General features: G+C 70.6%; 46 protein-coding genes and 1 pseudogene (2 of these 47 only partly in view). 21 read left to right on the top strand and 26 right to left on the bottom strand.

Features of this window, described 5'->3' with window-relative positions; translation table 11 throughout:
* On the top strand, window positions 1-891 hold the 3' portion of the coding sequence (locus ACFPZ3_RS30360; protein WP_379517692.1) for an FCD domain-containing protein. Its footprint begins 186 nt before the window's first position; only the last 891 of its 1,077 coding nucleotides appear in the window; its start codon lies off the left edge, out of view; its stop codon occupies window positions 889-891.
* Between the two features lie 19 nt (window positions 892-910).
* Here ACFPZ3_RS30360 and ACFPZ3_RS30355 read toward each other — a convergent pair whose 3' ends face one another.
* Window positions 911-3,325: a glycoside hydrolase family 95 protein gene (locus ACFPZ3_RS30355; protein ID WP_379517691.1), complete on the bottom strand. Its 2,415-nt coding sequence runs from the start codon at window positions 3,323-3,325 to the stop codon at window positions 911-913.
* Window positions 3,326-3,376: 51 nt separating this feature from the next.
* On the opposite strand from ACFPZ3_RS30355, the gene ACFPZ3_RS30350 reads away from it, so the two are divergent.
* Entirely contained in the window at window positions 3,377-4,204 is an 828-nt protein-coding gene (locus tag ACFPZ3_RS30350) for an amidohydrolase family protein (RefSeq protein ID WP_379517690.1), read from the top strand.
* Here the strand turns inward: ACFPZ3_RS30350 and ACFPZ3_RS30345 are convergent.
* The 6 genes and pseudogenes from ACFPZ3_RS30345 to ACFPZ3_RS30320 all read right to left on the bottom strand — a co-directional run bounded on the left by ACFPZ3_RS30345 (window position 4,201) and on the right by ACFPZ3_RS30320 (window position 8,750).
* A complete protein-coding gene (locus tag ACFPZ3_RS30345) occupies window positions 4,201-5,250 on the bottom strand; it encodes an aldose 1-epimerase family protein (protein WP_379517689.1) in 1,050 nt (349 codons plus the stop codon). The genes ACFPZ3_RS30350 and ACFPZ3_RS30345 overlap by 4 nt on opposite strands.
* The gene (locus ACFPZ3_RS30340; RefSeq protein ID WP_379517688.1) at window positions 5,247-5,951 is read right to left on the bottom strand and encodes an SDR family NAD(P)-dependent oxidoreductase; all 705 of its coding nucleotides are present in this window, start codon (window positions 5,949-5,951) and stop codon (window positions 5,247-5,249) included. The genes ACFPZ3_RS30345 and ACFPZ3_RS30340 overlap by 4 nt, the downstream gene beginning before the upstream one ends.
* Window positions 5,948-6,073, bottom strand: coding sequence for a hypothetical protein (locus ACFPZ3_RS30335; RefSeq protein ID WP_379517687.1), 126 nt, complete (start codon window positions 6,071-6,073; stop codon window positions 5,948-5,950). Before ACFPZ3_RS30335 ends, ACFPZ3_RS30340 begins: the two co-directional genes overlap by 4 nt.
* A 131-nt stretch (window positions 6,074-6,204) precedes the next feature.
* Window positions 6,205-7,185, bottom strand: a pseudogene (locus ACFPZ3_RS30330) (CaiB/BaiF CoA transferase family protein); the annotation flags it as partial.
* A 67-nt stretch (window positions 7,186-7,252) separates the two neighbouring features.
* Entirely contained in the window at window positions 7,253-8,017 is a 765-nt protein-coding gene (locus ACFPZ3_RS30325) for an enoyl-CoA hydratase/isomerase family protein (protein ID WP_379517685.1), read from the bottom strand.
* Between the two features lie 16 nt (window positions 8,018-8,033).
* The gene (locus ACFPZ3_RS30320; protein ID WP_379517684.1) at window positions 8,034-8,750 is read right to left on the bottom strand and encodes a FadR/GntR family transcriptional regulator; all 717 of its coding nucleotides are present in this window, start codon (window positions 8,748-8,750) and stop codon (window positions 8,034-8,036) included.
* Window positions 8,751-8,867: 117 nt separating this feature from the next.
* On the opposite strand from ACFPZ3_RS30320, the gene ACFPZ3_RS30315 reads away from it, so the two are divergent.
* From ACFPZ3_RS30315 to ACFPZ3_RS30270, 10 genes are all read left to right on the top strand, one after another.
* On the top strand, window positions 8,868-9,575 hold the full coding sequence (locus ACFPZ3_RS30315; RefSeq protein WP_379517683.1) for a FadR/GntR family transcriptional regulator: 708 nt from the start codon (window positions 8,868-8,870) through the stop codon (window positions 9,573-9,575).
* Window positions 9,572-10,237, top strand: coding sequence for an aspartate/glutamate racemase family protein (locus tag ACFPZ3_RS30310; protein ID WP_379517682.1), 666 nt, complete (start codon window positions 9,572-9,574; stop codon window positions 10,235-10,237). The genes ACFPZ3_RS30315 and ACFPZ3_RS30310 overlap by 4 nt, the downstream gene beginning before the upstream one ends.
* Window positions 10,230-11,477, top strand: a complete 1,248-nt coding sequence (locus tag ACFPZ3_RS30305; RefSeq protein ID WP_379517681.1) for a RuBisCO large subunit C-terminal-like domain-containing protein — start codon at window positions 10,230-10,232, stop codon at window positions 11,475-11,477. The genes ACFPZ3_RS30310 and ACFPZ3_RS30305 overlap by 8 nt, the downstream gene beginning before the upstream one ends.
* Window positions 11,478-11,559: 82 nt before the next feature.
* Window positions 11,560-13,014 (top strand): four-carbon acid sugar kinase family protein, encoded by a 1,455-nt coding sequence (locus tag ACFPZ3_RS30300; protein ID WP_379517680.1) that lies wholly within the window; start codon window positions 11,560-11,562, stop codon window positions 13,012-13,014.
* Window positions 13,015-13,315: 301 nt separating this feature from the next.
* Window positions 13,316-14,095, top strand: coding sequence for an SDR family NAD(P)-dependent oxidoreductase (locus ACFPZ3_RS30295; RefSeq protein WP_379517679.1), 780 nt, complete (start codon window positions 13,316-13,318; stop codon window positions 14,093-14,095).
* A 22-nt stretch (window positions 14,096-14,117) separates the two neighbouring features.
* The gene (locus ACFPZ3_RS30290; protein ID WP_379517678.1) at window positions 14,118-15,116 is read left to right on the top strand and encodes a phosphotransferase family protein; all 999 of its coding nucleotides are present in this window, start codon (window positions 14,118-14,120) and stop codon (window positions 15,114-15,116) included.
* 325 nt (window positions 15,117-15,441) lie between these two features.
* A complete protein-coding gene (locus ACFPZ3_RS30285) occupies window positions 15,442-16,419 on the top strand; it encodes an ABC transporter permease (protein WP_379517677.1) in 978 nt (325 codons plus the stop codon).
* Between the two features lies 1 nt (window position 16,420).
* Entirely contained in the window at window positions 16,421-17,260 is an 840-nt protein-coding gene (locus tag ACFPZ3_RS30280; RefSeq protein ID WP_379517676.1) for an ABC transporter permease, read from the top strand.
* Window positions 17,257-19,329: an ABC transporter ATP-binding protein gene (locus ACFPZ3_RS30275; RefSeq protein ID WP_379517675.1), complete on the top strand. Its 2,073-nt coding sequence runs from the start codon at window positions 17,257-17,259 to the stop codon at window positions 19,327-19,329. Before ACFPZ3_RS30280 ends, ACFPZ3_RS30275 begins: the two co-directional genes overlap by 4 nt.
* Complete coding sequence (locus tag ACFPZ3_RS30270) at window positions 19,326-21,038, top strand: ABC transporter family substrate-binding protein (RefSeq protein WP_379517674.1); 1,713 nt, start codon at window positions 19,326-19,328, stop codon at window positions 21,036-21,038. The genes ACFPZ3_RS30275 and ACFPZ3_RS30270 overlap by 4 nt, the downstream gene beginning before the upstream one ends.
* A gap of 62 nt (window positions 21,039-21,100) precedes the next feature.
* Here the strand turns inward: ACFPZ3_RS30270 and ACFPZ3_RS30265 are convergent, their stop codons facing one another.
* The 4 genes from ACFPZ3_RS30265 to ACFPZ3_RS30250 all read right to left on the bottom strand — a co-directional run bounded on the left by ACFPZ3_RS30265 (window position 21,101) and on the right by ACFPZ3_RS30250 (window position 25,749).
* Window positions 21,101-21,514, bottom strand: a complete 414-nt coding sequence (locus ACFPZ3_RS30265) for a peptidase inhibitor family I36 protein (protein ID WP_379517673.1) — start codon at window positions 21,512-21,514, stop codon at window positions 21,101-21,103.
* A 71-nt stretch (window positions 21,515-21,585) separates the two neighbouring features.
* Window positions 21,586-22,947 carry a glycosyltransferase gene (locus ACFPZ3_RS30260; RefSeq protein WP_379517672.1) on the bottom strand — a complete coding sequence of 454 codons (1,362 nt, stop codon included), beginning with the start codon at window positions 22,945-22,947 and terminating at the stop codon, window positions 21,586-21,588.
* Window positions 22,948-22,957: 10 nt separating this feature from the next.
* On the bottom strand, window positions 22,958-23,119 hold the full coding sequence (locus ACFPZ3_RS30255) for a hypothetical protein (RefSeq protein WP_379517671.1): 162 nt from the start codon (window positions 23,117-23,119) through the stop codon (window positions 22,958-22,960).
* 128 nt (window positions 23,120-23,247) lie between these two features.
* Window positions 23,248-25,749 (bottom strand): polysaccharide lyase 8 family protein, encoded by a 2,502-nt coding sequence (locus tag ACFPZ3_RS30250; protein ID WP_379517670.1) that lies wholly within the window; start codon window positions 25,747-25,749, stop codon window positions 23,248-23,250.
* A 307-nt stretch (window positions 25,750-26,056) separates the two neighbouring features.
* Between ACFPZ3_RS30250 and ACFPZ3_RS30245 the strand changes: the two genes are divergently transcribed.
* The gene (locus tag ACFPZ3_RS30245) at window positions 26,057-28,537 is read left to right on the top strand and encodes a glycoside hydrolase family 3 N-terminal domain-containing protein (RefSeq protein WP_379517669.1); all 2,481 of its coding nucleotides are present in this window, start codon (window positions 26,057-26,059) and stop codon (window positions 28,535-28,537) included.
* Window positions 28,538-28,640: 103 nt separating this feature from the next.
* Here ACFPZ3_RS30245 and ACFPZ3_RS30240 read toward each other — a convergent pair whose 3' ends face one another.
* Window positions 28,641-29,162: a snapalysin family zinc-dependent metalloprotease gene (locus tag ACFPZ3_RS30240; RefSeq protein ID WP_379517668.1), complete on the bottom strand. Its 522-nt coding sequence runs from the start codon at window positions 29,160-29,162 to the stop codon at window positions 28,641-28,643.
* A 258-nt stretch (window positions 29,163-29,420) separates the two neighbouring features.
* Between ACFPZ3_RS30240 and ACFPZ3_RS30235 the strand changes: the two genes are divergently transcribed.
* A complete protein-coding gene (locus ACFPZ3_RS30235) occupies window positions 29,421-31,283 on the top strand; it encodes an ABC transporter ATP-binding protein (RefSeq protein WP_379517667.1) in 1,863 nt (620 codons plus the stop codon).
* Window positions 31,284-31,373: 90 nt separating this feature from the next.
* Here ACFPZ3_RS30235 and ACFPZ3_RS30230 read toward each other — a convergent pair whose 3' ends face one another.
* The 6 genes from ACFPZ3_RS30230 to ACFPZ3_RS30205 all read right to left on the bottom strand — a co-directional run bounded on the left by ACFPZ3_RS30230 (window position 31,374) and on the right by ACFPZ3_RS30205 (window position 36,714).
* The gene (locus ACFPZ3_RS30230; protein ID WP_379517666.1) at window positions 31,374-31,886 is read right to left on the bottom strand and encodes a GtrA family protein; all 513 of its coding nucleotides are present in this window, start codon (window positions 31,884-31,886) and stop codon (window positions 31,374-31,376) included.
* A gap of 115 nt (window positions 31,887-32,001) precedes the next feature.
* Window positions 32,002-32,214 (bottom strand): hypothetical protein, encoded by a 213-nt coding sequence (locus ACFPZ3_RS30225; RefSeq protein ID WP_379517665.1) that lies wholly within the window; start codon window positions 32,212-32,214, stop codon window positions 32,002-32,004.
* Between the two features lie 52 nt (window positions 32,215-32,266).
* On the bottom strand, window positions 32,267-32,908 hold the full coding sequence (locus ACFPZ3_RS30220; RefSeq protein ID WP_379517664.1) for an HNH endonuclease family protein: 642 nt from the start codon (window positions 32,906-32,908) through the stop codon (window positions 32,267-32,269).
* A 605-nt stretch (window positions 32,909-33,513) separates the two neighbouring features.
* Window positions 33,514-34,419: a transporter substrate-binding domain-containing protein gene (locus ACFPZ3_RS30215; RefSeq protein WP_379517663.1), complete on the bottom strand. Its 906-nt coding sequence runs from the start codon at window positions 34,417-34,419 to the stop codon at window positions 33,514-33,516.
* A 12-nt stretch (window positions 34,420-34,431) separates the two neighbouring features.
* Window positions 34,432-34,863 carry a hypothetical protein gene (locus ACFPZ3_RS30210; protein ID WP_379517662.1) on the bottom strand — a complete coding sequence of 144 codons (432 nt, stop codon included), beginning with the start codon at window positions 34,861-34,863 and terminating at the stop codon, window positions 34,432-34,434.
* A 696-nt stretch (window positions 34,864-35,559) separates the two neighbouring features.
* Window positions 35,560-36,714, bottom strand: coding sequence for an NBR1-Ig-like domain-containing protein (locus tag ACFPZ3_RS30205; protein ID WP_379517661.1), 1,155 nt, complete (start codon window positions 36,712-36,714; stop codon window positions 35,560-35,562).
* Window positions 36,715-37,096: 382 nt separating this feature from the next.
* On the opposite strand from ACFPZ3_RS30205, the gene ACFPZ3_RS30200 reads away from it, so the two are divergent.
* Window positions 37,097-38,077, top strand: a complete 981-nt coding sequence (locus ACFPZ3_RS30200; protein WP_379517660.1) for a hypothetical protein — start codon at window positions 37,097-37,099, stop codon at window positions 38,075-38,077.
* A gap of 5 nt (window positions 38,078-38,082) precedes the next feature.
* Here ACFPZ3_RS30200 and ACFPZ3_RS30195 read toward each other — a convergent pair whose 3' ends face one another.
* From ACFPZ3_RS30195 to ACFPZ3_RS30175, 5 genes are all read right to left on the bottom strand, one after another.
* Window positions 38,083-40,500, bottom strand: a complete 2,418-nt coding sequence (locus ACFPZ3_RS30195; RefSeq protein WP_379517659.1) for an NPCBM/NEW2 domain-containing protein — start codon at window positions 40,498-40,500, stop codon at window positions 38,083-38,085.
* 126 nt (window positions 40,501-40,626) lie between these two features.
* Window positions 40,627-40,938, bottom strand: coding sequence for an EthD family reductase (locus tag ACFPZ3_RS30190; RefSeq protein ID WP_379517658.1), 312 nt, complete (start codon window positions 40,936-40,938; stop codon window positions 40,627-40,629).
* 72 nt (window positions 40,939-41,010) lie between these two features.
* Window positions 41,011-42,951 carry an ABC transporter ATP-binding protein gene (locus ACFPZ3_RS30185; RefSeq protein WP_379517657.1) on the bottom strand — a complete coding sequence of 647 codons (1,941 nt, stop codon included), beginning with the start codon at window positions 42,949-42,951 and terminating at the stop codon, window positions 41,011-41,013.
* Complete coding sequence (locus ACFPZ3_RS30180) at window positions 42,951-44,036, bottom strand: lanthionine synthetase LanC family protein (RefSeq protein ID WP_379517764.1); 1,086 nt, start codon at window positions 44,034-44,036, stop codon at window positions 42,951-42,953. Before ACFPZ3_RS30180 ends, ACFPZ3_RS30185 begins: the two co-directional genes overlap by 1 nt.
* A 44-nt stretch (window positions 44,037-44,080) precedes the next feature.
* The gene (locus ACFPZ3_RS30175) at window positions 44,081-44,299 is read right to left on the bottom strand and encodes a hypothetical protein (protein ID WP_379517656.1); all 219 of its coding nucleotides are present in this window, start codon (window positions 44,297-44,299) and stop codon (window positions 44,081-44,083) included.
* A gap of 191 nt (window positions 44,300-44,490) precedes the next feature.
* Between ACFPZ3_RS30175 and ACFPZ3_RS30170 the strand changes: the two genes are divergently transcribed.
* From ACFPZ3_RS30170 to ACFPZ3_RS30160, 3 genes are read left to right on the top strand one after another with little or no spacing between them, the layout of a single operon-like run.
* The gene (locus ACFPZ3_RS30170) at window positions 44,491-47,451 is read left to right on the top strand and encodes a lantibiotic dehydratase (RefSeq protein WP_379517763.1); all 2,961 of its coding nucleotides are present in this window, start codon (window positions 44,491-44,493) and stop codon (window positions 47,449-47,451) included.
* Window positions 47,448-48,701, top strand: coding sequence for a lanthionine synthetase C family protein (locus ACFPZ3_RS30165; RefSeq protein ID WP_379517655.1), 1,254 nt, complete (start codon window positions 47,448-47,450; stop codon window positions 48,699-48,701). Before ACFPZ3_RS30170 ends, ACFPZ3_RS30165 begins: the two co-directional genes overlap by 4 nt.
* Window positions 48,702-48,717: 16 nt before the next feature.
* Window positions 48,718-49,884, top strand: coding sequence for a JmjC domain-containing protein (locus tag ACFPZ3_RS30160; protein ID WP_379517654.1), 1,167 nt, complete (start codon window positions 48,718-48,720; stop codon window positions 49,882-49,884).
* Here the strand turns inward: ACFPZ3_RS30160 and ACFPZ3_RS30155 are convergent.
* From ACFPZ3_RS30155 to ACFPZ3_RS30145, 3 genes are read right to left on the bottom strand one after another with little or no spacing between them, the layout of a single operon-like run.
* Window positions 49,881-51,293 carry an SLC13 family permease gene (locus tag ACFPZ3_RS30155; protein ID WP_379517653.1) on the bottom strand — a complete coding sequence of 471 codons (1,413 nt, stop codon included), beginning with the start codon at window positions 51,291-51,293 and terminating at the stop codon, window positions 49,881-49,883. The genes ACFPZ3_RS30160 and ACFPZ3_RS30155 overlap by 4 nt on opposite strands.
* Before the next feature lie 25 nt (window positions 51,294-51,318).
* Window positions 51,319-54,123, bottom strand: coding sequence for an FAD-binding and (Fe-S)-binding domain-containing protein (locus ACFPZ3_RS30150; protein WP_379517652.1), 2,805 nt, complete (start codon window positions 54,121-54,123; stop codon window positions 51,319-51,321).
* On the bottom strand, window positions 54,120-55,259 hold the full coding sequence (locus ACFPZ3_RS30145; protein WP_379517651.1) for a pyridoxal-phosphate-dependent aminotransferase family protein: 1,140 nt from the start codon (window positions 55,257-55,259) through the stop codon (window positions 54,120-54,122). Before ACFPZ3_RS30145 ends, ACFPZ3_RS30150 begins: the two co-directional genes overlap by 4 nt.
* A gap of 94 nt (window positions 55,260-55,353) precedes the next feature.
* Between ACFPZ3_RS30145 and ACFPZ3_RS30140 the strand changes: the two genes are divergently transcribed.
* The 3 genes from ACFPZ3_RS30140 to ACFPZ3_RS30130 all read left to right on the top strand — a co-directional run.
* Window positions 55,354-56,064 (top strand): IclR family transcriptional regulator, encoded by a 711-nt coding sequence (locus ACFPZ3_RS30140; RefSeq protein ID WP_379517650.1) that lies wholly within the window; start codon window positions 55,354-55,356, stop codon window positions 56,062-56,064.
* A gap of 278 nt (window positions 56,065-56,342) precedes the next feature.
* Entirely contained in the window at window positions 56,343-57,437 is a 1,095-nt protein-coding gene (locus ACFPZ3_RS30135) for an alpha/beta fold hydrolase (RefSeq protein ID WP_379517649.1), read from the top strand.
* A gap of 2 nt (window positions 57,438-57,439) precedes the next feature.
* On the top strand, window positions 57,440-57,671 hold the beginning of the coding sequence (locus ACFPZ3_RS30130) for an FAD-binding oxidoreductase (protein ID WP_379517648.1). The gene runs 1,193 nt beyond the window's last position; 232 of the gene's 1,425 nt are visible here — the first part of the coding sequence; the start codon lies at window positions 57,440-57,442; the stop codon falls past the right edge of the window.

Below are 57,671 nucleotides of genomic sequence, written 5' to 3'. Positions count from 1 at the left end.
GCGAAGTGGCGCGCCCGCTTCGTCGAGCGCGGCCTCGACGGCCTCGCGGACGCGCCCCGTCCCGGCCGCCCGCGCAGCGAGGAACGGCAGGAGGCCGAGCGCGTGATCGCCGCCGCGGCCGGCGGGGCCGCCGTGCCCTCCACCCGGACGATGGCCGCCCAGCTCGGGCTCTCGCAGTCCACGGTGGCGCGCATCTGGCAGGAGCAGGCGGTCGCGCCGCCCACGGCCCGGCTGCTGCCCAGGGAGCTGCTGTCGGACCGCGTCTACGCGCTGCTGCGCGGCTGGATCGTCGCCGGGGAGCTGGTCGCGGGGCAGCGGCTGGTGGAGGCGGAGATCGCCCGCCAGGTCGGCACCAGCCAGGCCCCGGCCAGGGAGGCGATCAAGCGGTTGGCGCACGAGGGGCTGGTCATCTCCTATCCCAACCGGGGCAGCTACGTCGCGGAGATCTCGGACGAGCAGGCTCGGGAGGTGCGCGACATCAGGGTGTTGCTGGAGGAGTATGCCGCACGCGGGGCCGCCGTCCGCATCCAGCCCGACACGTTGAGCCAGCTCTCGGCCGACGTCCTGGCCATGCGGAAAGCGGCCCGCGACGGTGACATCGGGGCCTTCCGCGACGCGGACCTGGCCTTCCATCGGCGCGTCTGCGCTACCTGCGGAAACTCCTATCTGCTGCGGTTGTGGCGGACGATCGAGTCGAACCTGTGGGGCCTGCACGTGGTGGGCAACCCGCTCTACGACGGTGACTGGTCGGCGATGGCGGGTCACCACGACGACCTGGTGGCGGCGCTGGCCTCGGGCGACCCGGACGAAGCGGCCCGCCTGTTCGCCGCCCACGCCCGCGGTGAGGCCTCCCGCACCCGCCCACGGTCCCGCCCGGCCACGGAGGGGTAGCCGGGCGGGTCTCATCGCCTCAGGCGGGCGTGAGGTCGTACGACGCGCCCTTGCGCGTCTCGAAGACGACCACGCCCGCCTCCGGGCGCTCCACCTTGACCGGCCTGCCGCGTTCGGTGACCGTGACGGGCGCGGCCGTGCGGAGCGTCAGCTTGCGTCCCAGGTCGGAGCGGATGCGGCCGCGGCGCAGACCGCCGTCCCACTCCAGGTCCACCTCGAACCCGCCACGGGCCCGCAATCCCTTGAACGACCCGGCGGGCCAGGCGGCGGGCAGGGCGGGCAGCAGATGCACCTGGTCCCCGTGGCTCTGCAGCAACATCTCCGTGATGCCCGAGGTGCCGCCGAAGTTGCCGTCGATCTGGAACGGCGGGTGCAGGTCGAACATGTTGGGCGCCGTACGCGCGGGCACCAGCAGGTTGGACAGCCGCGTGTACGCCGCGGCCGCGTCCAGCAGCCGGGCCCAGAAGTTGATCTTCCAGGCCAGCGACCACCCGGCCCCCGCCTCTCCCCGCAGCTCCAGCGTCCGCCGGGCGGCCTGGGCGAGGTCCGGGGTCAGGCGGGGGTCGATCTGGTGGCCGGGGAAGAGCCCCCACAGGTGTGAGGTGTGCCGGGAGCGCGACAGCGCCGCGTCCCCCCGGTAGTCCTCCTGCCACTCCTGGATCTGCCCGAGATGCCCGACCTGGGTGGGCACGAACCTGCCCCGCGCCTCCTTGACGCGGGCTCGCATGTCCGCCTCCACCCCGAGGATCTCCGAGGCCTCCTCGAAGGCGCCGAACAGGTCCCGCAGGATCTGCATGTCCATGGTCGGGCCCGCGCAGATGCTGACGTTCTCCCCGCCGTCCTCGTGGTGCCCGACCTCGGGCGAGTGCGAGGGGTTCGTCACCAGGTAGCCGGTCCTGGGGTCGGTCTGCAGCGTGTCGAGGAAGAACTCCACCGAGCCCTTGATCAGCGGGAAGTGCTCGCGCAGCCGCCGCTCGTCGCCGGTGTAGAGGTAGCGCTCCCACAACGTCAGGCACAACCAGGCCCCGCCGCTCGGCCACACGCCGTAGAAGGCGAAGTCCACGGGCGCGGTGCCGCGCCAGCCGTCGGTGTTGTGGTGGGCCACCCAGCCGGCCGCCCCGTACTGCGTCTTCGCGGTCCGCGCGCCCGACTCGGCCAGGTCCTTGATCAGGTCGAACAGCGGGTCCATGCACTCGATGAGGTTGCCGGGCGCGGCCGGCCAGTAGTTCATCTCCAGGTTGATGTTGATGGTGTACTTGGACTCCCACGCCGGCGCGAGCGAGTCGTTCCAGACGCCCTGGAGGTTGGCGGCGTAGCCGGGGGAGCGGGAGCTGGAGATCAGCAGGTAGCGGCCATACTGGAAGTAGAGCGCGGCGAGCTGCGGGTCCGTGTCGAGCTGCTTGCGGGCGATGCGCTCGTCGGTGGGCAGCGCGACCGCCTCCGAGGTGCCCAGGTTGATCTCGACCCGCCCGAACAGCCGGTGATAGTCCTGCACGTGCTTGCGCCGCAGCACCTCGTACGGCCGCCCGCTCGCCTTCACCAGATGCCGCTCGGCCACCGCGTTCGGGTCACCGCCGACGTCCTTGAAGGAGCGGTAGCTGGAGCCCAGGGAGATCAGCAGCGTGACCTCGTCGGCCCCCTCGACCGACAGCGTGCCCCCGTCGGTCCTGACGGTGCCGCCCTTGGCCTCGGCCTTGGCCAGGGCGCGGAAGCGGACCTCGCCCTTCAGCCCCTGGGTGTCGCCGCTGACCCCGTCGAGCGCGATCGTGGCGCGCCCGGCCGCCGACGCGGTGGTGCTCTGGAGGCTGGAGAAGGCCGCCTGGAACGTCACCGAGCCGGGCTTGTCGGCCGTGTGCCGGACGACGATGACCTGGTCGGGGTTGCTGGCGAAGACCTCACGGGTGTGCCGCACACCGTCGCGCACGTACGTCACCTTGGTGACGGCGCTGGTCAGGTCGAGCTCCCTGCGGTACTCGGTGAACTCCGCGGAGCCGGGGAAGGTCAGCGTGAGGTCGCCGAGCACCTGGTAGGGCGCCTGCTCGCTGGGCTTGCCGAGGAACTTCTGGTCGGCCAGGTTCTGCGCCGCCTGCCACTTGTCCTCCCAGACCCACTGCCTGATCTGGGGGAGGGCGGCCAGCGCCTCGGGGTTGTCGTAGGTGTGGGGCCCGCCGGCCCAGATGCTGTCCTCGTTGAGCTGCAGGCGCTCGGTGTCCACGCCGCCGAACACCATCGCGCCGAGCCGCCCGCAGCCGATCGGCAGCGCCTCCAGCCATACGGTGGCGGGGCGGGTGTACCAGAGGGTGAGCGGGTTGCCCTGCGTGCCGTCCGCCCAGGCGGTGCCGGTGCCGACCCCGCTCGCGAGCAGGGATCCGGCCGCCGCCGCTCCTAAACCGGTCGCCAGCACGCCTCGCCGAGTGTAGCCGTCGGTGGTCATTTTCACTCCTATTGTGGGGGGAAAGGTGGGATGTCTGCTAGCTTGCGTGGCGTGAGTCGCATCGATGCCCACCACCACGTCTGGGACCTGTCCGTCCGGCCGCACACCTGGCTGGACTCCGCCAAGATGGCGCCCGTACGCCGCACGTTCACGCTCGACGACCTCGCCGCGCCGGCCGCCGCGGCGGGTGTGACCGGAACCGTGCTGGTGCAGGTGCTGCCCGACCTGGAGGAGACGCGGGAGTTCCTGACCCTGGCCGCCGGGTCCGCATTGGTCGCCGGAGTGGTCGGATGGGTGGACGTGACCGCGCCCGACGCCGCCGACACCCTGGCCGCCCTGCCGGAGGGGCTGGTGGGCGTGCGGCACGGCGTGCAGTCCGAGCCCGACCCGGCCTGGCTCAACCGTCCCGACGTGCGCCGCGGGCTGGCCGCCGTGGCCGCCGCCGGGCTGGCGTTCGACCTGCTGACGCTGCCGCACCAGCTCCCGGCCGCCGTCGACACGGTGGCCGCGCTGCCGGAGCTGACGTTCGTGCTGGACCACCTGTCCAAGCCGCCGATCGCCTCCGGCGAGCTGGAGCCGTGGCGCGGGCGGATCCTGGAGCTGGCCGCGCACCCGAACGTCTACTGCAAGTTGTCCGGCATGGTCACCGAGGCCGACTGGGCGTCGTGGCAGGTGGCGGACCTGCGGCCGTACGTGGAGGTGGTGCTGGAGGCGTTCGGGCCGGAACGGGTGATGTTCGGCTCCGACTGGCCGGTCTGCCTGCTCGCGGCCGGGTACGACGGGGTCGCCGGGGCCGCGGACGAGTTGTGTGCCGGGCTGTCGGAGGGCGAGCGGGCCGACGTCTTCGCCGGGACGGCGCGCCGCGCGTACCAGATTTAGGGGGCGGCCTCCACGCGGAACGTCGTGTGATAGCTGCGCGACTCCTGCGGCTCCAGCCAGATCATGCTGCCGTCCCGCCTGGCCGCCGCGTCGCCCGACACGTGGTGCGTGGACGGCTCCAGCCCGACCGCGTAGTTGCCCGAGCGCAGGTTCATCCACTCGAAGAAGTACGGGAACTCCGCCGCCCGCCACTCCAGGGCCACCCGCATGCCGAGCCGCTCGTTGACCACGGCCACCCGGTGCAGCCCGTCGGGCCGGGGGACGAGCGCGTGCTCGTACACCTGCTCCACGAACCCCGGAACGGGCCCGGGGAAGGTGAGGTGGTCGGCCTTCTGCTCGGCGACGCTGTCGCTCTGCCAGAGCGTCTCACGGATGTCGGCCTCGAACCTGGCGCCCTCGTCGAGCAGCGGCCAGCCCAGGTTGATGTGGTACAGGTACATGTGCGGGGTCGGCTCGAAGCCGTGGTTGGTCACGGTGTCGATCAGCCGGATCTCGTCGCCGCCCAGATCGGCCTCGATCCGCCGGACCATGCGCAGGTTCTCGGCGAACACCGCGGCCTGGCGCACCTCGCCCTCGGCCCACAACACGCAGCGCTCGCCGTCCCACCGCTCGCCGTAGCCGCTCAGCTTGGCGGGCAGGTTGCCGGCGCGGCCGTGCAGCCCATGGCGGACGGACTCACGCGGCGGATACCGGTAGCCGTCGCCGGGCACGGCGTCGCCGAACAACGTGTGGTCGAGCCCGGCCGTCACGATCAGCCCGGAGAACGAGCGCAGCCACGACAGCCCGTCCTCGTCGTTGTTCTCGTGCAGACCCGGATGCCGGAACCCGGTGGGGGAGCGCCAGCCGAACGAGCGCCCGGCGTGCTCGGCGTGCCCGATGTCCATGCACCTGTCCACCAGCACGTCGAACGCCAGCCCCGTGCCGGTCCTGAACTCCAGCGTCCTGATCCCGCGCTCCACGCCGTCGCCCAGCGTCACCAGCCGGACCCCGCCGGCCGCGCTCAGGTCGCCGGTCAGCTCGGCCAGCCGCCTGCGGTTCGGCCTCACGCCATCACCCACCCTCCGTTGACTTCGATGCTCTGGCCCGTGACGAACGAGGCGTCCGGCCCGGTCAGGAACGACACCACGGCGGCCAGCTCCTCCGGCGTGCCACGCCGCTGCAGCGCCTGCCGCTCCAGCACCATCCGGTTGTACGCCTCCAGATCCTCGTGGATCTCCTCCGCCGCCGTCGGGAACGCGCCGGGGGAGACGCAGTTGACCCGGATCTCCTCCGGGCCGAGCTCGCGGGCCAGCGCCCTGGTGAAGGAGGCCGCCGCGCCCTTGGTGGAGACGTAGGCGGCCAGGTCGTACCAGCCGCCGTGCATGGTGATCGAGGCGACGTTGACGATCGCGCCGCCGCCCAGCCCGATCATCTGGCGGGCCGCGTGCTGGGCGCACAACCAGTAGGCGCGCTGGTTGACCGCGACGACCTCGTCGTACTCCGCCGTCGGCACCTCCAGGAACGGCCGGGCCGGATAGATCGCGGCGTTGTTGACGAGGATGCCGACCGGGCCCAGCTTCGCGGCCGTCTCGGCGAACGCGACCTCGATGGCCGCCGCGTCGCGCAGGTCGGTCTTCAGGTTGAGCGCGCCTTCCAGGCCGCCCGCGTCGACGTCGAGTGCCGCCACCTGATGGCCGTCGGCGGCCAGGCGGCGCACGATCGCGCGGCCGAGCGCTCCGGCGGCGCCTGTGACGAGCGCCGTGCTCATATGTTCCTCCACTCGATCGGCTCCGGCACGTCCCCGTACGGGTTCGCGCCGGCCAGGTCGAGCCGCGTCAGCTCGTCCAGGGGCGCGTACCCGCGCGGATGGTCCCAGGTCAGTCCTCGCATGCCAGCACGCCCTCCGCCGCCAGCTCGGCCGCGCGCTCCGGCGGGTAGCCGAGCTCCTGGAGGAGCTCCCTGGTGTGCTCGCCGACGAGCGGGGCGCCCCTGCGCACCTCGGGCGGGGTGGCGCTGAAGCCGTAAGGGAAGCCGGGCGTGGTGACCGTGCCCTCCGTGCGGTGCTCGTAGGTGACGAACGAGCCGTTGTGCTTGACCTGGGGGTCGTTGACCAGGTCGGCGTAGCCGTACACCGGGCCGGCCCACAGGTCGTGGCGGGCGCAGATCTCCAGCCACTCGGCCGTCGTGCGCTCCGGCAGGCGGGCGGCCACCAGCGCGGTGATCTCGTCGCGCCTGGTGTGGCCGTCGGCGTCGCCGTCCATCTCGGCCAGCTCCGGCAGGTCCAGCGCCACGGCCAGCCCGTCGAGCCTCGGCATGCCGAGCGCGATGTAGCCGTCCTTCGTGGCGAACACGCCGTACGGGGCCCGGATGTAGGTGTGGCCGTGCGGCTCGCGCCCGCGCCGCTGCGGGATCCCGCCGACCGTGTAGATCGACAACTCCTGCATCTGCACGGCGACCGCCGCGTCCAGCATGTTGACGCTCACCCGCTGGCCCTCGCCGGTGCGCTCGCGGTGCAGCAGCGCGGCCAGCGCGCCCTCGAACGCGCTGTAGGCGGTGATGGCGTCGATCGCGTACGAGCCGGCGGGCACGGGCGGGTCGCCCTCGCGGCCGGTGCTCAGCATGGCGCCGCTCATGGCCTGGAGCAGCAGGTCCTGGCCTGGGCGCGAGATGTACGGGCCGCTCTCGCCGTAGCCGGACATCGAGACGTACACGATGGAGGGGTTGAGCCCGCTGATCGTGTCGTAGTCCATGCCCAGCCGCTCGGCCACGCCCGGCCGGTAGTTCTGCAGGAACACATCCGCCGTGGCCGCCAGCCGGTGCACGATCTCGCGGCCCTCGTCGGACTTGAGGTTGACGGCGAGGCTGCGCTTGTTGCGGTTGAGCGACAGGAACGAGGCGTTGACCCCGTTGCCGGTCGCGCCGCCCGCGGGGGCGTGCCGCTGCCACTCGCCGGAGACCGGCTCCACCTTGACCACGTCCGCGCCCAGGTCGCCCAGCCGCATGGCGGCCAGCGGGCCCGCCATCGCGATGGACAGGTCCACCACGCGGTAACCGTCGAGCACACCCATGTCAGCGCCCCTCGAAGACGGGCTCGCGGCGGGCGGCGAACGCGGCCCTGCCCTCGGCGGCGTCGGCGGTGGCGAAGCAGACGGTCTGCAGGTCGCGCTCGTACTGGATGGCCTGGTCGAGCGGCATCGAGTAGGCGGCCTTGAGGTTGGCCTTGGCGCTCTGGGCGGCGATCGGCGGGCGCTTGGCGATGGTGGCGGCCAGCGTCGTCGCCGCCTTCACCAGCTCCTCCAGCGGATGCACGTCGGTGACCAGCCCCCACGCCTGCGCGCGGGCCGCGTCGATGGGGTCGCCGGTGAGCAGCATGGTGGCCGCGTTGGTCGGGCCGACCGCGTGGGCCAGCAGCGCGGACTGGCCGCTGCCGCCGATCCAGCCCAGCTTGATCTCCGGGGCGGCGAACGTCGCGCTCTCTGCGGCCAGGCGGATGTCGCAGGCCATGGCCAGCTCCAGGCCGCCGCCGTAGGCGTAGCCGTTGACGGCCGCGATGACGGGCTTGCGCAGGGCACGTACGGCGTCGCCGTAGTCGCCCCTGTTGCGGAACTCCCACGGGGTGGCGTACTCGTCGAGCTCACGGATGTCGCTGCCGACGCAGAACGAGCGTTCGCCCGCGCCGGTGAGGACGGCCACTCTGATGCCGGGATCGGTGTCGACCCGGGTCAGGCAGGCACGCAGCGCGGCGGCCATGTCGGGTGTGATGGCGTTGAGCTTGGCGGGTCTGTTGAGGGTGACGACGGCCACCGGACCGTCGACGTCGAGGAGGACGTCCAAGAGAGACTCTTTCTCACTAACAGCAGAGATGTGCGTGCTGCTCGGCGTCGGCACGGGCCACTTCGACCACGACGCGCATGGCCTCCTCGGCCTTGCGGTGATGCCGGCGCCTGATCGCCTGAGCCACGCGCTCGTGACCGGGCAGCGTTTCCTTGTTGTGCGCCACCGAGCGGGTGTGCACCTGGCGCACGGACCGCAGGGCGATGCTGATCATGTCGTAGATGTAGAGCAGCAGGTCGTTGTCGGCGGCGGCGAAGACCGCCTTGTGGAAGGCCAGGTCGGCCTCGATGAACGGCTCGGGGTCGTCGGCCGTGGCGTAGAGCGCGGCCATGGCCTCGTCGATGCGCCGCACGGCCGCCGCGTCCGCCCGCTCGGCCGCCACCCTCGCCGCCCCGGGCTCCAGCGCGACCCGCAGGTCGGCCAGGACCCGGATGTCCCCTGGCTGGGGCTCGGGCTCGAAGCGCCAGCTCAGCACGTCGGCGTCGAGCAGGTTCCAGGACTCGCGGGGGCGCACGATCGTGCCCGCGCTCCTCCTGGTCTCCAGCAGGCCCTTCCCGGCCAGGACCTTCACGCCCTCCCGTACGGCGGAGCGGCCCACACCGAGCTCGCCGACCAGCTCCTCCTCGATGGGGATGGACGAGCCGGGGTCGATCGTGCCGCCGACGATGCGGGCGCCGAGGGCGCGGACGACCTGGACATGCCGGGCCGAGTCCCGCTGGGAATCGTTTGCCACGGCTCCGCACGCTATCCCGAGCGCACGGGTTTTCATAGTCCTTCATCTGATGAAGTTAGATTTTCATCCGATGAAGTGACATTGAGGCGACTTGGTAGTACCTTTCTGCGAAGTGGTATGACCAATCGTCCTGAGGTGATCGCCCTGGCCACCGATCCTGTCTCCGACGCCCTGAGCGGCCTGATCCGCGACCTCGGCGAGGGCGCCCGCCTGCCGCCCGAGCGCGAGCTGGCCGAGCAACTCGGCGTCAGCCGCACCGCGCTGCGCGACCGCCTGCGGCTTCTGGAGGGCTTCGGCGTGCTGAACAGGCGTCAGGGCTCAGGCACCTACGTCCAGCGCCTGGCCCCGCAGGGCCTGGAGTTCGCCCTCGACCTGGCCCTGTCGGCCAGCCACCTCAGCATCGAGTCCCTGCACTCCGTTCGCGTGGCGCTCGAACGCCAGGCCGCAAGGGAGGCGGCGCGCAAGGGCGACCCGATCGCCATCGCCCACGTCGGCAAGGCGCTGGCCGACATGGAGGCCGCCGCCACCGCCGAGGACATCGACGACGCCGACTTCGCCTTCCACCAGGCGCTGCTGCACGCCACCGGCAACGCCGCCCTGACGTTCTTCGCCGACGCGATGACCGGCGTGCTCTTCCGTGCCGTACGCCAGCGCCGCGACCGGCTCAAGACCCACCCCAAGGACAAGGAGCTGTCGGTGGCCGCCCACCGCCCCCTGTACGAAGCGCTGCTGGCCGGCGACGAGGACGCCGCGGGCAAGGCGAGCGACGACCACTTCCAGATCTGGCACGACCTGTTCACGCAACCCCGGATGGAGAGGCCATGACGAAGACCCCCGGACCGACCCTCGGACTGATCCACACCTCGGCGACCCTGGTGCCGGTGTTCGCCGAGCTGTGCGCGAAGCACCTGCCGGGCGTCGAGACGTTCAACATCGTCGACGACAGCCTGATCAAGAACACCATCAGCGCCGGCCACCTCACCCCCCTCACCGCCCGCCGGGTCGCCGACCACATCGGCTCCGCCCAGGCCGGCGGGGCCGACCACATCCTGGTCACCTGCTCCTCGATCGGCGCGGCCGTCGAGGCGGCGGAACCGCTGACCGGCGTGCCCGTGACCCGGGTGGACCGGCCCATGGCCGACCGTGCGGTCGCGCTGGGCAGCAGGATCGGCGTGTGCGCCACCCTGTCCACCACCCTCGACCCCACCGCCGACCTGGTACGCCGCCGCGCGGAGGCGGCCGGGGCCGAGATCACGCTGACGGCGCGGCTGTGCGAGGGCGCGTTCGAGGCCCTGATGAGCGGCGACGCCGCCACCCACGACGCCCGCGTGGCCGCCGCCCTGGCCGAGCTGGCCGGTCAGGTGGACGTCATCGTGCTGGCCCAGGCGTCGATGGCCCGGGTCGCCGGCGCGGTCGAGTCCCCGGTGCCCATCCTGGCCAGCCCGCCCCTGGCCATGGAGCACCTGGCGAAGGAGCTCTATGCGTGACCTGACCGTCGCCACGTACCGGCTGGTCACCCGCCTGCCGCTGGAGCAGGCGGTGAGCGCGCTCGCGGGCGAGCAGAGCACCGGCACGTTCGTCAGCGTCGCCGGCGAGACCGACGAACTGCGTGCCCGGCACAGCGCGGTGATGCTCGACCTCACGGAGATCCCCGCCCCGATCACCGAAGCCCTGCCCGGCACGCGCGGCGACGGCCCGCTGCGCGCCGCGCTCGTCCGCATCGGCTTCCCGCTGGACAACACCGGCCCTTCCCTGACGAACCTGTTCCCGGTGGTCGCGGGGAACCTGTACGAGATGCGCGAACTGGCCGGGCTCAAGCTCGTCGACCTGGAGCTGCCCGCCGCGTTCGGGGAGGCGTACCTACCGGCCGGCTACGCCGTCGAAGGCACCCGGCGGCTGGTGGGCCGGCCCGAGGGCGTGCTGATCGGCACCATCGTCAAGCCGAACGTCGGCCTGCGCCCCTCCGACTACGTGGACCTGGTGCTGGAGCTGGGCCTGGCCGGGGCCGACTTCATCAAGGACGACGAGGTGAACGCCGACTGCCCGCCCGCGCCCCTGGCCCAGCGCATCAGGGCCGTGACGGGGGCGCTCGACGAGGTGGAGCGGCGTACGGGGCGGCGGCCGATGTACGCCTTCAACATCAGCGACGAACCCGACCGCATGCTGCGCAACCACGACATGGTGGTGGCGGCCGGCGGGACCTGCGTCATGGTCAACCTGAACGTCGTCGGCTTCCCCGCCGTCGCCATGTTGCGCCGGCACGCCAGGGTGCCGATCCACGCCCACGTCACCGGCATCGGGATGCTGGCCCGGCATCCTGGGCTGGGGATCGGGCACGTGGCCTACCAGAAGCTGGCCCGCCTGACCGGCATCGACCACCTGCACTGCGGCGGCTTCCACAGCAAGTTCTACGTCACCGACGACGAGGTGACGGACATGGTCGCGGCGGTGCGCTCGCCGCTCCTCGGCGGCTTCCCGTGCCTGCCCGTCCTGTCGTCGGCCCAGTGGGCCGGGACGGCTCCCGTCACGCTGGAGCGTACGGGGACCAGCGATCTGCTGGTGCTGGCGGGCGGGGGCGTCCTCGGCCATCCCGACGGGCCCGCCGCCGGGATCACCAGCATCCGGCAGGCATGGGAGGCGGCCGTCGCGGGGGTGCCACTGGACGAGGTGGACTCGCCGGAACTGGCCAGGGCACTGGAACGCTTCGGCGGGGTGGTGGCACGGTGACACGGGCTCCCCAGCGCGTCGTCCAGGCGCTTGCGGTGGCGCGGGCTTCCCTGGGTGCCGTCCGGGCGCTTGTGGTGGCGTCATGACGGTGTTCGCCTTCGTGGCCGACGACTTCACCGGGGCCACGGACGCGCTGTGGCAGTTCCGGCGGTTCGGGTTGTCCGGGTCCCTGGTCACCGACGTGGCTCACCTGCACGATCGGGACGACGTCATCGGCATCGCCACCACCGCCCGGGCGTCGGCCGACCCGGTGGCCTCGGCGCTGCCCGCACTCAAGGCCGTGGCCGCCCTCCGGCCGCTGGTCGTCCAGTACAAGATCTGCTCGACCTTCGACTCCTCTCCCGACCACGGCAGCATCGGCGCGGTCGTCGCGGCCCTGCACGGTGAGGGCCTGGCCGGGCGCGCGGTGCCGGTGCTCGCCGCCCAGCCCGAGTTCGGCCGCCACACGTGGTACGCCAACCACTTCGTCCGGGCCGGGGACGAGTTCGTCCGCCTCGATCGTCACCCTCCGGCGCGCGACCACCCGGTCACCCCCGCCGCGGAGGCTGACCTGCGGGTACGGCTGATGGTGCAGGGCGCGGGACCTACGGGATGGTTGCCGGCGGAGGCGTCGTGGCCGGCGTACGAGGCCAGGCGAGGGGAGGCCGCCTTCGTCGCGGACGCCACGACCGACGACCACCTCCTGGCCCTCGGCCGCCACCTCCTCACCGACGCCACCACCGGGGGAACGCTTTACTGCGTCGGCTCCGGAGGCCTGAGCTACGCCCTGGCCTCGGCATACGCCCTGGCCGTCCCGTCGACTGCCCACTCACCGACCGCCCAACCTGACACCACCGCCCGGCAGGCCACCATCTCCCCGCCCGGATCCCCGCCTGGATCCCCGCCCGGATCCCCGGCTGGGGCCTTGCCTGGAGCCCTGGGCGTCTCACCGGCTGGAGCCCTGCCCGGAGCCTCGCGTGGAGCCTCGGGTGTCTCACCGGCTGGAGCCCTGCCTGGGGCCCTGCCTGGGGTGCTGGCTGGGGCGGATGGGCGTGGTGCGGTGCCGCTCGGGCCTGCGGGGCCGGTGCTGGTCGTGTCCGGGAGCCGCTCGCCGGTCACCGCCCGCCAGATCGACACGGCTGAACGGGCGGGCTGGCGGGTGCTGGACGTCTCCGAGGGGACGGACGCCATCGCCGGGGCCGAGGCGAGCCTGCGGGACGGCCGTCACACCATCGTGCAGTCGACGCGAGGCCCGGCACGCGACCCCGCCGGAATCGGCGAACTGCTCGGCCGGGTGGCCGCCGCCGCGGTCCGGGCCGGGCTCGTGCGGCGCCTGGTGGTGGCGGGCGGCGACACCTCGGGCCAGGTCGTGGCCGCACTCGGCGCGTACGCGCTGGACGTGGTCGCCTCACTGGCGGTGGGCGGCCCCGTGTGCGTCCTGTCCTCGGACGACCCGGCCTGCGACGGCCTGGAGCTGGCGCTCAAGGGCGGCCAGGTGGGCGGCCCCGACTACTTCCTGACCGCCGCCACCGGAACGACCACCCGCCTGCCGTCGTAATGACGCCGCCACCCGGAACGGCCACCCGCCTGACGCCGCTCGCGACCGAAACGGCCACCCGCCTGCCGTCGTAATGACGCCGGCGCCGGGACGGCCACCCGCCTGACGCCGCTCGCGCGCACGACCGGGACGACCACCCGCCTGACGTCGCCCCGCGATACGACGGCTGGAGTAGGCCGACGGTGGCGGCGCACTCCCTTGGGCGCAGGTGGGAACGGGACCCCTGCCTGATGCCGGGACCCCCGCGTTCCGGGCACCGTGGAGGGCGAGAAGGAAGCCGCAACGGCAGGGGAGTGAAGTCATGAGATATCCGGAACTGCAGGGGAAGGTGGCGCTGATCACCGGAGGCTCAGGGGGGATCGGGCGGGGGACCGCGAAGGTGCTGGCCGAGCAGGGCATGCGGGTCGTCGTCAACGGCCGCGACCCCGTCGCCATCGAGGCCGCCGTGAAGGAGGCCGCGACGTCCGCCGAGGCCGCGAAGTCCGGAGGCACGGCGATCGGGGTGGCCGCGGACACCACGGACCTGGCCGCCGTCGAGTCCATGCGCCAGGAGGTCGAACGCCGGTACGGCGCGGTGGACGTACTGGCGATCTTCGCGGGCGGCGGCACCGGACGACCGGCGCCGATCGACCAGACCAGCGAGGACGACTGGCACGCCACCGTGCACGCGAACCTCACCTCCACCTTCCTTGTCATCAAGAGCTTCCTGCCGAGCATGAGAGAGCGGCGGCAAGGCTCGATCATCACCATGTCGTCGCTGGCCGCCCGCACCCCGACCCCCGCCTCCGTCGCCTACACCGCGGCCAAGGCGGGCGTGATCGCCCTGACCAAGCAGCTCGCGCACGAACTGGCCCCCGCCGGCATCCGGGTCAACAACATCGCGCCGTCGACGATCATGACGGAGCGGCTGGAGAGCAGGATGCCCAGGGAGTTCGCGGAGCGCATGCTGGCCGAGCACCCCCTCGGCAGGCTCGGCACGCCGCTCGACGTGGCCAACGTGACGGCCTTCCTCGCCTCCGACGCCTCCTCCTGGCTCACCGGGCTCACGATCGACGTCGCGGGAGGCAAGTGGATGCCGTGAGGCGAGGCGGCATGATGGGCCGATGGAGTTTCAGCCGATCGAACGCGCAGCTCAGGCGTTCCAGCAGCCCGTGACCGCCCGCCACATCGAGCAGATCAGCCGGCGCGTCTTCGACGGTGACGCCGTCTCGGCCAGGGAACTGGGGCTGGGCATGTACAACAACACCTACAAGGTCACGGTCGAAGGTCAGGACCGGCCGGTGATCATGCGCTTCGCGCCGGAGCCCGCCCGGCAGTTCGCCTCGGAGCGGGAGTTGATGCGCAACGAGTACGCCACCGTCCCGTACCTCTCGGTGATCGCCCCGCTGATGCCGCGGGTCATCGCGGCAGACTGGTCGCACGAGCTGATCGGCCGGGACTACCTGATCCAGACGTGCCTCGGCGGGGTGCCCGCGCCCGAGCACCTGCGTGACTATCCGCGACCAACCTGGCGGAGCTTCTACCGGCGGCTGGGGGAGATCACGAGGACCGTGCACGACGTACGCGGGCCGCGGTTCGGGCCGGTTGCGGCGCCCGCGTACGACACCTGGAGTCAGGCCGTCGCCGGCTCGCTGGCCGAGATCGCGGCCGATGTGGAGAGCGTCGGCCTCGACGCCGCTGACCTGCGCAAGGTCGCCGACCTGGCCGCCGAGCGGCACCACCTGCTGGACGAGATCACCGAGCCCCGCCTGCTCGCCGGCGACCTGTGGACCGTCAACGTCATGATCGCCGCCGAGGCCCCCGAGCCCACGATCACCGGCGTCCTGGACCTGGATCGCACCTGGTGGGGCGACCCGGCGGCCGACTGGACCATCCGGCTGGCCTCGGCGAGGAGGGACGAGCGGCTGGCGTTCTGGGAGGCGTACGGCGAACTCGGCGGTGACCAGGCGGCGGAGTGGCGCTCACTGGTCTACGAGGTCCGCCACCTGGGCGCGGTTCGCCTGGAGCGGCACCGCCACGGGCAGGGCGACCGGGTCAGGGAGTCGTACGACGCTGTGGCGGCCGCGCTCGCCGCGCTCACATCCGGCCGTCGGCACATATGATGTGGGTCACTTTGCGTGAGCGTCAAATATTGTCCGGATCCTGTGACACAAGCGCTTCTCCGGCCCGCTCAAGAGGGCCTCTGGTAAGCACCGTTTCCGCAGGTCGAAGCTGCTTTTTGGGCTAACGAACAGGCCGTGTCGATCAATTGTGAGTGACCTGACCGTTATATCTCACGGTTTCTCTCCGTTATGTTTCTGAATATATTCTTGCGCGTTGATCGCCATCTTGACGTCATGTGAATTTCGCGATGCGAGATGGGTTTTGGTTGAGGGGGCGCTTCTCCGCCCGGAAGTTCGCGCCCTCGATCAGCGCGAACGGAGAGTAATGGGCAAGTACCTGCTCCGCAGGTTGGCAATAAACGTGATCCTCGTCGCCATCGCGGCGAGCCTGGCGTACATGCTCGCGGCCACCACCATGAACCCGCGGGCGGCGTACGAGGGCCGGCAACCCCCGGTCCCTACGGCGACCATCGACGCCACGCTCGATGCCTACAACCTGAACGACAAGGTCCCTGTGATCCAGCGCTACGCGACCTGGGCCTCGGGCGTCATCACCGGAGACTTCGGCAAGACCTGGAACGGCGGCTCGGTCAACCAGGAGATGAGCCGCCGGGTCATGGTGAGCCTTCGCCTCCTGCTCATCGGCACATTGGTCGGGTTCGCCGTCGGTGTGGCGCTGGGCGCGGTCTCAGCGGTGAAGCAGTACAAGTTCAGCGACCGGTTAATAGGCGTCAGCTCCTTCGTGATCATGGCGATCCCCGTGTTCGTGCTGGCCACCCTGCTGGCGATCGCGACGTACAACGTCAACAGAGGGCTGGGGTTCACGCTGATCGAGTACACCGGCGAGTACAACCCCCGGTTGTCCGGATGGGACCAGTTCCTCAACCGGCTGAACCACCTCGTCCTGCCGACGATCTCGCTCAGCCTCGGCTCGATCGCCTTCTACAGCCGTATCCAGCGCAACATGATGCTCGACGTGCTCGGCCAGGACTTCGTACGCACCGCGATGGCCAAGGGCCTGCGGCGCCGGACGGCCCTGATCAAGCACGCGCTGCGGACCGCGCTGATCCCCTCGGCCACGTACTTCGCCTTCGCGTTCGGGACGATGTTCACCGGCGCGACGTTCACGGAGAAGATCTTCGCCTGGCATGGCATGGGCGCCTGGCTGGTCGACTCGATCAACCAGAACGACGTGAACTCCGTGGCCGCGGTGACCCTGTTCGCCGCCGTGTGCGTCCTGGTCGCCTCCTTCCTTTCTGACCTGCTGGTCGCGGCCCTCGATCCTCGGGTGCGGGTGAGTTGAGATGCGCTCGAAAGTAGTCCTCAGGCGCCTGCTGCGTAACAAGCAGGCCCGCTACGGTTGCGTCGCGCTGATCGTGCTGATCGCGCTGGCCTACGTGGGCCCCTTCTTCGGCTCCTACGACTGGACCGACAAGGACTTCCTGTCCTTCCTGTCGGCCCCCGACGGCGACCACTGGTGGGGCACGACCTCGATCGGCCAGGACATGTTCGCGGTCACCCTGCGTGGCATGCAGAAGTCGATCATCATCGGCCTGCTGGTGGCGCTGATCTCCACCGGCCTGGCCGCGATCGTGGGCGCGTTCGCCGGATATTTCGGTGGATGGGTGGACAGGGCCCTCATGTGGGGCGTGGACCTGCTGCTCGTCCTGCCGAGCTTCCTGATCATCGCGATCGTCTCTCCACGGCTCAGGGACGGCTCGTGGATGTGGTTCGTCGCCCTGCTGGCCGCGTTCTCCTGGATGATCACCTCCAGGGTGGTCCGCAGCATGACGCTCTCACTGCGCGAGCGCGAGTACGTCCTGGCCGCCGTCTACATGGGCATCCCACGCTGGAAGATCATCTTCCGGCACATCGTTCCCAACCTGTCCTCCTTGCTGATCATCGACGCCACCCTGAACGTCAGTGGCGCGATCATCGGCGAGGCGGCGCTGTCCTTCTTCGGCTTCGGCATCCAGCCGCCCGACGTATCGCTCGGCACGCTCATCGCGGAGGGCTCCCGCAACGCCACCGGCTACCCGTGGTTGTTCGCCTTCCCCGCCGGCCTGCTGGTCGCCCTCGTGCTCAGCGTGAACCTGATCGGCGACGGCCTGCGTGACGCACTCGACCCGGGGAGCAACTCGTGAGCATCTTGGAGGTCCAGGACCTCACCGTCACCTTCTCCGGCGGCATCGAGGCCGTGCGCGGCGTCAGCTACGGGGTCGAGCGCGGCGAGGTGCTCGGCATCGTCGGCGAGTCCGGCTCCGGCAAGTCCGTGACCTCGCTGGCCGTCATGGGCCTGCTGCCGCAGAACGCCGTGGTCAGCGGCTCGGTCAAGCTGCACGGCCAAGAGCTGCTCGGCATGAGGGAAGACGACCTGGTCAAGGTGCGCGGCAAGGCGATCAGCATGATCTTCCAGGATCCGCTGTCCGCCTTCACCCCCGTGTACACCATCGGAGACCAAGTCGCCGAGGCCGTCCGCGTGCACCAGAAGATGGCCAAGGACAAGGCCGCCAAGCGGGCCGTGGAGCTGCTCGACCTCGTCGGCATCCCCAACCCGGGCCTGCGGGCCAAGGCGTTCCCGCACGAGTTCTCCGGCGGCATGCGGCAGCGCGCGATGATCGCCATGGCCATCGCCAACGACCCCGACCTGCTGATCTGCGATGAGCCGACCACCGCGCTCGACGTCACCATCCAGGCGCAGGTCCTGGAGGTGCTCAAGACCGCGCAGCAGGAGACGGGCGCGGGCATCGTGATGATCACCCATGACCTGGGCGTCATCGCCGGCATGGCCGACCGGGTCCTCGTCATGTACGCGGGCCGGCCGGTCGAGCAGGGGCCGGTGGACGACATCTACTACCGGCCGCGCATGCCGTACACGATGGGGCTGCTCGCCTCGATCCCCAGGGTCGACGGCGAGGAGGGGCCGCTCGTCCCCATCGACGGCAACCCGCCCTCGCCGTCGTCGCTGCCGCCCGGCTGCCCGTTCGCGCCGCGCTGCCCGATGAAGGTGGACATGTGCGACGACGAGGAGCCGCCGCTGACCCCCTTCGCCGGCGGGCGCCACGTGGCCTGCATCCGCTCGCACGAGATCGAGCACAAGGGCCTGACCGGCGCGGACGTGTTCCCGGTGCCGGTCATCCCGCCGAGTGAGGTCGTACGGATCCCGCGCGCCGAGCGTGCCACCGTGCTCGAACTCGACGACATGAAGCGGCACTACCCGCTGATGAAGGGCGCGATCTTCAAGCGCCGCGTCGGCACCGTGTTCGCGGTGGACGGCATCAGCCTCGACGTCGCCGAGGGCGAGACGCTGGCCCTGGTCGGCGAGTCGGGTTGCGGCAAGACCACGACGCTGCAGCAGATCATGCAGCTGGAGCCGCCGCAGGGCGGCCGCGTGGTCGTGCTCGGCAAGGACAGCGCCAAGCTGACCAAGGCCGCGCGCAAGGCGCTGCGCGAGGACCTGCAGATCGTCTTCCAGGACCCGATGGCCGCGCTCGACCCGCGCATGCCGGTCGGCGACATCATCGCCGAGCCGCTGCGCGCGCACGGTAAGACCAGGGACGTGCGCGCCAGGATCGCGGAGCTGCTCCAGCTCGTGGGCCTGTCCCCCGAGCACGCCGAGCGGTATCCGCAACAGTTCTCCGGCGGCCAGCGCCAGCGCATCGGCATCGCCCGCGCGCTGGCCCTGGAGCCGAAGGTGCTGGTGCTGGACGAGCCCGTGTCGGCACTCGACGTCTCCATCCAGGCAGGCGTGATCAACCTGCTGGAGGAGCTGAAGAACAGGCTCGGCCTGTCCTACCTGTTCGTGGCCCACGACCTGGCCGTGGTCAGGCACCTGGCCGATCGTGTGGCCGTCATGTACTTGGGCAGGATCGCCGAGGTCGGGACGGTCGAGGATGTCTACGATCATCCCGCCCACCCCTACACGCAGGCGTTGTTGTCGGCGATCCCGTTGCCCGACCCCGAGATGGAGCGCACCCGCAAGCGCATCCTGCTCGAAGGCGACCTGCCCAGCCCGGCCGACCCGCCGTCTGGATGCAGGTTCCGCACCCGCTGTCCCAAGTTCGCCCGGCTCAGTGAGGCCGAACAGCGGCGGTGTGTGGACGAGGAGCCCTCGGTGGCCAGGCAGGCGAACGCCGTCGACCACGGTGCCGCCTGTCATTACGCGGAGGAGATCGAGGTCATCACGGCCTCGGAAAATCAGGAGGAAGAGTGAAGGTTCGTTACCGTGCGGCCGCTGGGCTGGCGGTGCTGGCCCTGGCCGTCGCTGCCTGTGGCGGAGGCGGCTCCGAGAGCAAGCAGCCGAGCGCCGAGAAGTCCCAGCAGGCACAGCAGCAGATGACGGAGACCCCGTCGATCAGCATCAACCCTGTTCCGTACGAGCAGGTCAAGGACGGCGGCACGCTCACCCTCGCGATAGGGCAGTGGCCGACCCAGTGGAACCCCCTGCACGTGGACGGCAACCAGGCCGACACGGCGACCATGCTCGACCCGATCATGCCGCAGCTCATGATGGCTGATGAGAACGCGCAGTTCACGCCGAACGCCGACTACGTCACCGACGTGAAGAACGAGACGGTGGACGGCAAGCAGGTCGTCACGTACACGCTCAACGACAAGGCCAACTGGTCGGACGGCACGCCGATCACCTACAAGGACCTCGCGGCGGCGTGGAAGGCCAACAACGGCGAGAACAAGAAGTTCAAGGCTGCCTCCACGGACGGCTGGGACAAGATCGAGTCGGTCGAGAAGGGCGACTCGGACAAGGTCGCCGTCATCACCTTCAGTAAGCCGTACCTGGAGTGGGAGGGCCTGTTCAACCGCGGCACCTCGCACCTCGTCCCGGCCGAGCACATCGGCTCGCCCGAGGCGTACGAGAAGGACTACCTGCAGAAGATCCCGGCCACCGCTGGGCCCTTCAAGGTGGAGTCGATCGACGAGGGCACCAAGACGCTCACGCTCGTGCGTGACGACAAGTGGTGGGGCAAGAAGGCCAAGCTCGACAAGCTCATCTTCCGTACGATCGCCGACTCCTCCGCCGAGGTGAACGCCTTCGCCAACGGCGAGCTGGACGCCGCCTACATCGAGGCGGGCAACCCGGCCAACCTGCAGCGGGCCAAGGAGGTGCCGAACGCGGAGATCCGCAAGGCGCTCAGCCCGAACTGGCGGCACATCACGGTCAACAACCAGAGCGAGTTCCTGAAGGACAAGTCGGTCCGTCAGGCCGTTCAGTACGCGATCAACCGTGACGTGATCACGCAGTCGGACCTGAAGGACATGGAGTGGCCGCTGCAGACGCTCGGCAACCACGTCTTCATGAACAACGACAAGCGCTACGTCGACAACTCCGGCGACCTCGGCAAGTACAACCTGGACAAGGCCAAGCAGTTGCTCGACGCGGCCGGCTGGAAGCAGGAGGGCGACTACCGCAAGAAGGACGGCAAGGAGTTCGCGCTGGACTTCGTCATCCCGGCCTCCGTGGCGACCGCGAAGACCGAGGGCGAGCTCTCCCAGGCCATGCTCAAGGAGGCCGGGATCAAGCTGACGATCCGCCCGGTCCCCGATGACAAGTTCTTCAACGACTTCATCATCAAGGGCGACTTCGACCTGGTGCCGTTCTCCTGGATCGGCACGCCGCTGCCGCTGGGCGGCCTGCCCCAGATCTACAAGTCCGGCTCCGAGAGCAACTTCCCCAAGGGCAGCGACCCGGCCGTGGACGCCGCCATCGCGGCGACGGTTGACGAGACCGACCCGGCCAAGGCCGCCGAACTGGCCAATGCCGCCGACAAGCTGATCTGGGACCAGGTGCACACCATCCCGCTGTACCAGCGCCCCGACATCTGGGCCGTGAAGAAGACGGTCGCGAACTACGGTGCTCGCGGGTACAAGTACTACGACTACACGGCGATCGGCTTCACCGGCTGATCCCCTCCCGCACGAAGAACCCCCGGCCGCGCACCCGCGGCCGGGGGTTCTTTCATGGACGATCAGCCGTGCGAGTCGGCCACAGAGCCCTTGAACGTGGTGAGACAGGACGGGCCGTTCTGGCCGTCGAAGCGGACGGAGTCGAAGAAGTCACGGAAGTCGACGTAGAAGTTGCCCTTGCCGCGCGGGCTGGTCACCGCCGAACAGCCGCCGTAGGCGGCCTCCGAGAACAGGTGGATCCAGGAGTCGGTACGGTTCCAATCCGACTTGGACCGGTCCGCGATGCCCAGCGCGGCCAGATCGGGGGTGTTGCCGGTGATCTGGACGATGTCCCCGGTGCCGTCGAGGCCGGAGAACAAACAGTAGTTGCCTTCCTGACACCGGTCATAGCCAGCGGCGGCCTGAGCGGGGGTCGCCAGGGCCGCCAGGGCGGCGGCAGCGAGGGGTAAAGCCCAAATGTGAAGCTTCTTGCCCATCATTCCTCCATGGGTGAAACTTTCTTTCGGCACGAACATACCTCGTGCGATCTTGTCAGGAAAGGGGTTGACTAAACGGCCGCGGTGAGCGATACCTCCACCGCGCCGCGGGTGCCCCAGCGGTTGACCCGCCAGCAGGTCAGCACGGCGTACACGTACATCGGGCGCAGCACCAGCAGTCGCCAGAGCGAGGCCAGCGGGGCCAGCGCGAACGCCAGCAGCAGTGCCCCCGTGCTCTCGTCGTTGCGCCGCACCGTGAAGAGCCGCAGCGCCATCAGGTAGTTCATGGCCAGCCCGATCTGCGCCGCCGCCAACGACACCTCGCCCACGTGTGCCCGGCAGGCCGGGTCCGCGATCAGCACGACCGGGATGGCCAGGGCGAGCAGCAGGTGCAGATACTCCGACACCGTCGTCCAGAACACCACCCCGGTCAGCGGCATGTACCGCAGCCACCACAGGTGCCGCACCGTGGTGCCGCGCATCCAGCGCAGTTGCTGGTTGGCGTAATGGCTCACCCGCTCGGGCACGAGCGTGAACACCAGGGACGACGGCTGGTGCACGGTGTTGCCGGCGAGCAGCGCGTAGAAGGTGAGCATCGAGTCGTCGTTCATCTGCATCGGACGCCCGCGGAAGTGCTCGTTCTCATAGGCTCCGGCACAGCGGCGGACCACGTTCGCCCGGTAGAAGGCCAGCGTGCCGGAGTTGATCGTCACGCGCCGCAACACCGACTGGGCGCTGCGCAGCCCGCGGGTGAAGGGCAGGTACAACACGCAGGTCAGCCGGGTGAGCAGGTTGGCGGTGCGGTTGAGCACCAGCACGTGCCCGGCCACCGACCGCACCTTCGGATCGGCGAACGGGGCCAGCCCTTCCTTGACGGCGTGCCGGTCGAGCACGGAGTCGCTGTCCAGGGTGAGGAAGATGTCGGCGTCGTCCTGCGCCAGCACGTGCATCTGGGCGAAACGCTTGCCCCGGTTCACGGTACGGTCCCAGGTCGTCTCGATGCCCCTCGCCGCGGCCTGGGCCTCGAACTCCCGGCGTACGTCGTCGTAGGAGACGGCCGACCCGTCGTCCACCACCCGCACCCGGTTCACCCGCCGGCTCTGCGTCAGCACGGAACGCAGGCACGCGCTCAGCGCCTGCGGATCCTCGTTGTAGACGGGGATCTGCACGGTCACCCGCAGCGCGTTGACCTGTCCCCGGCGCCCCGACGGGATCCGGACCGGCCGCTCGAACCAGGACAGCGGCATCCACCACAGCAGCAGGAAGGAGGCCAGCCAGGCCACTGACATATCGTACGGCCGCCCCCCGATGGCCCCCGCCAGCGCGGCCAGGTGGGCCACGCCCCAGGCGGCGTACGCGGCGATCGGGAGCGCGCCCAGGAGGAGGAGCTTTCCGCGTCCGGCATAGCGGGCGGCGAGATTGACTGGTTCCACCGTTCTCCTTTCACGGGCACAGCGGGCCCCGGCCGCGCCGGAACCCGAACCGCACCAGGAGGGCGGCGGTCAGCACCAGCGACACGCAGAGGCCGACCAGCCAGAGGTGCCCGCCCGACAGCGCGGCCACGGCGACGCCACCGCCGAAGCCGGCCAGAGATCCGTACGACACAGGGACTCCTTGGGTGCCAAGAGGTAACGCAGGTGATCTCGCCGGAGGGGGGTCCACGTAACCGTCGCGTCACTTAAAGGCATGTACAAGCGCTTTATGTCCGCTGAAAACGGGCATGTCGGTTTAATTCATGATTGGTGGAGGGCAACGGTGATCTGCTGGGTGGCGCCGGCCGCGCCTCGAAGGTCGGCGAACGTCAGGCGCAGCGACGGGCCCGTGGTGGCTGAGGTGACGGTCGGGGGCGCGGACTTCACCGCGGTCACCGGGCGCTCCCAGGTGACGGCGAGCGTGGCGGCCTGGCGCGGCGGGTCGGAGACGCACAGCACGGCGGTGCCGTCGGGCCGCTCACGGATGAGCACGCACGCGGCGGCGCTCACGGAAACCCCGCCCCCAGCCCTTGTGATCGCGGGGATGTGGCCTGGTGTCCAGAAGTTCGCCGCTGTCAGACCCAGTTCGGGGATGGCGATCGCCTGTACGTCCGCCGAGTTCGCCAGGATTCGCACCCGGCCGCGCGCCGCCGCCCTGGCCCGGGTGGCCTCCTCGGTCGCGCCGGGCATGAGCGTGTAGGCGTAGGACGCGCCCGCCGGGTCGATGCCGTGGTCGAGCCACAGGGTCAGGTAGGGGCGGGTGATCGGGTCGGGGGAGCCGCCGGCGTTGATGTCCCGCCAGGAGCCGGTGCGCTCCTCGTACAGGAGGTCGAGGCTGGTGGGGGAGGGGAAGACATATCCGGCATGTCCAGCCATGTGCACCCACGAGACGCCGGTCCGCCGCGCTTGCCGCCCCCGTTCGAGAGCCGCAGTCTCGCCGTCGACGCGGACGGCGACCGCGCCGTCCTCACCCAGGCGGCGGTCCACGGCTTCGCCGCCCCCAGGCAGCCGCCGGTTGTCCACGGCTTCACTGGCCTCGCTCAGCCGCCGGTTGCTCACGACCTCGCTCAGCCGCCGGTTGCTCACGACCTCGCTCAGGCGGCGGTTGTCCACGACCGTCTCCACCGGCACTCCGTCGGCGCACCCGATCCCCGCCCCCAGACACACCACGCAGTCGTCCAGGAAGAACCACGACTTCCTGGCCGCCAGCGTGCCGCCCAGCCCCCGCAGGTCCTGGCCCACCGCCGCGAACTCCCCGTCCGTCGCGCCCCCGGCCCATACCGTGTCCGGCCGGGGCAGCGCCCACTCGCCGCCCTCGCCGTCCGCCAGGCGCTTGGTGGAGACCGTGACCCCCGGCAGCCGGTACGGGTCCACGGTCGGCCAGAACCCCTCCGCGTACTGTTCCTCGTCCCCCCACCACGACAACCACCCGGCCCCGGTGTGCCAGCCCCGCGCGTTCTCCCCGTTGCCGTACTCGTAGTGCGCCACCCGCCGGGACGCCATGCTCACCGAGGCCGCCCAGCCCGGCCGCCGGTGCGTCGCCCGGTCCATGCCGGGGAACAGCCGGTGCCCCACGGGCTCGGGCGCCGCCGGCTCCTTCGCGGCGGCCACGGCCTGGAGACGCGCCGTGCCGGCGACATCCAGGCCCTCCACCGGACGGCCGCGCTCCAGCCAGCCCTTCACCATGGCCCGCCAGCGCGCCTCCCGGTCCCCACTCGCCGATCCGCCCGCCGACCCGCCTGCCGATCCGCCCGTCGATTGGGCCAGTAGCGCGATGGAGGCGAGCAGGTTCTGCGCGCGCTGCCGGCCGCCGTTGCGCCGGCTGATGCCGCGCCCGGCCACGTTGTCCATGACCAGCCCGTTGTAAACGAACGGCGCCACCCCCCGCTCCACCACGTCCAGGAACGCCCGCAGGTCCGGCCCGTCCAGGTCCCAGGCCGAGCCGCGCAGCAGCGCCCGCAACATCGCCAGCCCGCCGATCAGCACCGCGCCGTAGCCGCCGACGTACGGGACGCGGGAGTGCTGGAGGTAGGACCCGTCGGCGTGGAAGCCGTCTCCCGAGGCGACAGGCGTGTACACGGGGGCCAGCGCCTCCCTGGCGAACTGGATCCGCACCCCCTCACCCCCGAGCACCCCGCGCACCGCCAGCACCCGGCACAGGTCCACCCGATTGGCGCCGGTGCTGTTGCCCTCGTAACGCGCCACCGCCGACTCCGGCACGAACGCGTCCACCGCCGCGCAGCACCTGCCCGCCCTGGGCTCCGTCAGCCGCCCGGACATCAGCACCGCCGTGTCCAGCAGCGCCTGCGGGCCGCCGATCCGCCAGTGCCACCAGTTGCCGTACGGGGTGGTGCCCGGGTGGTAGACGTCCGTGAGCAGGTGGTCCAGGCCCGTCAGCACCGCACGGCCCAGCTCGTCCTGCCCGGTCACTCCGGTGCCCGGCTGGGCGTACGCCTCGGCCATCGTGCGCAGCCGGGTGAAGCTCTTGTACACGTGCGCCGACGATCCGGCGTACCCGAGGCCGGGCCAGAGCGAGCCCCGCTCGGGCGCCATCGACTCCCGGTGCCCTGCCGCCGACCGCCCCAGCTCCGCCAGCATGCTCCGGTACGGCTCCGCCGCCCGGTCGAAACCCTCGCCGAGCAGCAGCGTGCGCCACCGCTCCCGCAGCCCCGTCGGGGCTGCGGCCTTCTGGGGCAGCCCCGTGACGAGCGCGGCCCCGCCGGCGGCGCGCAGGAGGGCGCGCCGCGTCCATCCACCGGACATGAGAGCGACGATATAGAGCGTTCGTGCGCGTTCACGGTGGAAGCGGGGCCATTGATCGACTGATGACCCATTCATGCCCGGGGCTTCTCGTCGGAGGCGGATCCCAGGTCAGCGCCGCCCTTGGACCTGTCCCCTCACAGGCGGTAAAGCGGCGATGAAAGTTTCACCGGCCCCTGTCCCGTTTCCGCTGGTGCCGGAGCTCGTTCGCGGCGTCGTGGCGTACGGGGCCGGAAACTCTGGTGGAGTGGCCTACAGTGCCTTTGGGAGCGCTCCCAAAACCTTCGAGCCGAGCCGGAGCACGCGTGCGATGAGCAGCAACCCGAGCAGGAAATGGACGAGCGGGGCCGCCGCGCTCGTGCTCACCGCCGTGAGCGGGGCCGCCGCGCTGGTGCTGGCCGCCGCGAGCCTGGCCGCGCCTCCGGCGACCGCCGTGGCCGCCTTCCCTTATCAGGACCCCGGCCTCCCCGTCTCCACCCGGGTCGCCGATCTCATGTCCCGGATGTCCGTTGACGAGAAGCTCGGCCAGATGACGCAGGCCGAGCGCGCCTCGGTCACCAACGCCGACGTCACCACGTACCGGCTGGGCTCGGTCCTGTCCGGCGGCGGCTCCGCGCCGTCCCCGAACACGGCGACCGGCTGGGCGGACATGTACGACAGGTTCCAGAACGCGGCCCTGGCCACGCCCCTCGGCATCCCGCTCGTCTACGGCGTGGACGCCGTGCACGGGCACAACAACGTCGCCGGGGCCACGATCTTCCCGCACAACATCGGCCTCGGCGCCACCCGCGACCCCGCCCTGGTCCAGCGGATCGGGCGGGCCGTGGCAGAGGAGGTGTCCGGAACCGGGATCGACTGGAACTTCGCCCCCTGCCTGTGCGTGGCGCGCAACGACCGGTGGGGCCGTACGTACGAGTCCTTCGGCGAGACGCCGGACCTGCCCTCCTCGATGACCTCGATCATCACGGGCCTGCAGGGCACCGCGCTGAACGGGCCCGCCTCCGTCCTGGCCACCGCCAAGCACTACGTCGGCGACGGCGGCACGAACGCAGGCGCCGACCAGGGCGACACGCAGCTCTCGGAGTCCGAGCTGCGGGCCGTCCACCTGCCGCCGTTCCAGGCCGCCGTGGAGCGCGGGGTGGGATCGGTGATGATCTCGTTCAGCAGCTGGAACGGCGCCAAGCTGCACGGCCACCAGTACCTGATCACCACCGTGCTCAAGGGCGAGCTGGGCTTCGGCGGATTCGTGGTCTCGGACTGGAACGGCGTCGACCAGATCGACGGCGCCCAGGGCACCTCCGCGCTCGACGTGCGCACCGCCGTGAACGCCGGCGTCGACATGGTGATGGCGCCCACCGAGTGGCGGCGCTTCATCGAACTGCTGCGGGCCGAGGTGCAGGCCGGACGGGTCACGACGGCGCGGGTGGACGACGCGGTACGGCGCATCCTGACCAAGAAGTTCGAGCTCGGCCTGTTCGAGAAGCCGCTCACCGACCGGTCGTACACCGCGAGCGTGGGCAGTGCCGCGCACCGCACGCTGGCCCGCGAGGCGGTCGCCAAGTCCCAGGTCGTCCTGAAGAACGCCGGCGGCCTGCTGCCCCTCGCCAAGAGCGGCGGCAAGATCTTCGTGGCCGGCAAGAGCGCCGACGACATCGGGAACCAGAGCGGCGGCTGGACGATCTCCTGGCAGGGCGCGTCCGGCAACGTGACCCCCGGCACCACCGTGCTGCAGGGCATCAGGAACACCGTGGGATCCGGCGCCACCGTCACCTACAGCAGGGACGGCGGCGGCATCGACGGCTCCTACCGGGTGGCGGTCGCCGTGGTCGGCGAGACCCCGTACGCGGAGACCCAGGGCGACCGCCCCAGCGGCCTCGGCCTGGACGCCGCCGACCTGAGCACCATCGCCACCCTGCGCGCCTCCGGCGTGCCCGTCGTCGTGGTGCTCGTCTCCGGCCGCCCCCTGGACATCGCCTCCCAGCTGCCCGGCTGGAACGCCCTGGTCGCCGCCTGGTTGCCCGGCACCGAGGGCCAGGGCGTGGCCGACGTCCTGTTCGGCGCCGTCCCGCCGACCGGCAAGCTGCCCATGACCTGGATGAACAGCGCCTCGCAGCAGCCGATCAACACGGGTGACGGGAAGACGCCGCTGTTCGCGCAGGGGTACGGGCTGACGTACGCGGCCGGTCAGGACGACACCACCCCGCCTGCCGCGCCGGGAGCCCCCGTCGCCTCCGCCATTACCTCCTCCTCGGCCACCCTGACCTGGGCCGCCTCGACCGACAACGTGGGCGTGACCCGCTATGAGGTGGTCCGCTTACAGTCCTCGGCCGAGACGCCGGCGGCCACCGCGTCCACGGCCTCGGCCGCGCTCACCGGGCTGAGCGCGACCACGTCCTACACCTTCGCCGTGTACGCGGTGGACGCGGCCGGCAACCGCTCACCCCGCTCCGCCCCGGTGACGCTGACCACCAGTGGGGGCGGCACGAGCGGCGGCTGCTCGGTCACACCGTCCACCCAGAGCCAGTGGGGGAACGGGTATGTCATCCAGGCCACGGTCACCAACACCGGGGCGGCGTCACGCAATGCCTGGGCCGTCACCTTCACCCTGCCCGCCGGGCACACGCTGACCGGCTCGTGGAACGCCGCGCTGACCGTGAGCGGACAGACCGTCACGGCTCGCAACGCCGCGCACAACGGGTCTCTGGGGGCGGGCGCCAGCACCTCGTTCGGCTTCCAGGTCAGCCGCCCGAACAGCGACACCACCCTGCCCTCCGGCTACACCTGCACGTAACGGGCCGCTGCCGTGGGACCCGCACTTTCAGGTCCCGGGCCTGATCGATGTTGTGAGACGCCGCCGTCCGGTGCGGGCGGCGGCGTCCCGCCGGCCGGGTGGGTTACCGGTCCACGTGCAGCTTGCCGAACTCCACCTGAGCGGCCCCACCGGCGAAGTTGCCGTTCACCTCGGCCCGCTCGGCCGCGCTCGGGTTGGCGTTCGTGCAGCTCACCGGCGCGCTCGACCCCGACATCAGGTCCGTGCAACGCCCCGTGCGCCGGTCGGGCAGGCCCAGGATGTGGCCGATCTCGTGGGTGGCGATCCTGAGCGGGTTGTAGCCCTGGTTGACGGCCTGCCGGCCCATCCAGACCGTGCCACGGCCCAGGCTGGTGGGCAGGGCGCGGGGCCAGCCGTTGTCGGCGAGCACGACGAAGTGGGCCGGTGTGCCCTGGACGAGCCGGACATTGGTGACGCTGGAGTTCCAGACCTGAGCCGCCTGGTTCACGGTGGCGACGAACTCCGCCGCCCTGGAGGGGTCGTACCGCAGGACCGTGATCAGCGCGGCGGCCTGCGCGGGTGCGGTGACCAGCAGGAATGCCAGGGTGAGTGCGACGGAGAGGATGAGACGAAGGGGTCTTGACACGGGGCGCCTCCGGGAGTTGGGGGGTGCTGTGAACGGTATGCGCGCCCCTGCTCCCGGAGATGTGTCAGTTTGCCCCTATCACGGTGATATGCCCCCTCAGTAGATCGTCCGCCTGCTGTCGACGGTGGGTCGTCCCTGGAGGTAGTGTCCTGCCGGCCATGCGGAAGGCGGCGTGGCCGGCGCACCGAGCGTCCACCTTGACCACGATGCGGCCCTCGCGCCATCGAAACTGTCAGTGCCCGCGTGCACACTCAATGCATGCAGAACGAGCCGCTCGAACTCGGCGAGATCTCCTTCCACAACTGGACCGCTCACACCGACAAGATGGCGGAGGTCGGCTTCCTGACCATCGCCAGAAGGCTCCCCTCGCTCGTCGGCCAGGCCCTGCGCATGGCCTGGCAGGCGAGCCCCCGCGACGCGCTGGCCACGGTCGCGCTCAACCTGCTCGGCGGCGTCTTCACCGCGTTCGGCCTGCTCGCCACCACCGGGGTCCTGACCGCCCTGTTCAGCGAGGGCCCGACGCCCGACCGCGTCGTCGCGGCCCTGCCCAGCCTCGCCCTGGTCGGCGGCGCGGCGGTGCTGCGCACGGCGACGCAGGCCGGGGCCGGCTGGGCCGAGTCCCGCCTCACCCCGCAGATCACCCGCCTCACCGAGGAGCGCCTCTACGGCCTGACCAGCCAGGTGGAGCTCGTCGCCTACGACGACCCCGACTTCCACGACTCGTTGGAACGTGCCAGCAGCCGCGGCGTGGCCGAGGCCGACGCGGTGGTGACCTCGGCCGTCGACGTGGTCACCGCCGCCGTCGGCATCGTGGCCGCCGCCGGTGTGCTGGGCGTGCTGCACCCGGTGCTGCTCCCGCTCCTCCTGCTGACCGTCCTGCCCGACACCTGGGCCTCGGTGCGCAGCGCGCGCATGCGCTACTCGACGATGTACAGCCTGATCCCGGCCCGCCGCCGCAAGTGGATCATCGCGTCCCTGCTGGCCCAGCGCGAGTCCGCGGCCGAGGTGCGCTCGTTCACGATGCGGGGGTTCCTGCTGCGCATGTACGACGCGGTGGCCAGGGCCGAGCAGGATGTCATGCTGGTGCTGGCCAGGCGGCAGACATCGGCCAGGGTCGTGGGAGAGGCGATCGGCGGCCTCGGCACCGCCCTCGTCTACGTCGCCCTCGGCATCCTGCTGGCCATCGCGGCGATCCCGCTGGCGGTGGCGGGCACCGCGGTCCTGGCCATCCGCTCGGGCCAGACCTCCCTCGGCAACCTGATGTACGCCACCAACCGCCTCTACGAACAGGGCCTCTACTTCACCGACTACCTGGAATTCTGCGCCGAGGTCGAGCGCCGCCTGACCGATCCGCGCCCGGCCGCCGCCCCCGACGGCTTCGAGTGCATCACGGCCGAGGCCGTGACGTTCACCTACCCCGGCGCGGACTCACCGGCCCTCCGCGGCGTCTCGATCGAGATCAAGCAGGGCGAGGTGATCGCGTTCGTCGGGGAGAACGGCTCCGGCAAGACCACCCTCGCCAAGATCCTCTCCGGCCTCTACGAACCCGACACCGGCGCCGTCCGCTGGGACGACACGGACCTGTCCCACGTCAGCCCCGACGACCTCCGCCTGCGCACCTCCGTCATCGCTCAAGACCACACCCGCTGGCCCCTGACCGCCCGCTACAACATCACCATGGGCACCGGCAAGGGCGAGCCCGCCCTCCACGCCGCCGCGGCCGTGGCCGGGGCCGACGAGGTCATCGCCGAGCTCCCGCAGGGCTACCGCACCCTCCTCGACCGCCGCTTCAAGGACGGCCACGAACTGTCCGGCGGCCAGTGGCAGCGCATCGCCGTCGCCCGCGGCTTCCACCGCGACGCCCCGCTGCTCATCTGCGACGAGCCCACCGCCGCCCTCGACGCCCGCGCCGAACACGCCCTCTTCGAACGCATCCGCAGCCACGCCGACGGCCGCACCGTCCTGCTCATCACGCACCGCCTGGCCAGCGTCCGCTACGCCGACCGCATCTACGTCCTGAACCACGGCGAGATCACCGAACAGGGCGATCACGACACCCTCATGACCCTCAACGGCCTCTACGCCGACCTCTACACCCTCCAGGCGGAGGCCTACCGCTAGGCCGTTGCAGGATCCGCGATTCCGTGAGCAAGTGCGGCTGATCACGAGCACTGTCCGGGCAACTCCGCGTGATCATGAGCTTCGCTGCCGTCAGGCCGCCTCGTCCGTGGAGGCGGGAGTGGGAGCCAGCCGCACGCTGCCGGTCCGGGTCTTCTCGTCGGGGAAGACCCACTTCCGGAGCGCCCAGAAGCGGAAGACCATGGCGATCAGTGTGCCGATGATCTGCGCGCTCATGAAGTCGGCGATCTCCTGGGTCACCAGGCTCACATCCGGGGTCTCCAGGCGAAACACGTACCGGGAGATCCATAGCGGCGCGGAGCTGAGCACCAGACCGACCCCACTGACCAGGAAGAACAGCGCCGCCTCGTGACGGCGCTCGCGGCCGCCCCTGGTCCGGAACGACCATTCGCGGTTCAACACGTAGGACACGATCGTCGCCACGAGCACCGCGATGATCTTCGCGGTGACCGGCTTCGGCTCCAAAATGGTCAGCTTCAGCCCGTAGAACACCGTGTTGTCCACCAAGAACGTTGTTCCACCCACCACCGCGAACTTCAGCAGTTCACGGTGCTTCAGCGCAAGTGCGTGCAGCGGTTCCGGCAATCTTGCGAGTACTGCTTTCGCTATTCGGCGCACCCCCGATCTTCTCACCAGGCGAACCCCCAGGTAACAAGATTTACGGACATGGCCTGTCCGGCTTCGCCATCATCAACCGCGCTCAACCCTTGGCGTCCTTGGCCAGATGCGCCTGGGCCTCGGACATTCGGAATCGGTGCTTCCCAGCCGGCCACCCAGGGGGGTTCCGGAGGTCGGCCGACCCTGCCGTACGCGGGCTCGACGGCAGGGTGGTGACCGAGGCGGCGGCGGAGGCGTCCCCGGTGGCGTCGCGGCCCGTGATCCTGGTGACGACGCTCGGGGCGCTCCTGGTCATCGTTGTGCCGGCTACTCCGGCCGCCGATGCGTACGTCGGGTAGCCGGGCCACTCAGCAGGTGGAGAGCATGCTGGACAACGTCGACTTCTCGTTGCTGTCCGTGGTCAGGCCCCAGTACCACTTGACCTGGATCCAGGCGCGCGCGTACCGGCAGCGCTCGGCCGTGCGCGGCGGCTGCCACTCGGCCGGGTCCCGGTCCGACTTCGACTGGTTGACGTTGTCGGTCACGGCCCAGAGCTGCGGTCCGCCCAGGTCGTTGGCGAACTGCTGGCGGCGGGCGGTCGTCCACGACCATGCCCCCGAAGCCCACGCCTCGGCCAGGGGGATCATGTGGTCGATGTCCACGTCGCTGGCGGCACTCCAGGTGGCGCCGTCGTACGGGCTGTACCAGGAGCCGGAGGTGGCGGCGCAGGAGGAGTTGGTGACGACGTTCGTACCGTCTCGTTTGAGCACTTCTTCGCGGGTGTTGCAGGCGCCGCTGACGGTGCTCCAGTGCGGGAACAGGTCGCGGTCGTACGTGCTGCCGTGCGACTCTGCGGCCACCGTGAGCGCGGCCAGGCGGGAGGCGGCGGTGGCGGCGGAGGGGATGTTCGGCGGGATGGCGGCGGCGGGCTGGGCGGTGATCGCGAGGGTCAGGGCGGTGACGCAGGCCAGGGTGAGGGCGGCAGCCGGTAACGCGCGGTCACGGTGCATGAGGGGGCCCTTCTGTCGCCGTCCTCGGACAGGCGCAGGTGCCGGTCAGGAACGAGGAGGGCGGGCACCTCGACGGTGACAGCGACCGGTTGGTCCATATATGGCCAGGTTTGCCGAGCTGTGGTGAGGGTGTTGATGGACTCCTGACATAGGCCGTCAGGCCGCCTCCGCCGGTCCCGTCAACGTTGTCGCGACGTTCACCGGCGTGTCAGAAGACCGGCGCGTCAGGGGCGCTGGGTTCGCGTCGGCAGTGGTGTGGGGCGGTGGTGCAGGGTCGCGCCGGGCGGCTTGGTGCGCCGGGGGCCGGGCGGCGGGCATGCGACAGGGACGAGGTGGCGCGGGGTCGTCGGATAGCGGAGAAGCGGCCGGGACGGTCAGACAGCGCGGGCGGCGAAGCTGAAGCCCTCCTGTGAACGCTTCGTGAAGGGCAGAGCCCATGCGTCGGCTCGCACTCGAACTCCAATGGCTACTGAGCGACGAGCGGGAACCCCAATATGCTGATCACCAGCGACACAGGGCCGCGACAAATCAGGTCCGGCATTCAGGCTGGCCAGCTTGAATGGTGCTGCGTCTCGCCTGCTTCTGGGCGCAGGGAAAAGGTGCTTTCATGACGAACACTTCTCGAGAGCGTCGGGCTTCGGCTTGTATTCGTCTGCCTCTGTCGCCAGCTTGGGAAAGTTCTGTATGAAGAAATCTTCCCATGCGCCGCTTTTGATGAACTCTTTGATGTGTTCGGTTAGTAGTTTGCAATCAGCGCCACTGTTCTTGGGCAGGCCGATTCCGTAGTTCTCGTAATATCCGAAAGTAAGCTTGGGAAGGACTCGCAAGGAGGAATCTTTCTCGGCTCGTCCATACAGCAGGAGTTGATCCGTTGACACTCCGTCCACAGTCTCGTTTTTGAGATTTTCTATGCATTGCTCAACGCTCTCTTCCTCCGTGACCTTCAGCTTTCTGGCTTGCAGTTCCCGGAGAGAAGTAGAACCCCTGGGTGCGCATAGAGTTTTGGTTTCCAGGTCGGATATGGTCAAGATCCTTGTTTCCTTCGCTCGAACCATGACACCTTGCTTGTTGATCAAGTACGGTCCTGCGAAGTCGATGCGTCCTTTTCGGTCATCGGTTATTGAGAAGGCGGCGAAAATGGCATCCGCCAGGAGTGGCTCAGTGATGAGGGCCGGTTCTCGCTCGACGATTGTCACGTCGATGTATCGTGGCTCAAATCCTATTTTTGTGGAGAGCCACAAGACTAAATCGTTGTCGAAACCGGTGCGCTTGTTGGGGCCGATTTTCAGTGCGCCAATCCCAGGGAGGTCTGTCAGAACTCCTACGGTGGTTCTGGCGCCTTTTTTGAACTTCGTTTCTCTCTGTACTGGTTGACCTTGCTCCCCCGGCGTTGGCTGGGCAGGAGCGCTAGCTTGAGCAGGTGATGGACGAGGAGGCGCCGTCGCGCAGGAGGTGATGAAAATCGAATATGCAGCTATTGCGGCGGAGAGAGGCATTCTTCTTGCAACCATCGTCTATTTCTCCTAGTCGTGAAGAATTGCTTCGGTGACAACTAGATCAACCCTGCATGCGAGGTCGGCTTCGTGAAGTACGGCTCTGATGCGGACCTCCTTCTTCGCGGGGCCGATCTGTAGCCTTACTTCTTCTCCCGGCTGTTTTCTCCAGACCGTTTTCTCTCCTCGCGGAATTCTGTCGACTATGGGTATAAAGTCCACTCTTGCCGGGGTGATGCATGATCCGAAGCCCGACGGATTCTGGACGGCGAACCTCAGCGTAAGAAAGTTGCGACCAGAGGCGCCCTCGGGAACTGCGATGTCTGCAAAAGTGCCTTCCATCATTCTTTGGCCGTACTGAACGTCCAGTGGCCCGAGGTTGATTTTGGGCGCATGAAAAAAAATAAAGTAAACCGAGCATGAGATCGTGCCAAGCGCGATTAGTGAGGCTGCTATGACCATACTTATCCGCGTGGGGCTACGGGGTGGTTGTTGCGCATGCCTTGGGGGTGTGTCCGAGGAAGTTGCGGGACGGCCCTGGGGTTGCCGCAGTCCGAAAACAAAAGTGATTATGGCCACGGACAACCCCCATATGCCGGCCCACTGAGCTCCTTTTTCTCCGAGAAGCGTCAGGCCAACTCCGAGCGCTATGCATAAGATTACGGCTAGCCATAAAATAGCTTTGTGGAGGTTCTTTGTCTTCATGCTTCTCTGCTGTGAGTAGTCGACGCACAAGGGTGATCTTGAACGGCAGACACTGGAGTTCCTTGAGCCCCAGCTGTGCGGGTATAGCGAGACATGTTATACCGCAAGAAAGTGTTATTGGGGATGACTCGACGGAACTAGTCTGATAGCGATAAATCGGCCAACCATGCATCAAATGCGCAAACAATACAAATTGGTGCACCGTGTCGCCGGACGCGGTCGGTGGTTGACGTGTCCGGCCGCGCCCGGAGTCGGAATGCGGTACGTGGCGAGGCCGGGCGCGGCCGGGCGTTCGAGCCTCTGTGGCGGCGACGGGCCGGGCCCGGGAGCAGCGGCGGATGACGGTAATGGCGCGAGTGGGAGAGGCGCGGGGGAGAGGGTGCGCGTGCAGGAAGGGTGCGGGCGGGGAGAGGTGCCAGCCAGGTGAGGGGGTGGCGGCCGGATGGGGTCGGGTCAGGCTACGGTGATGTCGAGGAAGATGGGCTTCTTGGAGGCGAGCAGGGGGCTGCCGTCCTCGTCGGTCATCTTCCAGAAGATCTTGCAGCGGCCGGGTGACTCCGCGGCGCGTACGCGTACCGTGATGTCCACCGACTCGCCCGGCAGGACTGGGCCGATCCCCACCCGCTTCGGCGCCTTGCACGGTGTGTCGTTCATGCGGGTCAGGTAGCGCCCCTGCCATGGCACGTTGCCCGCGTTGCGGATGCGCCAGGTCTTGTCGAAGGACGTGCCGCCCTTCACGACGGTGCCGTCCGGGTAGGTCACGTCCCGCTCGAAGACGGAGTCGTCGTGCGAGACGGCGGTCGGAGTGGGGGTGGGGGTGGTTTTGGCGTCGCCGGTGAGGAAGGGGAGGACCCAGCCGAGCAGGATGGCGCCCACGCCCACGACGCCGGTGAGCGCCGTCAGCACGGCCAGTCTTCTTCTGCGAGACGAAGGGCGGTCGTCAGCGAGGGGTATGGAAGCCCCATTCTTCGCGTAAGCGGCGTTCCCAGCCTGGCTTTCCGCATGTGCGGCGTGGCCGGTCGCGTCTTTCGCATGCGCGGCGTGGCCGGTCGCATCCTTCACATGCGCGGCGTTGCCGTCCGCATCCTTCACGTGCGCGGCGTGGCCGGTCGCATCCCCAGCATGCGCCGCGTTCCCGGCCGCGTCCTCCGCATGTGCGGCGTTGCCGGCCGCACCCTGTACCAACGCGGCGTTCCCGGCGGCATCCTGTGCGTACGCGGTGTTCCCGGCCTCATTCTGCGCGTATGTCGCGCTCCCGGCCGCAGGAGCGATGTTCCCGGCCTGCTCCCAGTACGCCCGCCACTCAACCCTGACCTCCTCCGGATCCCGGCCCAGTCGTTCGACGGCCAGCACCCGGACGAACTCCCACGTCGTCTCCCAACTGGGCAGCGCGCTGCCCCGGGCCGCCGCGGCCAGCGACGACTTCGAGGCCGCCGCTCCGAGGCGGGAGGCCATGTCGGCGAAGGACGGGTCGCCCGCCTGCTCCTTGAGCTCCCAGAGGCGGTGGGCGAACAGCGCGACGGGACCGGACTCCGGATCCGGCCTGATGGGCTTGCGCCCCCGCCGCGCACCCGTTCCGTCGTCCTGCGTTTCGGGCGACTCCGCCATTCCACCTCTGCTTCGGTCGACCGCCCAGTGCGGCGGCACGCGCCGCACCACATCAAGACCAAAGGAGGTTACCAAACGGTGCCCCGTTGAACGATCCGCCGACGGGCCACAACCACGTCGTACGCGCCCCGGAGGCCCCGGGCAAAGTGGATGCCACCGCAAATCTGCTTGGCCGGGGGCCCCGAGCGTTTCGAGCGACTCCTTGACGGACAGTGACGCTCATAGGGAGAAGTGGGTTCTGCCACCAACCTTCGCGGGTCGCCGGACAGGATGCCAAGTGGTTTTTGTCCGAATAATGTCCATAGCCTTTGGACAATTGGAGCCCCAGGCCAGCGAGGGATCCCTGCTTGACGGGAAGCGCTCCGACGGTTAAACGACAGCTATGACGACCGTCAAGACGCGGCTCCGCAACGCGCTGTCCAACCTGGATCTCGGCATCGTGCTGCTCGTCGCCGCCGCGGTGAGTGTGCTCGATCTGCTGAACATGCTCGGCGACGGACAGTCCGACAAACTGATTCTGCCGGTGCTGGCGCTGCTCGCGTTCGTGTGGATCAGGGACAGGAACCGGCAGGCGAAGGTGGCCGACCAGATCGCCGAAATGACGCGGACCGCCGACGGGATGTGGCGATTGTTGTCCAGCGGCGACTCCGTCAAGTCCCTCAACGGCTCGGCCATCAGCCGGGTGCTCGCCGAGGCGCGGGCGGGCAGCGATCTGTGGCTGTTCAAAGGAGGCACGGGAACGTATATCCGGGCGGTCACGCTGCCCGAATGCATTGAGCGGGCGAAACGTACCCGCAGCAGGCTCAGGTTCCTGCTCGAATTGCTCGACCCGACGAATGTGCCGTTGTGCGAGGCCTATACGCAGCTCCACCGCAACCTGGCGAACGACGGGGACGAGGAGAAAGGGTGGAAGGCGCTGGACACGCGGAAGGACGTTTATGCCACGATTCTCGCGGCGTGCTGGTACCGGCAGCACAACAGCCAGTTGCTGGAGATGAGGATCGGGCTCTCCGCGACCATCTCGCTGTTCCGCTGTGATCTCACCGCGCACCATCTGGTGATCACGCAGCGCGGCCCCGAGTTTCCCGGACTGGCGATTCCGCGGGACAGCCCGCACTACAACCCCTGGCTCGTCGAGCTGGAGAACAGCCTCCACCAGACCCGGCAGCTGAACATGGACAGCGCGCCGCGGCTCAGCGCCGAGCCCACGGTGCCCGAGACGCGGGAGTTGTTCGCGGCTCTGGGCATCCCGCTGACGGAGGAGTTCAAGGACTCCGACGTGAAGGCCATCGCGCGCGGCGCGCTCAACCAGGTCGATCCGTACCAGGGGCGGGTGCAGGTGCCCGCCCCCTCGGTCAACTGAGGCGGCTACTCGGCCCTGATGTCGTCGATGTGCACCTCGCCGCCGGTGTTGAGGAACACCCAGACCCCGCGGATCCTGCTCGGGTCCAGGGTGACGCCGGCGGGGCAGCCGAGCTGGTCGAACCGCTCCGTGACGGTCCTGCTGGAGCCGGCGTTCGTCCACCCCCACAGGCCGCCCTGGCACCAGGACGAGGCGTCCCCGACCTGGACGGCGATCTCGCCGACGGTGCCGACGTCCCCGGCCTTGAGGTCGAACTTCAGCGCCGTCGCGCCCGTCAGGTCGAGCGGCGCCGCCAGCGCCTTGCCGAACCAGTTGCCGGCGACCGGGGTGGACACCTTGAGGCCGTTCGCGCCGTCGGTGTGGAAGAGCGGGGACTGCGCCACGGCGCCGCCGTCGCCCGGGTTGGCGATGGTGAAGTCCTCGGTGCCGGACTCGAACGAGAACAACGTCCGCGACTCCGGCAGCACAGGGCTGTCATCGGGTACGCCGCCGCAGGTCAGCACGGGCGTCGCCCAGTCGGCGTGGACTCCGGCCGCCGTGGACGCGACGACCAGGCGCAGCCACGCCGCGCCGGTCAGGTCCGCGGTGAGCGTCGTCCCTGAGGTGATGGGGCCGCTGGTGGTGGCGGTGTCGTCGGCGTACACGGTGAAGGTGGCTGGCCCGCCCGCCGCCTCGTCGTCCACGCCCACGTCGGTGATCAGCCGGGAGCAGCGGCCACCGAGGTAGTAGCGCAGTTCGCTGCCCGTCGTGGTGCCCAGGCCGCGCGTGTGGACCTTGCCGCCGATGGTGATGAGGCTGCCGTCGTTCTCCAGCGGCCCGCCGTTGCTCTGGTCGGTCTCCACCGGGCCGGTGCCGTTGACGGAGGTGACCGGGGCGATCGTGCTCAGGTGCCGTCGCCCGTCCTCGGGGGCGGTGACGACCACGGCGACGATCTGGCCGGCCGTGGTGGCGGAGCGGCCTTGGGGTCCCCATCGGTAGGCGGCGGAGACGTCGATGGGGTAGCTGCCCGCGGGTGTCCCGGCGGGCACGGCGATCGTCCAGGTCGTCTCCAGCGTGGCGTCCGTGGCGAGGCGGGCGCGCCGGTGACCGGTCGTGGGGGTGGCCGTCCAGCCCTCGGGGACCCGCGCCGCGACGGCCAGGTCCCGGATCGTGCCGACGCCACGGTTGGTGACGGCCGTCGCCAGCTCGCCACCGCCACCACTGACGACCGTGCCCAGCTCGCCGCCGACCGCGACGGCCGGAGGCACGGTGGCGGGGTCGCGCAGCGGCCGTACGCGGTAGACGACCGTCCCGTGCGCCGGCACTCCCGCCGAGATCGTGGACCTGACCTGCGTGGCCCCGCCCGTCCAGACATCAGTCAGCCGGTACGAGCCCGCCCCCCGCAACCCGGTGGCCCGCGTCGCGACGCTGACGGTGGCCAGCGCGTCGGTGGAGTTGTACAGGGCGATCGCCCGATCCCCGTCGGCCAGGGGTTTGTCCAGCACCATGAGCCCGTTCTGGTCCGAGACGACGCGGCCCTGCACGCCGAGCCGGTCCTGGTCGATGGCGATGACGTCCCTGTCGGACAGGATCGCGAGGGTCTCGGCGGAGGCGGCGCGCAGGTCGGTGCCGATGATCAGCGGAGCGGCCATCATGGCCCACATGCTCATGTGCGTGCGGTACTCGGTGGCCGTCATCCCGCCGTTGCCGACCTCCAGCATGTCGGGGTCGTTCCAGTGGCCGGGTCCCGCGTACGCGGCCAGCGGCGCGTTCTGCCGGATGATCGAGCGCACGCTGGGCCAGTCGTCGCTGATGTCACCCGTCGTACGCCAGAGTTGCCCGACCCCCTTCGCCCACGTCCACGGCTGCGAGGTGCCCCACTCGCAGATCGAGTACACGATCGCCCGCCCGGTCCTGTCGATGGCCTGGCGCATGGCGGTGTAGCGCCGGACGTAGTCCTCCTGCGAGCCGTCGGACTGGTTGTTGCAGTTGTCGTACTTCAGGTAGTCGACGCCCCAGTCCGCCCAGGTCTGAGCGTCGAGTTCCTCGCGGCCGAGGCTGCCCGGGTAACCGGCGCAGGTCTTGGTGCCGGCGTCCCCGTAGATGCCCAGCTTGAGTCCCTTGCCGTGCACGTAGTCGGCGACCCCTTTGATGCCGTCGGGGAACTTCGCCGGGTCGGGGACCAGCCTGCCGTCCGCGCCGCGCTCCCGCAGGGACCAGCAGTCGTCGATGTTGACGTACCGGTAGCCGGCGTTCTTGAGGCCGCTCGACACGAACAGGTCGGCCGTCTCCTTGATCAGCGCCGCGTTGACGTCGCAGCCGAACGCGTTCCAGTTGTTGAACCCCATCGGCGGCGTCGAAGCCTGTGGGGGAGTCGCCTGTGCGGGCACCGCGACGAAGATCAGGGACGAGACGAGGGCCACCAGGGCACGCGTCAGCATCATGCGCCTCCATTGGGGGGTGATAGGCGAATGAGGACGCTATAGACGCGGGTGATCCCAGTCAAGAGCTTTGGTTAACTGGTTCACTGGTGCTTGTAAGGCGTAGCAAGGGAAAACGGCTTGGGCCGGTTAAGTCGCCGCGCCGCCGGGCCCGGTGAGCATCGTGACGCCGCCGGCGGCGAAGTTCGCCAGGTCGGCGACCGCCGCCCTGCCCTCCGCTCCGGCCATCGCCGCGTTGAACGCCTGCTGATCGTCGAACGTCAGCACCGCGATGAGGTGGTACGCGGGCCGCTCCCCGCCCACGGAGACCGGCCGCATCGTCGTGTACGAGCGCAGCCCCGGCATGCGGGCCGCGAGCGGAGTGTGCGTCTCGTCGTAGTGCTTGTCGAAGGCGGCGACACTCTCGGGGTGGTGGTAGAGCGCTATGAGCTGGAAAGCCACTTCTGCCTCCAGGATCGGGGTCGTGCCTTCGATGAAACCCCCGCGGAAGCCCGGGGGATAGGGGCGACGGCGTCAGTGAGCGCCGACACCCGGCTCGCGGTCGGCGAACTGGGCGGCCTGCAGCCGGTACATGGCCGCGTACGAGCCGTCCGCCCGCATCAGCTCCTCGTGCCTGCCGTGTTCGACGATCCGGCCCGAGTCGAACACGTAGACGCGGTCCGCCCGCGCCACCGACGTGAGCCGGTGCGTGATGAGGATGACCGTGCGGCCCCGGTCGGCCAGCCCGGCGACCTTGTCGAAGATCTCGACCTCGGAGCGGGGGTCCAGCGCCGAGGTGGGCTCGTCGAAGACCAGCACGGACGCGTCCCTGAACCACGCCCGCCCGAGCCCGATCCGCTGCCACTGCCCGCCGGACAGCTCGGTGCCGCCCATGAACTCGCGCGCCAGCAGCGTGTCCCAGCCGTCCGGCAGCCTGGCGACCACGCCGTCCGCGCCGCTGGCCATCGCCGCCCGCCACAGCCGCTCGCGGTCGCCGGCGGAGTCCGCCCGGCCGAGCGCCAGGTTGACGCGGGCCGTGGCCGGCCAGCGGGCGAAGTCCTGCGCCACGAGGGCGACCCGGTCGAAGACGCCTCGGCGGTTCAGGTGCTCGATCGGCACGCCGCCCCAGGAGACGCCGCCCGCGGTCGGCAGGTACAGGCCGGTGAGCAGTTTGGCCAGCGTGCTCTTGCCCGAGCCGTTCGCGCCGACGAGCGCCACGATCTCGCCCGGCAGGACCCGCACGTTGACGCGGTCGAGCGCGGGGCGGGTCTGGCCGGGGTAGACGAAGGTCAGGTTGTCGGCGCGGATCTCGACGGGGTGTGGCGGGAGCGGGGTGTCGCCGGTGCGCAACCGCTGCTCGGCGGCCTCGGCGCAGGCGCGCTCCCATTCCAGGACGAACAGGCCCTGCTCGTACACCTGGTTGATCGACATCACGAGGCTGATGAGGCCGGCCTTCGCCGTGCGGATCGCGATCACCGCCGCCCCGGCCGCCGGCAGCGGGATCGCTCCGGCGACCAGCAGCAACCCCAGAGTGCCGTACGTGAGCACCGCCGCGACCCCCGACACCGCGTCACCGGCCAGCGACAACCTGGCCTCCTCCTGCCCCAGCCGCCCCTGCTCCTCCTCCGAGTACGCCGACAGCCGCCCGTAATGCCCCAGCAGGAAGCCCCCCGCGCCGTGCGCCCGGATCTCCGGCGCCACGTCGCTGCTGGTCAGCAGGCCGCTGAGCACGTCGAGCTGACGGGTGAGCTCCAGGTTGCGCTTGACGGAGGCGAACCGGGCGCGGGCCGAACGCACGGCGCTCCAGCCCTTCGGCACGACCGTGGCCAGGAGCAGCGGCAGGAGCAGCGGGTGCAGCACGCCGAGCACGCTCCCGACCGCCACCAGGGTAGTGAGGCCGGACAGGAGCTGCGCCGCCTGCGTGATCACCAGCTTCGCCGATCGGGTGCCCTGCCTGGCGGCCTCCAGCAGGTTGTGGAAGCCCGGCTCCTCCAGCGCCGCCAGCTCCGCGCCCACCGCCCCCTCCAGCAGCCTCGTGTACGCCAGCCGCTCGATCTTCGGCGCGAGCCGGCTGACCGCGGCCTTGCTGATCGCCCGCATGCCGCTGCCCGTCGCCGCCGCCGCGGCCATCACGGCCAGCGCCGGGATCGCCGCGATGAGCCGCTCCTTGGTGGGGCCGCCCGTCATGAGAGGCACGAGGACCCGGTACGTCGACAGCAGCGTCACCACGGTCGCCACCCCCGCGAGGAACTCCGGGATCAGCACGGCCGGCAACGCTCTGGGGGCGGCCTGCCCGGACAGGCGGACGGTCACCATGATCAGGCCGGGCAGCTCGCGCATCATGGCCAGGAAGCTCGTGCGCAGGCCCGCGCCCTCGTGCCTGAGCTGGCCGAAGGACAGGCGGATGCCCCGGCCGAACAGCGGGTCGGCCTCTCCGCCCTCTCCGGCGTGGACGCCCGCGCGGTGCCTGCCCATCAGCGCGCCAGGAAGGGGGCGCAGGGTGTGCCGTGCGTGACGGCCAGGAGCGCCAGGGCGATGCTGGCGGCCCCGGAGAGCAGGCCGGGGTCCTCGACTGGGCGGCTGTCATAGGCAGCGCACAGGTCGTCGAACAGCGCTTCCACGGGGGCGAAGGACGTCGTGAGGAGCATCAGCCCGGCCAGGCCGTGGCACACCCCGAGCCCGTCGAGGCCCCAGGCCTGCGGGGAGGCCAGCAGTTCGTCCATCGCCTCCTGGGCCGCCTGCCGGTAGGCGGGCTCGTCCAGCGCCTCCCCGGCCAGCCACAGGGCGCGGGCGATGCCCGGCACGCCGTAGCACCAGGACGCCCGCCTCGGGGACGGATACCGCTCGTCACCGGCCACCCCGGCGGGCCACGCGGTGCCCCATTCGTCCCGATGAGCGACGCCGAGCAGCCAGTCGGCCAGCCTGGCGACGGCCGGCCGCGCGATCTCGGCCGCCGCGTCCGAACGCCCGGCGAGCAGGGACAACACGGCGAGCGGCCCGGCGGCCCCATGCGCCAGGCCGCAGTCGGCGTACCCGTCCCGCACGGCCCAGCCCGCCGGCATGCGGTGGCGCGGCACGGGGAACGGCGGGTCCGAGCGGGCGCCCCGCGCGAGGGCGCGGGCCAGCGCCGCCTCCCGGTCCGGGGACGGCGGTCTGAGCAGCAGGTAGACGCCGGCCCCCGCCGTCCCGCTGACGAGATCGTGCTCCGCCGTCGGCGCTACCAGGGAGTCGAGCCGGGTGAGCAGCCCGCTGCGGCCTCCGCCCAGCAATGCCGCCGCCACCCCCAGTCCCGCAGGTCCGCCGGTGAAAAGTCCCGGTGATTTGTCGGGCACCCGAAATACGCCGCCAGTCAGGATTCGCCGTAAAATCCGGCGCCCCGCCGAATCCCATTCGGAATCGGGCTGCACCTGGTCGAGCGCCGCAAATAGCGGCACGAATCCGAGGTCGCCGGCGGCGACGATTTCCTGGCCTGCCAGACGAGCCGCCAGACGAGCCGCCAGACGAGCCGCCAGACGAGCCGCCAGACGAGCCGCCAGACGAGCCGCCAGACGGGCCGCCACGTCCTGCGCGATCGACAGGGCGACGGCCCGCCGAGGGCCGGTGATCAGATGCACATGCCGGGAGCCTTGGCTCCATAGGTGGGCGAACACGTGCCGCAGTCCTGGGTGCCGCCGCAGGTCCCGCTCCACGACACCTGTGTGCCGCAAGTGCTGTCGGACCCGCTGCAGGCGTAGACCGGCGGCACGGCGCCGGCCTCGACGACCAGGTCGATGTCGAGATCGAAGACGTCCTCGCCAAGGTCCATCTGGGCCACTGGGCTCACTTCGTCTCCCCTTCCATTGCCGAGTTCCCGTCACCGGGATTGATCGGTAAGGGACGCTACCGATCGCGACAGAGGAACGACAGCGTTTCGAGATAGCTAGAAGCGTTTCTACTCGCGACAAACGTCCTGGTAACGTCGCCAGTCAACCTGGCCCAGGCAACGGAAAGCACGAGGGAGCAGGGTTGAGCGACATGTCAGGGCTGGTGGCCGCCGACTTCGCATTGTTGCGAATGAGCGCGCTCCCGGCGGACCACCGGCACAGGACCCGTACCGACCAGGACGACCCCGCGCGCTATCTGCGCACCCTCACAGAAGATCCCCTGGTCAGGGAGGCGATCGCGGTCTCCAGCCCGTCGCTGGCGCACACGCTCGACGCGCTGCGCGAGGGCCGGCGGGTCGATCAGAAGAAGCTGCGCAGGGCCGTCGTCTCCGCCACCCGGTACGTGCTGCGCATGGCCACCAGGCCCACCCCGTTCGGGCTGATGGCGGGCGTCGCGGAGGCCAGGTTCGACGACGCGGCCAAGGTCCAGGTCGGCGGGCGGCACCAGAAGGGCGTGCGTCCCGACACCGCCTGGCTGCTGGCGCTGATCCGCGACTGGGAAGGCCGCCCCGAGGTGCTCGGACGGGTCCGCGTCGTGCTCAACGACCTGTGCTCCGTCCGCGGCGACCGGCTGGCCCTGCCCTTCCTGCCGCGCGACGGCGAGAGCGCGGTCCGCGAGCTGTCGGTCCGCCTGACCCCCGTGGTCCGCGAGGTGCTCGAACTGGCGGCGCGGCCGGTGCTCTTCGACGACCTCGCCGCCGGGCTGGCCGAGGCGTTCCCCCAGGGCACGCGGGAGAAGGCGGAGGGCGTGCTGCGGCAACTGGTCGAGAACACGGTGCTGCTGACGGACCTCGTGCCACCCGACGACGCCCCCGACCCGATCGGGCACGTCCTGGAACGGCTTCCCGCCGCGGATCGCCCCCCGATCGAACAGGTCTCCGACGCGCTGCGCGCCTATGCCGCGCCCCGCCCTGGCGAGGGGCTGGCCGCGTGGAAGGAACTGCTGCGCGCCACCCGCCATGTACGCCCCGAGCACCACGCCCCCCACGTGGACCTGAAGCTCGACGTGGACGTGCGCCTGCCGCGCGAGGTGGCCGCCGAGTTCGAGCGGGCCGCCGCCACGCTCACCCGCATCACCCCGCCCGGCCAGGGCGGCGAGCACCTGCACGGCTACCTGGCCGAGTTCATCACCCGCTACGGCACCGAGCGGCTCGTCCCCGTCAAGGAACTCCTCGACCCGGAGTTCGGCCTGGGCGGGCCCGCCGGCTACCGGGGCTCGGAGCGGCCCGAGACCGATCCCGAGGCCGACCGCTACCGTGACCGCGTGCTCGGCGAGCTGGCCCAGGGCGCCTCGCTCGACGGCGGGCGGGAGGTCGAGCTGGACGACGCCACCCTCGCCCGGCTGGCCACCAGGGACGACGGCCGGCTGCCCGAGGTGGTGGAGATCGGCGCCCACCTGCTGGCCGGCTCCGTGGACGCGCTGAACGACGGGGACTTCCGGCTGGTGCTGGCCAACATGCCGCTCTCGCGCAGGGGCGGGGCGATGAGCGGGCGGTTCACGTACCTGCTGGATGATCTGCGGGAGCAGACGGCGCGGTTGTGGCGGGAGAGCGGGAGCGCCGTCCCGGCGCAGGTGAGCTTCCAGACGGCGTGGTCGCGGATCTCCAACGTGGCGCGCGTGCCCACCCTCGCCGACCACACGCTGCCGATCGGCCGCTACGCCGACCGCGGCGACCCCACCGTCCTGTCCCTCGACGACCTCGCGGTGGGGGCGGCGGGGAACCGGCTGTTCCTGTACTCGCAGCGGCTCGGCACGGAGATCCTGCCCGCCACGCTCAACATGCTCGTCGTCCCCCGGGTCGCGCTGGGCCTGGTGCGCTTCGTCTACGAGCTGGGCGAGGCCCGGCACCGGGCGTGCAAGGGCTGGGACTGGGGCGCGGCCGGCAAGGTGCTGGCGTTCCTGCCGCGCGTCCGCAGGGGACGCACGATTCTGGCCTCCGCCATCTGGCGGCCCGCCGCCGAGCTGAACGACATCAAGGCCCCGGACGCCGAGTGGGGGCGGAGCTTCGACGCCTGGCGGGAGCGCTGGCGGGTCCCGCCCGAGGTGTACATGACCAACGGAGACAACCGCGTCGGCCTCGACCTCGACGCCCCGCTGCACCGCCGGATCCTGCGCCACGAACTGGCCCGCAGGCCCAGCACCCTGCTCGTGGAGCCGCCGGGCGGCGACGACTTCGGGACGGGCTGGCTGGGCGGGCACGCCAACGAGGTCGCCGTCACCCTCCGCTCCGCCCCGGAACCCGCCGTGCGGACCGCCGCCCGCGCGGGCACGCCCGCCGTGCGGCACCACCCGGGCGGGGAGTGGTTGTTCGCCAAGTTGTACGCCTCGGTGGACCGGCACACCGACCTCGTCAGGCAGCGGCTTCCCGTGTTGCGAGCGGCGCTGCCGGAGGGCGTGGATCGCTGGTTCTTCATCCGGTACTTCGATCCCGGCGCGCACCTGCGGCTGCGCTTCCACGGGGCGCCTGGCCTGCTCGGCCGCGAGGTGCTGCCGCTGGTGCACGACTGGGCCGCCGACCTGTGCCGGGCGGGGCTCGCCCGTACCGTGCGGCTCGACACCTACGAGCCCGAGATCGACCGGTACGGCGGGACGGAGGCGCTGGAGGCGGCCGAGCGGGTGTTCGCGGCCGACAGCGACGCGGTGATGGCGCAGCTCGGGTTGCGGCTCGATCTGCCGCCCGAGCTGCTGGCGGCGGCGAATCACACCGATCTCGTACGGTCATTCCTGGGGGAGGGCTGGGAGGACTGGCTACTGGCCACGTACGCGAAGGACGAGCACCACCGGGCATTCCAGGACATCCGCCGGACCGCGCTCGACGTCGTGAGCGCTCCCGGCCCGCGGCTGGAGGAGATCTGGCGGGTCCGGCGGCCGGCCGTGGCGGCGTACGGGGAGGTGATCCGCTCCCTGGGGCGCAGGCCCCCGTTGCGGGCGCTCCTGCACATGCACCACAACCGGCTGATCGGCGCCTCGGACTGGTCGGAAGGAGCGTCGTACGCCATCGCGCGCGGCGCGGTCCAGGCGCTGCGTGACCGCGCGAGGCACGCTCGATGATCACCGCGGCGCGGGCCTCGACGATCGCCGAGGAGGTGGCGCGGCGGTTGTCCGACCCGTCGGAGGTGACGCGGGTGGCCGCCGCCAACACCGACCGGCTCCTGGACGGCAGGCAGCCGCGCGTCTGGCACCCGATGTCGCTGAACGAGGGCTACCTCGGCGTGGCGCTCCTGCACAGCGAACTGGGCCGCCGCCGCGACGCGCACGCGTTCCTGGCCTGCGCCGCCAAGGCTCAGGCGGCCAGGCACGCGCTGATCGACGGGCTGCCCGCGCTGCTGTTCGCGGCCAGGGCGGCGGCCACCAGGCCGGGCGACTACGCCGGTCTGCTGAGCCGGGCGGAACCGGTCGTGCGCGGCATGATCAGGGAGCGGGCCGAGGCGGAGATGGGGCGGCTGGGGCGTGGCGCGGTGGAGTTCGCCGCGTACGACGTCATCGAGGGGCTCACCGGGCTGGGGCGGCTGGCGCTGGCGTACGGGGACACCGAGGCCATCGCGTACCTCATCGCCCTGACCGAGCCGATCACGGTGGACGGGCGGACGGTGCCGGGCTGGCTGGTCTCGCACGCCTCCGTCAGGGGCGGGCCCGCCGGGGAGGGCCACTTCAACCTGGGTATGGCCCACGGCATCCCCGGCCCGCTCGCCCTGCTCGCCATCGCCTACCGGCGCGGGGTGCGGCTGCCCGGGCACGAGGGGGCCATCGAGCGGGTGGTGGAGTGGCTGCTCCGGTGGGAACGCGGCGGCTCCTGGCCGCCCACGGTCACCCTGCGGCAGGAGCTCGACGGTGATCGCCTGCACGCGCCGCCCATCCGGCCCGCCTGGTGTTACGGCGCGGCCGGGGTCGCCCGTGCGATCTTTCTCGCCGGGCAGGCGCTCGACCGGCCAGAATGGCGGGAGGCGGGCGTCGCGGCGCTGCACGCGACGCTGCAGAGGCCGTGGGACGAATGGGGCATGGTGGATGCCGGGCTGTGCCACGGCTGGGCCGGGATGTTGCACGTCACCTGCCGCGTCGCGCGGGAGAGCGGCGACCGGGTGCTCGCCGAGGCGGCCGACGGGCTCGCCGAGCGGGTCGTGGACGCGTTCAGGCCGCGCTCGCCCTTCGGCTTCCGCTACTCCGGGACGGGCGGCGTCGAGGTGGCGCCCGACCGGGCCGGCCTCCTGGAGGGAGCGGCCGGGATCGCGCTGGCGCTGCACCACTACGCCGGCGGCGAGCCGCCCGTGACGGGCTGGGACGCCGCCCTGCTGCTGAACTGAGACTCGGAGGGAACGTATGGTGCGGCTGTCGGATCTGGTGGGGGACACGGAGGAGTTCCTCACGGAGCGGCTCGGGAAGAAGGCGCTGTTCAGGGGCGGCGCGGTCGCGGAACCCGGCGAGATCGCCTCCGTCGGCGACATCGACCGGGTCATCACCGGGAGCGTGCTCAGGACGCCGGGGATCCGCGTGGTCAAGGGCGGGAACGTGGTGCCGCCCGACCGTTACACCTCGCCCTCCACCTACGGATACGCGGGCCTCGGCGACGTGATCGACCCCGCCAAGGTCGTCCAGCACTACCGCGGGGGCGCCACGCTCGTCCTGGGCACCGTCAACCTGCTGCTGCCGCGCCTGAACGAGCTCTGCAAGAACGTCGAGATGGACCTCGGGCACCCGGTGGACGCCAACGTCTACGTGGCGCCGCCGGACGCGCAGGCGTTCGACGTGCACTGCGACGCCCAGGACATCATCGTCATCCAGGTGCACGGCGACAAGAACTGGACCCTGTTCGACGACATCGTGGCCGATCCGGGCGGTGGCAAGGTGGTGCCGGACGGGAAGGGCGCGTCCTCGTCGTACGAACTGCGCACCGGAGACGTCCTCTACGTGCCCAGGGGCATGCCGCACCTGGTGCGCACCGCCACCTCCGCCTCCATCCACGTCACGATCAGCGTCAACACCCTCACCTGGGCCGACCTCCTCAAGGACGTGGTCGCCGGGGTGCTGCGCTCCGACGAGTACGCGGCGCCGCTGCCCATGGGCGCGGGCCTCGCGGAGCGGATCGAGCCGCTGGTCAAACGGTACGCCGACCGCCTGGCCGCCGACGTGACCGCCGCCGCCACCGCCGACTCCGTCCACCGGACGATCTACCGCAGGCCCGCGTACGGCGAGGGCCACCAGGCGGGCCTCCTGCGCTCCGCCCTCATCGGCGGCGACGCCCCCTCGGACCGGATCGTGCTGCGGCCGGGCACGTGGCCGCTGATCACGACCGGCGCGGACACGTGCCTGATCGAGGCCGGCGGCCGCCGCTACCGCGTGCCCGCTGCGGTGGCCAGGGCCTGCTCGCTGCTCGGGTACGGCCCGATGAGCGTCGCGGACCTGTCCGCCGACCCGGAGGAGGCCGCCGAGATCGCCGCGACGCTGATCGGCCTCGGCCTCGCCGAGCAGGCCGGGAGCCGCTCCTAACCGAGCCAGCCGGGCAGCACCAGGACGGCCCACGCCGCGATCGGGCCCACCACGACGATCGCGCCGCCGTAGGCGAGGAGCTTGCGGTAGAAGTCGTCGCGCGGCATGCCCCTGACGTTGGCCACCAGCAGGGCGCCCGTCGTCGAGAACGGGCTGACGTCCACGATCGCCGACGACACCGACAGCGCCGCGATCATCGCGATCGGCCCCAGGGTGCCCTGGGATAGCAGCGGCACGGCCAGCGGTACCAGCGCGCCGAGGATGCCCACGGTCGAGGCGAAGGCCGACACGACGCCGCCGACGTAGCAGATGAGCAGCGCCACCAGCACCGGGATGCCGATCGCGGCCACCGCCGAGCCGACGTAGTCGACGGTGCCGATCTCCTGCAGGACGCCCACGTACGTGACGACGCCGCAGATCAGCAGCACGGTCGGCCAGGCCACCCGCTCCACGGCGCCCTTGTTGGACTTGGGTGAGGTGAGGGAGAGGACGACGGCGACGGTGACGGCGGTCAGGCCGACGTCCAGCTTGAACGCCAGCACGGCCACGCACAGCGCCACGATGCCGGTCAGCGTCAGCGCCTGGTGCGGGGTGAGCCGCAGCCCGCTCCCGGTCGCCGTGTCACGGGCGACCGCGGTGCCGACGCCGCCCCCGCCGCCGGCCGTGCCCGCGACCTCGGGCTCGGCCTCGCTCGGACGCTCTGCGCCGGCCGGGCTCGCGTTGCCGGGTGCCGTCGCGTCAGGCGTCGCGTCAGGCGTCGCGTCAGGCGTCTCGGCCGGGGTGGCGCCGGAGATGACGCCGCGGCGTACCAGGTCGCGGCCGCCGAAGATGAAGAAGACGACCACGGCCGCGGCCGCGTTGAAGGCGAAACTGGACAGGAACAGCACCAGGTTGTTGCTGGGCAGGTTCGCGTCCCTGGTGACGCCGTTCACGATGCCGCCGAGCACGCTGATCGGTGAGAACGCGCCCGCCTGCGTCCCGTGCGCGACCATGAGCCCGATCAGCATCGGGTGGATCCGATAGTCGGCCGCGAAACCGAACGCGATCGGCGCCAGGATGGCCGCCACCGCAGGTGCCGGCGCCCCCACGGCCGTCAGCAGGGCGGAGATGACGAACACGACGGGCGGGATGGCGGCCAGGCGTCCCCGTACGAGATGCACGGAGGCGCGTACGAGCCAGTCGACCGTCCCGTTGTTGGTGGCGATCGCGAACAGGAGCGTCACCCCGACGAGGATCACGAACAGGCTGCCGGGGAAGGCCCCCAGGATGTCGTCAGTGCTCAACCCGGCGGCAAGCGTGCCGACGAGGAAAGCCCCGACGAGCGCCAGCGCTCCCAGGTTCACGGGGAAGACGGTGGCGATGACGAACATGACGATGAGGGCGAGAATGGACAGGAGTTCTGCGGACACTGCGTACTCCGATCTCCCCCGAGCGTTATGGCAGGACGGCCGCCTCCAGGATGAGCTCGACCGGGTGGCGGGCAACGCGTCGCGCGCCGTGGGCGATCTGCTGGCGGCACGAGACCCCCGTGGCCGCGAGCAGGGTGTCGGGTGAGGACGCGGCGATCGCCGGGAAGAGCCGGAGACCGCCGATCTTCATGGACAGGTCGTAGTGCTCGGCCTCGAAGCCGAACGATCCGGCCATGCCGCAGCAGCCGGCGTCGAGCTCCGTCACCTCCGCTCCGGGGATTCTGGACAGCAGCGCGCGCGTGGCGGCGGTACCGGTGACGGCCTTCTCGTGGCAGTGGCCGTGCAGGAGGATCTCGCGCCCGCGCAGCGCGTCGCCCAGCACCAGCGAGCCGTCGTCGATGGCCTCCGTCAGCAGTTCGGGGATGAGCCTGGCGCGGGCCGCCACCGCCGCCACGCGAGCGTCGCCGGGGAGCAGGGCGGTGTACTCGTCCTTCAGCGTCAGCAGGCAGGACGGCTCCAGGCCGACGATCGGCGCGTCGGAGGCGGACAGGCGGGCGACCATCTCCCCGGCCATCGTCTTCGCCCGGTCGAGCAGGCCCTTGGAGATGCTGGAACGGCCGCAGCAGCCCTCGGCCTCCAGGCGTACCCGGTAGCCCGCCCGCTCCAGCAGCTCGACGGCGGCACGGCCGATCGCGGGCTCGCTGTAGGTGGTGAAGGAGTCCGCCAGCAGGATGACCTCCTTGCCGGAGGTGGCGGCCGGGCGGCGGCGGAACCAGCGGACGAGGTGGTCGCGGTGAAAGCGGGGGAGCGGGCGTGGGCTCAGGCGCAGGGGGCCGCGGACGGCGCCGGCCAGCCAGTTCGACAGGGGCGCGGTGGCCGCGCCCAGCCGGTTGAGCGTCCTGATCGCGCCGAACACCCGCGACCGCAGCGGCACGCCGTGCGACTCCTGGTACTGGTGGAGGAACTCGCTCTTCATCGCCGCCATGTCCACCCCGAGCGGGCACTCCGACTGGCACGCCTTGCACTCCAGGCAGAGGTCGAGGATGCCGTGCAGCCGCTCGTCGCCGAGCGCCTGCCGGGGGTCGGGCGAGGACAGGGCCTTGACCAGGGCGTTGGCCCGGCCGCGGGTGGAGTGCTCCTCCTCGCGGGTGGCCATGTACGAGGGGCACATGACGCCCGTGTCGTCCTTGCGGCACACGCCGACGTTCATGCACCGGTCGGCCGCGGCGTGCATGCCGTCGGCGAAGGTCAGGGTGGTGGCCAGCGGGGGCGGCTCGGGCATGGCCGGGTCGCGCAGGTGGTCGGTCATCGGCGGCGCGTCCACGATCTTGCCGGGGTTCAGCCGGCCGTGCGGGTCGAAGACGTGCTTGACCTGCCGCATCGCCTCGTAGATCCGGTCGCCGAACAGGTGCCGGTTGAACTCGGAGCGGGCCAGGCCGTCGCCGTGCTCGCTGGAGTTCACCCCGCCGTGCCTGGCGGCCAGTTCGGCGATCTCCTCGGCCACGGCCCTCATGGTGCCGATCTCGCCGGGCGCGCGCAGGTCCACGAACGGGCGGACGTGCAGGCAGCCGACCGAGCAGTGGCCGTAGAACCCGGCCCGCAGCCCGTGGCGGTCGAGGATCTGCGCGAACTCCGTCACGTACGGCAGCAGCCGCTCCGGCGGCACGGCCGTGTCCTCCACGAACGCCAGAGGCCTGCGGCTGCCCACGCTGGAGGCCATCAGCAGGCCGAGCCCCGCCTTGCGGACCTTGAGCACGGCCGACTGCTGCTGCCCGGTGACCGCCCTGAGCGTGTGGTAGCCGTGGCCGTTGGACTTCCAGGTGGCGGCCAGCTTGTCCACCCGGTCGGCCACCTCGGCGGGGGTGTCGCCGAAGAACTCCACGAACAGCAGCGCCTCAGGATCGCCCTCCAGGATGTCGCCGAGCCCCGCGTAGTCCACGCGCTGCCTGGACAGGTCGAGGATGGCCTTGTCCAGGAGCTCGACCGAGGCGGCCTCGAAGGCCAGGGCGTCGGCGGTGGCGGCGATGGCGGCCGGGGTCGAGGTGAAGTGGCCGACGGCGATGGCCTTGGCGCGCGGCAGGTCCATCAGCCCCACCGTGGCCTCGGTCACCACGGCCAGCGTGCCTTCCGAGCCGACCATCAGCTTGGTCAGGTCCACCCCAGCGCCGCCGGGCGCCGCGAGGTCATCACGCGTCAGGCCGTTCGCGGCGGCGTCGAGGCGGTAGCCGCCCGAGTGGCGCCAGAACCGGGGGAAGCCCGACAGGTCGAGGTCGCGCAGCACCTCCGCGACCGCCGCGTTGAGCCGGGCGTCGGTGGCCAGGTCGGGCGTGGTGGCGTCGGCCAGGACCACGCGGAGCGCCTGGACGTGGTCGATCGTGGAGCCGTACAGGACGGAGTGGCTGCCGGCCGAGTTGTTGCCGATCATCCCGCCGATCGTGGCCCGGTTGCTGGTCGAGGTGTCGGGCCCGAACATCAGCCCGTGCTTGCGGGCCGCCCGGTTGAGCTGGTCCTGCACCACGCCGGGCTGCACCCGCGCGGTACGCCCGTCGATCTCCAGGATGCGGTTCATGTGCCGGGAGAGGTCCACGATCACGGCCGCGCCCACCGTCTGCCCGGCCAGGCTGGTGCCCGCGCCGCGCGGCAGCACCGGCACGCCCAGCTCGCCGCAGGCCGCCACCAGGGCCTGGACGTCGTCGGCGTGCTTGGGGAAGGCGACGGCGAGCGGCTCGATGGCGTACATGCTGGCGTCGGAGGAGTAGAGGTGCCTGGTGTAGGAGTCGTCCCTGACGTCACCGGCGAGGAGCGGGGCCAGCGTGCGGGCCAGACTCATTCGCCGCCCTCCAGGTAGGCGAGCGCCGTCCGCGTGCCGCCCTCCTTGATCGGGACCCCGGCGGCGCTCAGCCCCATCTCGACCCCGCTCAGCGTGCCCGCCAGCATGAGATCGTTGAAATAGCCGAGATGCCCGATCCGGAACACGTGCCCGGCCAGCCGCCCGAGCCCGGTGCCGAGCGACATGTCGTATCGCTCCAGGATCAGCCGTCTGACCGCGTCGGCGTCGTGCCCGTCGGGCATCAGCACGGCGGTGAGTGAGCTGGAGTGTTCGCGCTCGTCGGCGCAGAGCACCTCCAGCCCCCATCCGCGCACCGCCCGCCGGGTCGCCTCGGCGTGCCGGTCGTGGCGGGCGAAGACCGCCTCCAGGCCCTCCTCCTCCAGCATGATGAGGGCCTCGCGCAGGCCGTACAGCAGGTTGGTGGGCGGGGTGTAGGGGAAGAAGCCCTGCCGGTTGGCCGCGATGATCGGCTCCCAGCCCCAGTACGACCTCGGCAACCGCCCCCGGTGCGCCAGCGCCTTCTCGCTGACCGCGTTGAAGCCCATGCCGGGCGGCAACATCAGCCCCTTCTGCGAGCACCCGACGGTCACGTCCACGCCCCACTCGTCGTGGCGGTAGTCCATCGAGCCCAGCGACGAGATCGTGTCCACCAGCAGCAGCGCCTGATGCCCTGCCCGGTCGATGGCGTCGCGGATCTCGGGGACGCGGCTGCGCGCCCCGGTCGAGGTCTCGTTGTGCACCACCATGACGGCGGCGACGTCGGGGGTGAGGTGTTCGGCGATCGCGCCGGGGTCGGCGCCGTGCCGCCAGTCACCGGGGATCAGGTCCACGACCAGCCCCAGCCGGGCGGCCATCTCGCACCACAACGAGGAGAAGTGCCCCGTCTCGTACGCCACCACCTTGTCACCCGGCGACAACGTGTTGACCAGCGCCGCCTCCCAGGCCCCCGTGCCCGACGACGGGTAGACGACCACGGGGCCGCTCGTCCTGAACACGACCTTCAGCCGTTCGAGCAGCTCGAGAGCGAGCCGGGCGAACGACGGCCCCCGGTGGTCGATCGTGGGCTGCGCGATCGCGCGCAGCACCCGGTCGGGAACGTTGGTCGGCCCGGGAATCTGCAGGAAGTGCCGGCCCACTGTCTTTCCACCCTTCGTGCTGTGCCATCACACGGCACGGCGTGCCGCTGTGCGGTTCATTAACATTAAAATCGGTCCGCAGAGGAGTCAATGCATGCAGAGCGTTATCAACGCCCTCCGGGTGCTCGAAGAGGTCGCCGCCCGCCAGCCCATCGGGGTGGGCGAGCTGGCCCGCGGGCTCGGCCTGCCCAAGAGCACCGTGCAGCGCTCGCTGAAGACGTTGCACGAGGCCGGGTGGATCAGGCCCGCCGGGGGCGAGGTCACGCGCTGGCAGGTGACCAGCAAGGCGTTACAGATCGCGCGCAGGACCGAGCTGGGGCTGCGCGACGCGGCCATGCCGGTCATGGAGGAGTTGCGCCAGCGCACGGGCGAGACGATCCACCTGATGGTGCCCGAGGGCGACGCCGTCGTGCTGATCGAGCGGCTGGAGACCGACAAGCCGCTGCGCATCGTGCTGCCGCTGGGCATCAGGCTGCCCCTGCACGCCTCGGCCAACGGCAAGGCCGTCCTGGCCCACCTGCGCCGCCCCGCCGCCGAACTGCCGGGCTACACCGACACCACGATCACCGACCCGGGCGCGCTGCGGTCGGAACTGGAGGCGGTCCTGTCCCGCGGGTACGCCGACAACCGCGGCGAGTGGCGCTCCGACATCGCCGCCGTCGCCTCCGCCGTCCTCGGCTCCGACGGCCCGATCGCCAGCCTCAGCGTCTCCACCCCGGCCAGCCGCATGCCCGAGGAACGGCGCGCGGAGTACGGCAAGCTGGTCACCCAGGCCGCCAGAACGCTCGCGGAGATCCTTTTCTGAGATATTTCGGTTCGGGCCATTAAATGTCTGTTCTTGACGGGCTTCGGGGGCGGATGTACGTTCGCGACCGGGACGAAGTGGGCTTTGTGTACGTGCTGTCTTCATGGTCTGCCGCCGGGATCAACACCGAGGTCACGGGGCTGCCACGGACTCAATAGGGCGAAATAAGATCGCGAAATTTCTGGCCGTGTGGAATTCCGGAGAAATCATTCGGCCCGCTATTCGGTCCCGTTCGCCTCGCCCTGCCAACGATTGTCGAGATCGCGCGGAGAATCGCCATGACGCGCACCATTCCGCTGTTCACGCTCGACGGCGTCCCCGACGCCACGATCACGACGCACCCGTTCACCACGGACGACGGCCTCGGGCTGAGCATGCTCAGGTTCGTCAGGGAGCCGGCCGGAGACGTCGTCCTGGTGATCCACGGGCTCACGACCTCCAGCGACATGTTCATCATGCCCGAGCACCACAACCTCGTCCGATACCTCCTGGACAACGGCTACCCGGAGGTGTGGACGCTGGACTACCGGATGAGCAACCGGCACCCGTACAACCGCTCGATGCACCGCCACACCATGGACGACATCGCGCTGTTCGACCACCCGGCCGCGTTGCGCGCCTTGCGCGCGGTGGCGGGGGAGCGGCGGGTGCACGTCATCGCGCACTGCCTGGGCTCGGTGTCGTTCATGATGAGCCTGTTCGGCGGGGCGGTGGACGGCATCGCGAGCGTCATCGCCAACAGCGCCGCGCTCACCCCGAGGGTGCCCAACTGGTCGCGGCTCAAGCTCACCGTCGCGCCCGCGTTCATGGAGTACGCCCTGGGCCTTCCCTTCCTCGACCCCAAGTGGAGCGAGGAGCCGCCTTTCACCAGGGGCTGGCTGTTCTCCAAGGCCGTGGACCTGTTCCACCCCGAATGCCGGGAGTCCTCGTGCCACATGCTGAGCCTCATGTGGGGCACCGGCTGGCCCGCGCTCTACGGCCACGACAAGCTGGCGGCCGTCACCCACGCCCGCAGCGGCGACCTGTACGGCGCCACCGGCCTGCACTACTACCGGCACGTCCTGAAGATGGTGCGGGCCGGGCGCGCCGTGAAGTACGACCCCGGTGACGCCCGCCTGGCCGCCCTGCCCGACGACTACCTGGCCGGCGCCGCCGAGATCACCACCCCGGTGCTGCTGACCACGGGCGACCGCAACCACGTCTTCGCCGACTCCAACGTGGTCTGCCACGACCGGCTCAAGGCGGTCGTCCCGGGCCGGCACGAGCTCGCCGTCTTCCCCGGCTACGGGCACCAGGACGTCTTCATGGGCAGGAACTGCCACCAGGACGTCTTCCCCCTCATGATCGACTTCCTCAAGCGCCAGGGAGCATGACCGTGTCCGAGAGATACCGTGCCACCAGCCACGAGGCCTATCCGCACGACACGATGCTCAGCCTGGCCTACGACTGGGAGCGCGTGGCCGATCCGGGCATCCCGCCGCGCTGGCCGTTCAAGGTCTACCTGCCGCGCGACACCGACGACGTCGTCAAGGCCGTGCGCGAGGTCCGCGAGCGCGGCGAGCGGCTGATCGTGCGGGGACACGGCCACTCCAGCAACAACCTCGTCA

The organism is Nonomuraea insulae (assembly GCF_042656245.1).
Note: the sequence above shows the minus strand (reverse complement) of the source record. Positions and strands in the feature narration are given on the sequence as shown.

Excerpts from the sequence above, each read along its gene's own strand:
- ACFPZ3_RS30165 (WP_379517655.1), top strand. The coding sequence starts at position 47,448 with ATGATCACCGCGGCGCGGGCCTCGACGATCGCCGAGGAGGTGGCGCGG.
- ACFPZ3_RS30290 (WP_379517678.1), top strand. The coding sequence starts at position 14,118 with ATGGAGTTTCAGCCGATCGAACGCGCAGCTCAGGCGTTCCAGCAGCCC.
- ACFPZ3_RS30160 (WP_379517654.1), top strand. The coding sequence starts at position 48,718 with ATGGTGCGGCTGTCGGATCTGGTGGGGGACACGGAGGAGTTCCTCACG.
- ACFPZ3_RS30185 (WP_379517657.1), bottom strand. The coding sequence starts at position 42,951 with ATGGGCAGGCACCGCGCGGGCGTCCACGCCGGAGAGGGCGGAGAGGCC.
- ACFPZ3_RS30315 (WP_379517683.1), top strand. The coding sequence starts at position 8,868 with ATGACCAATCGTCCTGAGGTGATCGCCCTGGCCACCGATCCTGTCTCC.
- ACFPZ3_RS30170 (WP_379517763.1), top strand. The coding sequence starts at position 44,491 with ATGTCAGGGCTGGTGGCCGCCGACTTCGCATTGTTGCGAATGAGCGCG.
- ACFPZ3_RS30245 (WP_379517669.1), top strand. The coding sequence starts at position 26,057 with ATGAGCAGCAACCCGAGCAGGAAATGGACGAGCGGGGCCGCCGCGCTC.
- ACFPZ3_RS30305 (WP_379517681.1), top strand. The coding sequence starts at position 10,230 with ATGCGTGACCTGACCGTCGCCACGTACCGGCTGGTCACCCGCCTGCCG.
- ACFPZ3_RS30340 (WP_379517688.1), bottom strand. The coding sequence starts at position 5,951 with ATGAGCACGGCGCTCGTCACAGGCGCCGCCGGAGCGCTCGGCCGCGCG.
- ACFPZ3_RS30310 (WP_379517682.1), top strand. The coding sequence starts at position 9,572 with ATGACGAAGACCCCCGGACCGACCCTCGGACTGATCCACACCTCGGCG.
- ACFPZ3_RS30355 (WP_379517691.1), bottom strand. The coding sequence starts at position 3,325 with ATGACCACCGACGGCTACACTCGGCGAGGCGTGCTGGCGACCGGTTTA.
- ACFPZ3_RS30265 (WP_379517673.1), bottom strand. The coding sequence starts at position 21,514 with ATGGGCAAGAAGCTTCACATTTGGGCTTTACCCCTCGCTGCCGCCGCC.
- ACFPZ3_RS30210 (WP_379517662.1), bottom strand. The coding sequence starts at position 34,863 with ATGGTCATAGCAGCCTCACTAATCGCGCTTGGCACGATCTCATGCTCG.
- ACFPZ3_RS30220 (WP_379517664.1), bottom strand. The coding sequence starts at position 32,908 with ATGCACCGTGACCGCGCGTTACCGGCTGCCGCCCTCACCCTGGCCTGC.
- ACFPZ3_RS30135 (WP_379517649.1), top strand. The coding sequence starts at position 56,343 with ATGACGCGCACCATTCCGCTGTTCACGCTCGACGGCGTCCCCGACGCC.
- ACFPZ3_RS30285 (WP_379517677.1), top strand. The coding sequence starts at position 15,442 with ATGGGCAAGTACCTGCTCCGCAGGTTGGCAATAAACGTGATCCTCGTC.
- ACFPZ3_RS30335 (WP_379517687.1), bottom strand. The coding sequence starts at position 6,073 with ATGCGAGGACTGACCTGGGACCATCCGCGCGGGTACGCGCCCCTGGAC.
- ACFPZ3_RS30300 (WP_379517680.1), top strand. The coding sequence starts at position 11,560 with ATGACGGTGTTCGCCTTCGTGGCCGACGACTTCACCGGGGCCACGGAC.
- ACFPZ3_RS30195 (WP_379517659.1), bottom strand. The coding sequence starts at position 40,500 with ATGATGCTGACGCGTGCCCTGGTGGCCCTCGTCTCGTCCCTGATCTTC.
- ACFPZ3_RS30280 (WP_379517676.1), top strand. The coding sequence starts at position 16,421 with ATGCGCTCGAAAGTAGTCCTCAGGCGCCTGCTGCGTAACAAGCAGGCC.
- ACFPZ3_RS30295 (WP_379517679.1), top strand. The coding sequence starts at position 13,316 with ATGAGATATCCGGAACTGCAGGGGAAGGTGGCGCTGATCACCGGAGGC.
- ACFPZ3_RS30200 (WP_379517660.1), top strand. The coding sequence starts at position 37,097 with ATGACGACCGTCAAGACGCGGCTCCGCAACGCGCTGTCCAACCTGGAT.
- ACFPZ3_RS30215 (WP_379517663.1), bottom strand. The coding sequence starts at position 34,419 with ATGGTTGCAAGAAGAATGCCTCTCTCCGCCGCAATAGCTGCATATTCG.
- ACFPZ3_RS30150 (WP_379517652.1), bottom strand. The coding sequence starts at position 54,123 with ATGAGTCTGGCCCGCACGCTGGCCCCGCTCCTCGCCGGTGACGTCAGG.
- ACFPZ3_RS30205 (WP_379517661.1), bottom strand. The coding sequence starts at position 36,714 with ATGGCGGAGTCGCCCGAAACGCAGGACGACGGAACGGGTGCGCGGCGG.
- ACFPZ3_RS30225 (WP_379517665.1), bottom strand. The coding sequence starts at position 32,214 with ATGACCAGGAGCGCCCCGAGCGTCGTCACCAGGATCACGGGCCGCGAC.
- ACFPZ3_RS30235 (WP_379517667.1), top strand. The coding sequence starts at position 29,421 with ATGCAGAACGAGCCGCTCGAACTCGGCGAGATCTCCTTCCACAACTGG.
- ACFPZ3_RS30140 (WP_379517650.1), top strand. The coding sequence starts at position 55,354 with ATGCAGAGCGTTATCAACGCCCTCCGGGTGCTCGAAGAGGTCGCCGCC.
- ACFPZ3_RS30250 (WP_379517670.1), bottom strand. The coding sequence starts at position 25,749 with ATGTCCGGTGGATGGACGCGGCGCGCCCTCCTGCGCGCCGCCGGCGGG.